This is a genomic window from Kurthia sp. FSL E2-0154 (assembly GCF_038003625.1).
Classification (GTDB): domain Bacteria; phylum Bacillota; class Bacilli; order Bacillales_A; family Planococcaceae; genus Kurthia; species Kurthia gibsonii.
In genome coordinates, this window is the sequence record NZ_JBBOPO010000001.1 from 1,499,451 (window position 1) to 1,557,121 (window position 57,671).

Here is a 57,671-nt window from a genome sequence, read left to right on the forward strand (position 1 = left end):
TCATGTTATTCTTTCCCTCCGTCTAACGCTATTTTCAATACCTCGTCAGCGCTTGACACTAGCTTAAATGTTAGCTCTTTTCGTACACTCTCTGGTATATCTTCAATATCCGCTTCGTTTTTCTTTGGAACGATAATCGTTGTTAAACCAGCGCGGTGTGCACTTAACGACTTCTCTTTTAAACCACCGATTGGTAGAACGCGTCCGCGAAGTGTCACTTCACCCGTCATACCAACTTCTTTACGGACTGGTGTCTCCGTAATCGCTGATACAAGAGCTGTTACCATTGTCACACCTGCTGATGGACCATCTTTTGGTACAGCGCCTTCTGGTACGTGAACATGAATATCATGCTCATCAAAGTAAGATTGCTCTACCTTTAATAAGTCTAATTTAGAACGGACAAAAGATAAAGCAGTTTGTGCAGATTCTTTCATCACATCACCTAATTTACCTGTTAAGATCAGCTTTCCTTTACCTGGTGTAATCGATACTTCGATTTGTAATGTATCACCACCAACTGTTGTGTAAGCAAGACCTGTTGCTACACCAATTGGATTTTCTTCTTCCATTTGACCATGCGACACTTTACGTTTACCTAAGTAGTCCGCTACATTTTTCGCTGTAATAACAACTCGTTTCTTTTCTTCCATGACAATCTGTTTCGCTGCTTTTCGACATACGGATGCAAGTGTACGCTCTAACCCTCGAACACCCGCTTCTCGCGTATAGTAACGAACGATTTCCGTTAAACCATCTTCTCTAAATTGAATTTGTGATTTTTTCAAACCATTTTCTTCAATTTGTTTAGGTGCTAAATGGTTTTTCGCAATTTGAATTTTCTCTTGTTCTGTATAACCGCCAATTTGAATGACTTCCATACGGTCATAAAGCGGTCCTGGAATACTACTTAAATCATTTGCTGTCGCGATAAATAAAACATTTGATAAATCGTATGTTTCTTCAATATAGTGATCACTAAATGTGTTATTTTGCTCTGGATCTAACACCTCCAACATCGCTGATGAAGGATCTCCACGGAAATCATTCGACATTTTATCAATCTCATCTAGTAAAAATACAGGGTTAATCGTTCCTGCTTTTTTCATCCCTTGAATAATACGTCCTGGCATAGCACCAATATACGTTCTACGATGACCTCGAATTTCCGACTCATCACGTACGCCACCTAGTGAAATACGCACAAATTCACGATTTAAAGAAGTCGCAATCGATTTAGCTAATGATGTTTTACCAACCCCTGGAGGTCCTGCTAAGCAAAGAATCGGTCCACGTAATGAATCTTTTAATTGTGTCACTGCTAAATATTCTAAAATACGATCTTTTACTTTTTCAAGGCCATCGTGATCATGGTCTAAAATATCTTTTGCTTTTTTAATATCTTTACGATCTTTTGTCTTTTTAGACCAAGGTAAATCAATCAACCAATCTAAATAGTTACGAATAATACCACTTTCAGCTGCTTGTGCTGGCAAACGTTCATAACGCTTCAACTCTTTTAGTGCTGCTTTTTCAGCGTGTTCAGGCATTTTCGCTTCGATGATTTTTTTCTTTAATTCATCAACCTCAGATATTTTACCTTCTGTTTCACCCAATTCATCTTGAATCGCCTTCATTTGCTCACGTAAATAAAAATCTTTTTGAGATTTTTCAACGGAACGTTTTACTTTTGTATGGATTTTTTTCTCCACATTTAAAATTTCCTGTTCATTAAAAATACGTTGAACAAGAATTTCCAATCTTTTTTGAACATCAACTGTACGTAAGATTTCTTGTTTTGCAACCATTTTCAATGGCAAATGACTAGCAATGGTATCAGCTAGTAAACCAGGCTCTTCAATTTCTTCTGATGTTTCAATGACTTCAGGGGAAATTTTGCTTGAAGCTTTCACATAGCGTTTAAAAGCATCTAATAAAGTACGCATCAACGCTTCTAATTCAACAGTTAATGTCGGATCGTCTTCAAATACTTCTACATCAACTACCGTCATTTTTTCTTCTTCGATATAATCAATAGCTTGCGCACGACAAATACCTTCTACTAATACACGTGAGGCGCCATTTGGTAGCTTAATCAATTGCTTAATTTTCACGAGTGCGCCCATACGATAAAAATCATCTGAGTCTGGTGATTCTTTTGCAATTTCTTTTTGTGTTACAACATATAGGATACTGTCATCATTTAGCGCTTGTTCTACAGCTGCAGTTGATTTTTCACGACCCACATCAATATGTAACAGCGTTTTAGGATAGATTACTAGACCTCTTAGAGGCAGCAATGGAATTCGATACGTTCTTAATTTTGTTGTCATGCAAACTTGCACCTCCACATAAACTTTAACACTTTATTCATTAAAAAAACTGACTTCAAAACAGTGCAATATAAGCACTCCATCGAAGTCAGCTAAAATCCTTTAAAATTAGGCTGATGTTTTTTCGTTATCTGAATCTTTCACTTCAGTGCCATCTTCTAATAAAAGTTTTGGATGAGCCTTTTCAGTAAGTGTTTCTTTCGTAATTATACATTTCGCAATGTCATCACGAGATGGTAATTCAAACATCACATCAAGCATTACATTCTCAATAATCGAACGTAATCCGCGAGCACCTGTTTTACGCTCAATCGCAAGTTTCGCAATTTCGTATAATGCATCTTTTTCAAACTCTAATTGTACATTATCCAATTCAATCATTTTTTCATATTGTTTTGTTAATGCATTTTTAGGTTCTGTTAAAATCTGTACAAGTGCATCTTCGTCTAATTGCTCTAAACTTGCCAATACTGGTAAACGACCGATAAATTCTGGAATTAAACCAAATTTTAATAAGTCTTCAGGAATCAGATGTTTCATTAAGTTTTTATCATCTGTTTCTTGTTTATCTGCAGTACCGAAGCCGATTACTTTTTGACCCATACGACGTTTAATAATTGACTCGATTCCATCGAAAGCGCCACCTACGATGAATAAGATATTCGTCGTATCGATTTGTAAAAACTCTTGGTGTGGATGTTTACGTCCACCTTGTGGCGGAACGCTTGCAACTGTACCTTCTAGAATTTTTAGTAAGGCTTGTTGAACACCTTCACCCGATACATCACGTGTAATTGATGGATTTTCAGATTTACGTGCGACTTTATCGATTTCATCGATATAGATAATGCCACGCTCTGCTTTTTCGATATCATAATCCGCAGCTTGAATTAACTTTAATAGAATATTTTCAACATCTTCCCCAACATAACCTGCTTCTGTTAATGAAGTCGCATCTGCAATAGCAAATGGCACATCAATAATACGTGCAAGTGTTTGAGCTAGTAATGTTTTACCACTACCAGTAGGTCCGATTAAAACAATGTTTGATTTAGATAATTCTACGTCGTCCACTTTACTTTTTGAGTTAACGCGTTTGTAGTGATTATATACCGCAACAGATAGGGCTTTTTTAGCACGCTCTTGTCCAATTACATAACTATCCAAAGTACCTAAAATTTCTTTCGGTGTTGGAATGTCTTTCAGTTCAATTTCTTCTTCTGTTCCTAACTCTTCTACAACGATTTCTGAACATAAATCAATACATTCGTCACAGATGTAGACACCAGGACCAGCTACAAGTTTACGTACTTGCTCTTGTGGTTTCCCACAGAATGAACATTTTAAATTACCGTTTTCATCATTAAATTTGAACAATTATTTCACCCCTATTCAAGCAACAATATTACAAGACTCTATTAATATTATCAAACATTACGTCTTGCTTGTCTATTATTAACTCTTTTTTTTCTGTGTTATGTACAGGTTATTTTTTAACTATGATAAAAACAAGGTATGGGAAGTCCATACCTTGCTCCATTTGTGCATCGTATTTAAGCAAATTCGACTTACGAACTTGTTAAATCTTACTCAGAAATTTTAGCTTGGTCAACTAAGAACTCAACTGTATTTTGGATTTTGATGTCGTGTTCTAAGATGCTCGTACCACCTAAAGCAGCTTTGATTTGTTCAGCGTCCATGTTGAATTGTGCTGACATTTTTTCTAATTCTGCTTCAAGAGCTTCTTCTGTTACTTCAAGAGCTTCGGCTGCTGCGATTGCTTCAAGTACTAATGAAACGCGTACGCGGTTTTCAGCGTCAGACTTCATTTGCTCGCGTAATGCTGCTTCGTCTTGACCAGAGAATTGGTAGTAAAGATCAAGGTTCATACCTTGTGTTTGTAAACGTTGTTCGAATTCTTGTAACATACGGTTGATTTCTGTTTGAATCATGCCGTTTGGAATGTCGACTTTAGCATTTTCAGCTGCTTTTTCAACTAATTCGTCACGTAATGCCGTTTCAACTGACATTTCTTTTTCAGCTTTCGCTTGTTCAGTTAATTTTGTACGTAACTCATCTAAAGTTTTTACTTCAGCATCGATTTCAGTTGCTAATTCGTCGTTAAGTTCTGGAAGTTCTTTTGCTTTTACTTCGTGAACTGTTACTTTGAATGTAGCTGGTTTACCAGCTAATTCAGCTGCATGGTATTCCTCTGGGAATGTGATTTCGATTTCTTTAGATTCGCCAGCTTTTACGCCTACTAATTGCTCTTCAAATCCTGGAATGAATGAACCAGAACCAATTTCAAGTTCGTAGTTTTCGCCTTTTCCGCCTTCGAATGCTTCACCTTCGTGGAAACCTTCGAAATCGATTACAGCAATATCGCCGTTTTCAATTGCAGCATCTTCTTTAACTACAAGTTCAGCAAGACGTGCTTGGTGACCTTCGATGATTGCATTGATTTCTTCTTCTGTTACTTCAGTAGAACCTTTTTTTACTTCTAAACCTTTGTATTCGCCAAGTTCAACTTCTGGACGTAATACTAATTTAGCTGTGAATGTGAATGGTTCATTTTTCTCGATTTTTTCGAAATCGATTTCTGGTTGATCTACTGGCTCAACACCTGCTTCGATTAGAGCTGTTGGGTAGTTTTCGTTGATTAAAATTTCAAGTGCATCTTGGTATAAAGATTCAACACCGAATTTTTTCTCGAACATTGCACGAGGCATTTTACCTTTACGGAAACCTGGTACGTTGATTTGTTTTACTACTTTTTTAAATGCTTGATCTAATGCAGCATTTACTGTTTCAGCAGGAAGCTCAACTGTTAATAAACCGTTGTTTCCTTCTTGTTTTTCAAATTTAACTGACATGAATATAACCTCCAAAAATAAATTCAAAGTGCTTTAAAAGCGTTCGTTATTACGACTTTGACAACTGTTTTAGTATATCATAGTTCTACATAGTTTCAACAGATTTCATACTTCTGGTATATCTGAAAGTTTTTCAAGTTGTTGGATGAGTTCCATCACCTTGTTATCTGTTTCACTTTCATCGGATATTTCTTGTCCTAATAAAGAATGAACATAATGAATATATCCCTCTGATACCTCCTCAGCAGAAGCCCCAAACCATTCAAAAGGATAAGTAACTAAAATGTGACGTGTCAAAATATATTGTACCATTTCTAATGTGCTACTTTCCTTCTCTAGCCGTTCATTTACGATTTTTTTTACAGATTGTGTGACAGGCAGCTCATCTGGAGTAGGTAATGTCATCGGATTAACTGTAAGTGTTTGCTCAAACTTACGAATTGTTAAGTCACCATCTACCTCTTGCTCTACTAATAAGCAAAGTGCCATACTCCGAACAATCGGATGTACTTCTTCCTTTTCAATGATTGTGCGAATTTCATCTATTAAAGGTCGGACGTTCATTTCTGATAAAGACTGAAGACGATGCAGCTGTTCGTATACTGGTAAGTATAAAAAAACCTCTAATGATAACACGACCTCTGCTACTTCTTCCTCTATACTTTGTTCTGAATGCGATAACTTTAATAACTTTTCACTCAAATTATAAATACTTGTGAAACGTTCGATTGAAGAGTTTGGCACAATATTTTCTTCCAATAAAGAACGAACAATTTGTTGTACATGCTGAAAATCGCGTAGCTCCATACAAATTGATAAGTACAGCTCCATCGTTTCAATATATTGACTCGGACCTTGCGCTAATAGAGACTCCACTACTTCTCTAGCCTGTTCAAATTGTCTTGTTTCGTGTAAACAGTAGGCGTACACATGAAGCGTATGTTCATCCATTTCCTCATATTGAAGAATATCTTGAAAACATTGAATAGCTTCATGATATTCAAACTTCTCAGCATAAGCGTGACCTTGTTGAAGAAGTCGTTCCACCGTTCCAGGAAACATGACGATTTTTTCGTTCTGATATATCTTCTGTTTTCTTTTCAACTTCGTCACTCTCCTCATTCTCCCATAGTTTATCATATGTGCTTTTACTGAACACGCAAAATCATGAAACAATTCGTGTTGGTAGGTTTACAACGCTTTCATCGGGGTATTTTATTATTAGAAATTTCTTTATTGGTGAAATGAGATTGTGTTCAACCCCAATGGCTCACTCGGCATTCCCCTTCTGAGTGAGCTTACATAGACCCTCTATATAAATAGAATCGATTCCCCAAAACTTTACTCAAATGTAATAGTTGAGTCCCCGCCCATGCTTTAGGAGAAGCAACGTCCTCTAAAGCATTTTTATTTTGTCTCAACAAATGTATTGAAACAACAAAAAACGACTTCATGAGAACATTCTCATGAAGTCGTTTTATACATTTCGGCTTAGTATACGATACCGTATAATGCTTTGATGTGTGATAAGTAACGAATGTTTGAAGCTTCTTTCATCAATGTTGCTGGTAAGCCACGTAATTCCGTGTTGCTTTCACCAACAGTTGCTACAGCATCTTTACGACCTAAAGATGCTAATGTACCAGAGTTAACTGGAGCGAAGGTATTCATTTCACTGCCTTTTAAGTATGCGAATACATTGTATCCAACTAATTCGCCCATTTGCCAAGCGTTTTGAGCTGTTGGGGGGTATGGACGATCTGTTTCTTTGTTTGCACCTGGAGGGTATGCAGCTGCAGCGTCACCCACTACGAATACATCTTTATGTGATTCTGATTGTAGGAAGTCGTTTACTACTGCTTTACCACGGTTACATACAAGACCTGATTCTTCTACGATTGGGTACTGAGCTACGCCACCAGTCCAAACAAGTGTGTTTGCAGTAATTGTTTGACCGTCTTTAAGAGAGATCACATTACCTTCAACACCTGTTACAGGAAGGCCTGTTAAGAACTCTACACCACGATTTTCAAGCGATTTTGTTGCGCGCTCGATTAACTCGTCTGGTAATACAGGTAAGATTTTTGGACCTGCTTCAACTAGCTTGATTTTTAAATCTGCTGGTTGTACGGCGTATTTGATTGCTTCTTTCGTCATGTGGTCAACGATTTCACCAACAAGCTCAACGCCTGTTAAACCACCGCCGCCGATTACGATTGTAGCATCTGCTTCGTTGCGAGTTTTTGCATATTCTTTAATACGACCAATGATGTGCTCGCGAATTTTGTTTGCATCTTCAACTGATTTAAGAACCATTGAGTTTTCTTCTAGTCCTGGGATACCGAAGAAACCTGTTTTAGAACCTACAGCTACTACTAATACATCATAAGTTAAAGTTTCGCCAGTTGATAATTTAACTGTTTTGTCGTCAGCTGAGAATGCATCCGCTTTTGCGATTTTAATGTTGATGTCTTTTCCTTTGAAAAGTTTAGAAAGTGGGAATGCTACCGCTTTCTCTTTAATAGTACCACCAGCTAAACGGTGTAATTCAGTGATGATTTGGTGAGTTGGGAATTGGTTCACAACTGTGATTTCTACTTCTTCTTTAGTTGCAAATTGACGTAACGTTAATGCAGATAATACGCCGCCATAACCTGCACCTAGAATGACGATTTTTTTTGACATTATAGTTAAACCTCCATGTTACTAAGTGTTTTAAAAATTATTTTGAAGCTTTGTTTTCTTTTGAAACTTCTAAGAATGCGTTTGCAAAACGGAAGACACCTTGTACTTGTGGGTCTTTTAACAGTTTTAAAATACCGAATAAACCGATTGTTTCGTTGCTTTCAGCAGCACGATCTTTTGCTTCAATTGCAGTAGCAGCAAGTGATTTAGCAGAGTTCACGACTGGTTGAGCCATTTCTGTTACAGCACTAACAGCATCGCTACGGAATACATCATCAGTAGCTAAAGTTTGTGCTACGTCATATGCTTTTGTTAAAGTTGTTACCATTTCTGTTAACTTTGGTAATTGATCCACTAGTTGAGTTAGTGATTCTTGTACTTCAGGTTTTAATAATTGATCTAAAACGTCTAATTGTTGTTGGCTTGCTGCCGGTTGTACTGATTGAGTAGTCTGTTCTGACATATCCAATTCTCCTTTACAATAGCTATTTCTTCTGTCGGGAATTCCCGAACGTTTTACTTACATAAGAGTCATATTATTCATACAATTCTCATCTTACTATTACATGATGCCATGTAATGGTAGCAACTGCAACATCTGTTTTCTAGACATATTTATTGCTTTTAAACACCTATAAACTAAAGAACTATACTGTCATATTTCTTTAATACCCTTTTTCGATTTATCATAAAAATATATGACGTATTTTTATTGAAAAATGAGAGAAATTCATATAAAAGAAAGAGAATTTCGAACTTAAATTTTATAGTGTGTTCACTTCATTTATAGCTTCCATGTTGCATTATACACCTCAATTTCAGGAATTCCAATAGAACTGGAAGCTTTTTTTCGCTCAACTATTCTATGACTTTATTCAAAGTTTCACAAACCTTCACAACCATGCGTTTTCAAGCCACTGTTTATTCCTAAAAAATATTTTAACATTAAAGAATCTTAGACGTTCTAAATGATTTTCTCACTCTTCCCCCTAAAAAAACATGTATATATGTTATAAAGCTCACACAAAAATGTCACTTGCTTTTTTCATTAAAAAAATGATACAAACCTTGTATTCTCAACATTCTGAAATGTTGAAATGTGTTTAAACACTATAAAAAAACTTCCATACATAGATGAAAGTTTTCTTACTTTATTTATTTAATAATTTGTTTGGGTAAAAAATAGGCAATAATCGGTTGAATAACGAATAAAATATAAAAAGCACGAAATACTTGATATCCCGCAACAATTGATAAATTTGCATGAATCGCATGCGCAATTGCCCCCATTTGATCCATACCACCTGGCGCTAAACTCAAAAGTGCTGTCGCGTAATCTAAATGATTTACTTGTGCAAAAATAATACCTAATAGCATCGCTACAATAAATAATGCAGCTGCACTTGTTACAGCGAGCGCAATCGTCCGTCCTTTTCGCTCTAACTCTCTCGGCTTCATCATCATGCCGATATTAATCCCAATCATGAGTTGTGCAAATGACAAAATCGGATTCGCTAATTCCACTCCTACGACGCCTATGTTTTGTAAAATAGCGGTAACGAGCGCCGGTACAAGTAAAAAAGCGGTCGGAAATTTATATTTTTTACCTATAAAGGCTAATAATATACAAATAAGTAGAATTAGCACTGTTTCAAATGACATCCATTCCGATACATGCTCTGTTTGTGTAGGGACTGTTGTTAAATGAAATATTGTCAATAGCAGTGGCATTCCAATGACAATAAATAATAAACGAATCGTTTGTGTCACGGTGACAACAGTTAAATTCACACTTTTCATTTCCTCAGCCATCATAATAATTTGCGTCATACCGCCTGGAATACTACTTAGGAGTGCTGTAGGATAGTTCACTGCTGACTTCTTTGATACAACCCATGCAATGCCTGCACTAAGTAAAATAAGTAAAGTCGTCATGCCAAACATATATGGTAATTGCCTGCCAATCTCTCGTACAGCCTCTCCTGTAAGTGCCTGACCGATTGTATAACCAATTAACACCATTCCAATACTTTTATACGATTTAGGCCAATAAAACCATTCTGAACGTAAACTATTACCTATCAAAACAAAGAGTAATGGTCCGAGTAGCCATGGTACAGGTATATGAAGTTGTGAAAATAGTAATCCTCCACATATGCCGACAATTGCTGTAAGTAAAATTCTTTGAAGTTTCAAAATCTCGTCGCCTCTTTTCAACTTTTACGTTATCACATTCTTTCGTGACTGAAAATAGTTGATGTTTATTTAATCGGTGTAAGTCGCTCGAGTAATTGCTGGCTTTGTAGATCGAGACCAGTAAATGTTACGTGTACTCCTTCTTGTTCCAATTGATTCTTGATTTCAAGAACTTTCGTTACAGCTGTTTCATCCCAAATGCGACTATCTGAAAAATCAAATTCTAGCTTCTTTCCCTTAAAGTTCTCTAAAGTAGGTGCTAACTTTTCAGCTGAGGCAAAAAAGAGTGGACCTTTAATTGTACATGTTTCGTCTGAAAGTAAAAAAGTTGGTGTTGCACTTTTTGCCATAAAACAAATAGCGCTCATCAACACGCCCACACCTACGCCAATCGCTAAATTATGCGTTACCAAAATCACAATCACGGTTGTAATCATAATAAAGCTCTCTGACTTCGGTGCTTTTCGTATGAAGCGAATCGTTTTAAAATCGAATGTTGTAAAACTCACCATAATCATGACACCTACTAAAACAGGCATTGGAATTTTAGAGACGACATCACCGAGAACCAAAATTAGAAATAACAGAAAGATACCTGCTGTTAAAGTTGAAAGACGACCTCGACCACCAGATTTCACATTAATAATAGATTGACCGATTAAAGCGCAACCAGCCATACCACCGAAGAAGCCATTCACAATATTCGCGATTCCTTGACCACGTGATTCTTTATTTTTATTTGACGTAGTCTTTGTATAGCCATCTAAAACTTGTGCAGTAAGTAAAGATTCAAGTAACCCAACGACTGCCAGTGCCAAAGCATACGGTAAAATAATTTGAAGTGTTTCAAAATTCAAAGGGATATCTGGTAAGAAGAATGTCGGTAGTGTTGTTGGCATTGTACCTAAATCACCAATTGTCAGTAATGAAAAGTTCCCAAATATTGCAATCGACGTCATGACAACAATCGCAATGAGTGGTGCTGGAATTATTCGGATAAATCTTGGTATCACATAAACTAGAATCAATGTAACGATCGCAAAAGCATAAGTTGCAACTGAACCATTCTTTAAATATGGTAATTGCGCTAAGAAAATCATAATGCCTAGTGCATTCACAAAACCAAGCATCACTGAATTAGGTATGAAGCGCATTAGTCTTGCAACTCCAAAAATCCCCATAAAAAACTGTATAATCCCCGTTAAAATGGTTGCCGCAAGTACATATTGTAACCCGTGATTCGCCATTAGCGTGACAAGTATTAGCGCCATTGCTCCAGTTGCTGCAGAAATCATTGCGGGTCTTCCTCCGACAAAAGCCGTCATGACAGCCATTGTAAATGAAGCGTAGAGTGCTACTTTTGGATCGACACCGACAATGAACGAAAAAGCTAGAGCTTCTGGAATTAGCGCTAACCCCACTACAATCCCTGCTAAAATATCAGCACGAATAGATGAAAACCATTGTTCTCTTATAACTTGCAAAAAAATCACCTTTCTCATATAGAATAAAAATAGCGTACAATAGAAGTAATCGTAACAAAAATAGTTTCATAAGTATATACTTTTGGGAAGGAGATTGTTATGCGATATGGTTATAAAAGACCAACTGTTTGTGATAACGACGTTACACAACAGTTGGTACAAGTAAATTTGGATGATGTACATGAAGAGAGGCACGGTTTAGCAAAAAATAGAGAGGTATTTGAAGAACTTCTCATGCAATTAACAACAAGGGATGAGTTATATGTTCAAAACATTGAGGTGTTAGCAGATTCTACACAACAATTAATCGACGTCCTACAAATTGCTGAACGAGATGAATTTACAATTATTTTCTTGGATGAATGTATGTGCTCAACAGAATTATTTAAAAAATCATTATTAGATGGTTTACGTTACTTTTCGAAATTACAATCTATCTTTAAACGCCATGCTTCAACCTTTGCATTACAAGAGGCGAAAAAGCGCGGAACTGTTATTGGGAGACCTAAAAAGTCAGATGTACAGATGCAACGTGCAATTGAAATGTATTATAGTAAACAATATACATTACACCAAATTAAAGAAGAAACAGGCATTTCAAAATCAACGCTCTATCGTCAACTCGATCAATAACATGGACATAATAAAACACGCTGAAACAAATTTTTAGTGTTCACAACGAAAAACTGGAACCGCGCCATAGCGCGATTCCAGTTTTTATTATGCTTATGTGGGCACAGTGTTTTTACACGTATGTCCCAATCTGTTTTTTTAAATGTCCCAGATAGGAATTGAACCTACGACCTACAGCTTAGGAGGCTGTTGCTCTATCCTACTGAGCTACTGAGACAGCATACAACAAATAAGTATATGCCTCTTTTTTAAAGCTTTCAAGAGTAATTCTATTACTTTTTACGTTCTGCTGCATATTCAGCTGTTGCTGTAAATACAACATCTGATGAAGAGTTTAATGCTGTTTCACAAGAGTCTTGAATAACACTAATGACTAAACCTACTCCAATTACTTGAACAGCTAAATCATTCGGAATACCAAGCAAACCACATGCTAATGGGATTAATAATAGTGACCCCCCTGCAATACCTGAAGCACCAGCAGCTGAAATCGCTGTAACAACCATCAAGATGATTGCTGTTGCGATATCTACATTAACACCTAATGTATAAGCAGCTGACATCGTTAATACAGAGATCGTAACTGCTGCACCTGCCATATTAATTGTTGCACCTAACGGAATCGAAATCGCATATGTGTTTTTATCTAAACCAAGTTTTTCACAAAGCTCCATATTCACTGGAATATTCGCTGCTGAACTACGTGTGAAGAATGCTGTTAAACCACTTGTTTTTAATGAAGCCCATATTAGTGGATATGGATTACGACGCGCTACAACAAAAACAATTATCGGGTTGATAACAAGCGCAATTAATAACATTGAGCCAACTAAAATACCAATCAACACACCGTAATGCTTTAATTCTCCAAAGCCACTCGTAACAATTGTATTATACATAATGCCAATAATACCAAATGGCGCTAAGTTGATTACCCAGTGAACTACTTTTGAAACAGCTTCTGATAAGTTCGTGATTACTGTTTTTGTTGTACTGCTTGCTGCTTTTAATGCTAGTCCTAAAACAACTGCCCATGCAAGAATACCTATGTAATTTGCATTCATTAATGCATCTACTGGATTCGATACAATATTATTTAAAAGTGTTTGCATAACGCCCCACACATTTTCTGGTGGTTGTAAATCTGTATCACCTGTTTTTAATGTTAATTTTACAGGGAATAATTTAGCGGCAATAACACCCACAACACCTGCAATAAACGTTGCAAATAGATATAAGAAGACAATGCCCTTCATATTTGTTTTTTGTCCACCTACATGACTTGCTAATGCATTAATAACTAATACAAAAACTAAAATTGGTGCTACTGCTTTTAATGCACCTACAAATAATGTACCGAGCATCGCTAACCAAGTTGCACTTGGGAAGGCAACTGCTAAAACTGCACCGAGGATGATCCCCATGACGATGCGCAATACTAAACTTGTATCGCTCCACTTTTGAAATAAATTTCGCATATTTTTTCCTCCAAAATTATACAAATATAAATAATAAATTCATTTTTCCACCTGAGAAAACACAATGTATTCCCATAGAATACAGTTTAACATAAACAATTTAAGTTTTATAGATTATTTTTATATTAGAATGTATTTTTTTCGTTTTTTCTTTTTACATAATTAATTATTCTGTAAAAACAAAATATTTTACACTATTTAAAAAGTGTAAAACTGAAAAAATAAAGTTCTTTTGAACTAATATTTATATGCTCTTTTAAATTTATGTGTATTTTTTTACAAACATATCTACATTTTTATTCATTTTTTTAAAAAATCTACATAAAAACAGTATTTTAAACACGATTTTTATATTCAACAATGGTACTATAGATACAAATATAAAAAGTAGGGGTGTTTTCCATGTTTTTCTTAAAATCAAAAGCAGCCACAGCTACATTGCAAACGAATGTAGAGCATGTTGGTATTTCATTAACCGATTCAGACTATCTGTTACAACTCGATATGATTGATTTAAAAAAACATGATTTGCAAATCGTTCACGCACTTCATTCTTATATGTTGCCGCATATGCCAAAAATTGTAGAACATTTTTATAAAGCGATTTCTACTCCACCGCATCTGGCTAAAATGATTCAAAATCATAGCTCAGTTGAACGACTAAGCCAAACACTTTATGGGCATATTGAGCAAATGTTTGCTGGTAAAATTGATGCGGCATATATTCAAGCACGAAAACAAGTAGCACATGCCCATGTGAAAATCGGCTTATATCCTAAATGGTATTTAGGCGCTTTTCAAAAATTAGAATGTGAAGTACGCCAAATTATAAAAACGCTTCCAATCCCAACTCATGAACAGTTCCAAGCAATTGACGCATTCGGTAAAATCTCTAGTTTCGAGCAACAGCTCGTTTTAGAAGAATACAATCGTTATTCTGATCAATTAATTGAACAACAGCGTGAAGAAGTAAATCGAAAAGTACGTGAAGATTTAGGATTTGTTGCTGATCACTTAAATACGCAAGCATCTCATACATCAGAAGCTGTAAATGAATTAATGAATCATACTATCTGTGTAGAAAATAGCGTTAAAACAACTGTACAGGAATCCTTAGATACAAAAGAAGCCTCTGATAAAGGGCTTGCACAAATGCAGCACTTAAGTGAACAAACTGAGGCAATCCATGTTAAGACAAATGAAATGACTTCTATGGTTCAAGCACTGAATAATTCTTCTACTGAAATGAAAGATGTGATCGAGATGGTTAAATCAATTGCAAACCAAACGAATTTACTAGCACTTAACTCTGCAATTGAAGCTGCGCGTGCCGGAGAACATGGAAAAGGTTTTGCAGTTGTTGCTGAAGAAGTACGTAAATTAGCCGATCAAACAAAAACATCTGTTGAGCAAATTGCTCTCTTAATAGAAGAATCCAATGAAGTAACAAGTGAAGTTGTGGAAGTGATTCATCAAATCCAACAACTTGTAATCCAAGGTACAGAACAAAATGAAGTGCTCAAAGAATCCTTTGATGATATTTCAAGTAATATTACAAAAACGATTGGTGATATTAAGGAAGTCGGCGAACAAGTAAGTGAATTAGCAAGCGGTATTTCTTCCATGTCTTCCACTTCAAGCGAACTACGAAATTCAGCAAAAGAGCTAAATGATACGATTCATGCATTTTAAAATAAAAATGAGGTACCGCTTAATCGCGATACCTCGTTTTTTTAGTCTTCTAATTTTAAAGATTTTGCAGTTGATGCATGTAATTCTTTGAATAGAGCTTCATCTTCCACTAATTGTTTACCGTATGAAGGAATCATCTCTTTAATTTTTGGTTCCCATTCGTTCATTTTTTCTGGGAAACATTTGTTAATTACATCTAGCATAACTTGTACAGCTGTAGAAGCACCTGGTGAAGCACCTAATAAAGCTGCTACTGAACCATTTGCGCCAGTGATTACTTCTGTACCGAATTGTAGTGTACCTTTACCCTTGTCTGTGTCTTTGATTACTTGAACACGTTGACCAGCGATAACGATTTCCCACTCTTCATCTTTTGCTTGTGGAACGAATTTACGTAATTCTTCCACACGTTGTTTTTTATTTAACATTAATTGTTGAATTAAGTATTTTGTTAAGCCCATTTCTTTTGCACCACATGCAAGTAAAGTGAAAATGTTATTCGGCTTAATTGATGTGAATAAGTCTAAGTTTGAACCTGTTTTTAAGAATTTTGGAGAGAATCCTGCGAACGGTCCAAATAATAAAGCTTTTTTACCATCGATATAGCGTGTATCTAAGTGAGGTACTGACATTGGAGGAGCACCTACTTCAGCTGTACTGTACACTTTACCATGGTGTTGATCTGCTACTTCTTGGTTATTACATACTAACCAAAGACCGCTTACAGGGAAACCACCGATGTGTTTACTTTCAGGAATACCTGTTTTTTGTAATAAGTGTAAGCTACCGCCACCAGCACCTAAGAATACAAACTTCGCTGTTTGCGTAATGATTTTACCATCAGCTGTTTTCACTTTTACTTCCCAACGACCGTCAGCATTTTGTTTAATGTTTTCAACTGAAGCATTGTAAGTTGCTTCTACACCATCTTGTTCTTCAAGACTAGACATTAAAATGCGTGTTAATGCACCGAAATTAACATCTGTACCTGATTCAATACGTGTTGCAGCGATTGGTTCGCTACTTGTACGACCATTCATGATTAATGGAATCCATTGTTTTAAAGTTTCTTGATCTTCTGAGTATTCCATTCCATCGAATAAATGGATTTTTGACAGTGCTTCAAAACGCTTTTTAAGGAATGCTACATTATCTTCGCCTTGTACCATACTTAAGTGTGGAATTGGTTTAATGAATTCTTCTGGTTTTTGGATATGACCATTTTCCACTAAATAAGACCAAAATTGACGTGACACTTGGAATTGTTCATTTACGTTGACTGCTTTAGAAGTTTCAACAACACCATTTTTTTCAGGTGTGTAGTTTAACTCACATAATGCCGAGTGACCTGTACCCGCATTATTCCATTCATTTGAACTCTCAAGGCCTGGTTTATCAAGTTTCTCAAATACTTTAATGTTCCAGTCTGGTGCTAATTCTTTTAAAATTGTACCGAGAGTTGCACTCATGATACCAGCACCAACTAAAATAACGTCAGTCGAAGTTTGTTTGTTACTCATGCTTACCATCCTTATATACTAAATTTTGCCGAAAAAATGTATGCGCTAACACAAAGGGTCTTAACAAATTACATACTTACTACATTGCATACAATTTTCAATATCAAAAATATCCTTTTCCTAGTGTATCACAATTATTTTTAGAATAACACTAGACCGAAACAAGTGATAATTCTGTGAACAAGAATCAACAAAAAACATACATAACATAGATTTTTTTACCATTTAACTAACATAATTTGTGAATATATAATGGAAAAAATGTGATAAAAAGCGAAGAATAGACATTCGTTTTTTGAATGACTGTTCATCAAGTTTGTTCAATGACCTTGTTTTTTCACTTAAGTTTATTATGAAATGTAGCAATTAAAGTTATATAACGATATAAATTCACATAGGTATAACGTCTTATTTTCCAACAAATTACCACTGCTCTATAACAGATAGACTAATTTTAGAAAATTTCTATTTTTTTATGTTCCTATAAGCTTTTCTTGTATTATAATAAGAAAAAATAAATGTTATACATGAGGAGATTTTATATGAAACTAAATGCTCAACAGATTGAGATTATTGAAATTTTAGAAAAAGATGCACGTATGCCTTTAGAAGATGTGGCAAAAATGGTGGGGTTATCTTTAGAAGAAACAACAGCAATTGTCAAGCAATTAGAAGACGAAAAAATCCTTGTTCGCTACATCTCACTTGTTGACTGGACAAAGGTTGAAGAACATCCTGGTGTGCGTGCAATGATTGATGTGAAAGTAACACCAAAACAAGGTGTGGGTTTCGATGATATCGCAGAACGTATTTATCGTTTTGACCAAGTTCAATCGGTTTATCTTATGTCAGGTGTCTATGATTTATCTGTTATTGTGGAAGGTAAATCAATGAACGAAGTTGCAAACTTTGTTTCACAAAAACTTTCAACACTTGATTCTGTTATTTCAACAACAACACACTTTATCCTAAAAAAATATAAACATGATGGCACTGTTTTAGAAACGGGTAAAGAAGATCAACGAATCGTGGTGTCACCTTAATGACATTAACCAAAAAATCTTACGTATCGAAAATGGTGAATGAACTTAAGCCATCAGGTATTCGCCGTTTTTTTGACCTTGCAGCAAGCATGGAAGGTGTCATTTCACTTGGTGTAGGTGAACCTGATTTTGTTACGCCTTGGCATGTGCGTGAAGAAGCCATTCGCTCGCTTGAGATGGGTTACACAGCCTATACTCCAAATGCTGGGCTACTTGAATTACGTCAAGAAATTGCACATTATATGGAAAAAGAATTTGATGTTTCATATCATCCTCAGAATGAAATTATCGTTACAGTTGGCGCAAGCTCCGCAATCGATATTGCGATGCGTACCATTTTAGACCCGGGAGACGAAGTCATTGTTGTTGAGCCATGTTTCGTATCCTATGTTCCAATGGTCGAACTTGCTGGTGGTAAAGCCATTACAGTTCAAGCAACAAAAGAACATGATTTTAAAATCTTACCGAGTCAATTAGAAGCAGTCGTTTCTGAGCGTACAAAAGCGATTATGTTATGCTCTCCTAATAACCCAACAGGTACGATGCTAAATAAAACTGAGCTTGAATCTATTGCACAGTTTGCAATTGAGCACGATGTACTAATTATCGCCGATGAAATTTACGCTGAACTCGCTTATGATGAAGACTACACAAGTATGGCAGCCATTCCTGGAATGCATGAGCGTACGATCTTAGTATCCGGATTTTCTAAAGGCTTTGCAATGACAGGATGGCGTTTAGGTTTTGTTTGCGCGCCTGAACCAATTGCTGAAGCAATGCTGAAAATCTTCCAATATCAATTAATGTGTGCTTCTACGATGTCGCAATATGCGGCAATCGAAGCGCTGAAAAATGGTCGTTCAGAAGTTGAAAAGATGGTGAAAAGCTATCGTCGCCGTCGTAATTTCATCGTCCAATCTTTCAATGATATGGGGCTTACATGCCACAACCCAGGCGGTGCATTCTATGCATTCCCTTCAATTAAATCCACTGGACTAACATCACAGGAGTTCGCTGCACAACTTTTACAGCAAGAAAAAGTAGCTGTTGTACCAGGTGATGTTTTTGGTGAAAGTGGAGAAGGTCATATTCGTTGTTCATATGCTGCTTCACTTGAACAGTTACAAGAGGCTTTAAAACGCATCGAACGTTTTATTCAAAACTTTAAATAGTTATAATCGGAATCATATTTCTATATGGTTCCGATTTTTTGTGTAGTCGTATTGAATGCGAGTATGGATAAATGGTGTATTTCATGCCAATTCATAAGCATATTTCTTTTTTTTATTTCCAGAAAAGCATATACTACTAAGTGTAGAACAGAAGCGAAAGGATTGATAAATTTGCCACAATCACTAGAAGGTAAAGTAGCATTCATTACAGGAGCAGGACGAGGTATTGGTCGTGCTGTAGCAGAAGCATTAGCAAAACAAGGTGTAACAGTTGGGCTACTTGCTCGTACAGAACAACAAGTGAAAGAGGTAGCTGAAAAAATCATCGCTGATGGTGGTAAAGCTGCTTTTGTAACTGCAGATGTGACAAATTTAGAAGAAGTCGATGCAGCAATTGATTCACTAACAAAACAAACAGGTAAAGCAGATATTCTAATTAACAATGCAGGAATTGGTGAGTTCGGTACACTGTTAGACCAAGACCCATTAATATGGAAGAAAATTGTTGATACAGGCATTTTCGGTACGTACCATGTAACCCATGCAGTACTACCACAATTAATCGAGAAAAATGAAGGCGATATTATTAATATTTCGTCTACAAATGGTCTAAATGGCGCCGCAACATCTACTGCTTATTCAGCTGCTAAATTCGGTATTATCGGCTTAACTGAGTCATTAGCTCAAGAAGTACGCCGTAATAATATTCGTGTTACAGCACTTGCACCAAGTACGGTTGTAACAGAATTAGCACGTGAATCAGGATTAATTGACGAGTCAAAAGTAGATCGCATGATGCATCCTGAAGACTTTGCAGAAGTAATTGTTAACCAATTAACATTACCAAACCGTATTTATGTAAAACAAGCAACAATTTTAGGTACAAATCCATACTAAAAAAGAAAATACAATCTCTTAAGCATAAAAAACTGGAATCGCGCTGTGGTGCGGTTCCAGTTTTTCGTTGCGAACGCTAGTGAAATATCTTGTCCCAGCTTGTTTTTTATTTGCTTTATTGTACTTCATACATTGCAACGTCTACGTTTACAATATATTCTGGCTTTTCTTTACCACGATTATTGCGGTGTCCCGCAATGTGTTCTGGGCTTTTCTCCCATGCTTTCCATGCTTCTTCTGACTCCCAACGTACCATCATAATTACTTCTTCTTCACCACGACGTACTTTCTTTTGAAGAACGGTTTTATCAATAAAGCCAGGTTGTTGCTCCACTAATCCCCCACCCTGCTTAAATTTTTCAACTACAAGATGGCCATTTCCTTCTGTTACAGTAAAGCGACGTAATTGTACAATCATATGTAATCTTCCCTTCTTTTCCAATTATCTTTATCTTACTAAATAAATTGAATCACTGTCAATGAAAATGATTATCATTATTATTTAAAGATAGTTAGTTTGAGTTTCTACCTATTATATATACAAAAACTAGCATCGTAAAAATACGATGCTAGTTACATGATTAAAACATTTCTGAAGTTGTTTTAGCTTGCATGTGTAATTGTAAGTAATCTGGTCCGCCTGCTTTTGAGTCTGTACCTGACATATTGAAACCACCGAATGGTTGGTAACCTACAATCGCACCTGTACAACCGCGGTTGAAGTAAAGATTTCCAACATGGAATTCTTTACGTGCTTTTTCTTGATTTAAACGATTTTTCGTAATAACTGCACCTGTTAAACCATACTCTGTATCGTTTGCAATTTGAATTGCTTCATCAAAGTCTTTTGCTTTTGCAATCGCTACTACTGGTCCGAAGATTTCTTCTTTCATAATACGTGCACTTGGCGCTACATCTGCAAATACTGTTGGATGTACAAAGTAACCAATTGAATCGTCTGCTGTTCCACCTACTAATAATTTACCTTCTGTTTTACCAATTTCGATATATGAAGTAATCTTTTTAAACGCTGCTTCATCAATTACTGTTGCCATGAAGTTATCTGGGTTTGTTGGATCACCAATTGTTAATTCTTTTGTTAATTCTGCTACACGCTCTACTACTTCATCGTACACATCTTCTACGATGACTGCACGAGAACAAGCTGAACATTTTTGACCTGAGAAACCGAATGCTGATTTCACAATTGATTGTGCAGCTAATTCTAAATCTGCCTCTTTATCGACAACAATTGTATCTTTACCACCCATTTCAGCGATGACACGTTTAATCCAAATTTGTCCTTCATTCAGTACTGAAGCACGTTGGTTAATACGTAGACCTACATCACGAGAACCTGTGAATGATACGAAGCGTGTGCGTGGGTGGTCAACTAAGTAGTCACCTACTTCTGCGCCAGAACCTGGTACATAGTTCACAACGCCGGCTGGAAGACCTGCTTCTTCTAATACTTCGATGAATTTATAAGCAACTACTGGTGTTGTAGAAGCTGGCTTTAATAATACTGTGTTACCAGTTACAACTGCTGCCACTGTTGTACCAGCCATGATTGCAAACGGGAAGTTCCATGGTGAGATTACAATCCCTACCCCTAGAGGAATGTAGTCGTAACGGTTGAATTCGCCTACGCGACTCTCTACTTTTTGACCGTCTTTTAAACGAAGCATTTGGCGTGCATAATATTCTAAGAAGTCGATTGCTTCTGCTGTATCTGCATCTGCTTCATTCCATGGCTTACCTGCTTCAAGTGTTAATAGTGCCGAGAATTCAAATTTACGACGACGAATAATTGATGCCGCTTTGAATAATACATCTGCACGAATTTCTGGTTCTACTTGACTCCACATTTTGAATGTTTCATCTGCTACTCGCATCGCTTTTTCAGCTAAATCTTTCGTTGCTTTTGAAACTGTACCAATTACTTCTGTTTTCTTTGCTGGATTGTAAGAAGTGATTTGATCTTCAGTCGTTACACGTTCGCCACCAATAATTAATGGATATGCTTGACCTAAGTAACCTTCTACTGTTGCTAATCCCTCTAAGTACGCTGCTTTATTCTCTTCTTTTGAAAAATCTGTAAATGGTTCGTGTTTGTATGGAATCATGTATATTTCCCCCTTGTTTTTGAAGTGCTAAATTATTTTGCACATAAATTTCTCAACTAAGTATATAATGCAATATTACTTAGCATTAATCAATAGGAATTTTCTAAATTTTTTAAAATCCCCTCAAAATTTTTAAACAGATGGTAAAATAAAGGGAAGAAGTGCGATACAGGAGGAACATATGGAAAAGCAAAAACTATTACATATCTATCAATACATTATCGAACAAGGTGATACAGGCATTCGTGTTGTAGATGTAGAAGGAAACCTCGTCATCTATAATCTAAAGATGCGTGAACTTGAAGGCATCGAAACGATTGACTTCGAAAATCACCGCGCTCATGAAATTATTGATTTCGAAAATGAGCAAAGTGAAATTTACCATGTACTACAATCTGAAAAGCCATTAATTAACCATAAAAAGACATTTTGGAACAAGAAAAATCAAGAAGTCACCTATATTAGCAATATCTATCCCCTGTATGAACAACAAGAATTAATCGGGGCTGTAGAATTCGCACGCGATATTACACAACTCGAATTTATGATGTACCGTCCTCTTCGAAGGTACGGTGCGCCACTAACATTTGATATTATTACAGCCATTTCTACTGTCATGAAAGATGTCATTCAAAAAGCGAAAATTGTGGCACTAAGTAAGATGCCTGTTCTACTCATTGGCGAATCAGGAACAGGAATTGATATGATTGCGGAAGGCATTCATCATGATTTACAACAACCAAACCAAGCATTTGTTACGATGATTTGTCGGCGCGATGAAGAAACCATTTTAAAACAGTTTGAAAAATATATCGCAAAAGAAGAGCACACTACGTTCTTCGCTGAGCGCATTGAATATTTATCTATTGAGGCACAGGAGAAAATTGTAGCTTTATTTGAACAGCATCCAAACCATGGACATATGATGATTGCGAGTGTTGGTAAAGATCCAATTGATTTAATTCAGGAACAGGCACTTTCTAAAAATCTGTATCGTCTTTTTTCATCGATTACAATTTATATTCCGCCACTACGCGAGCGAAAAGAAGATATTATGCCGTTCATTAACGACTATTTCCAGCGTCATCGCGATCAATATGGCTCGTCTATCGAAGCACTCTCTCCTGAAGTAACGGAATTATTTTTAAATTATGATTGGCCTGGTAATTTAAAAGAGCTTGAAGTTCTTCTTGATGAAATGACGAACATCATTACAACTGAAACCGTCATTGATGTAAACTTACTCCCACCTCATTTCAAGTGGAAAATTCAAAATAGCTTACCGACGGAAGAACAAAATTCAAGTGAGTTATTTATTATTGAAAACTCGAACGACCTTCGCCCTCTCGACCACTACATGAAAGAAGTTGAGGCATATTACATTACAAAAGCACTTGAAATGTATGATGGGAATATTTCTAAAACAGCCGAAGCACTTGGCATTCGCCGCCAAAGCCTCCAATATCGCATGAAAAATTTTCAAATCGACGCAAAACAGTTTGTGAAGTAGTAAGGTTTAGAGGAATTAGAAGACCTCAATTGACTTGTTTCATGTGAATTCGAACATTCATACAGCAAAACGGGGCATTCGATTAAGGTGTTGGGGCATTCGCTCGGTAGTTCGGGGCATTCGTCGATCAAAACGGGACATTCAAGAGCGGAAATGGGTCACTCACCTAAAAAATTGCATACAAAAAGGAGCCGCCATCATGTGCGACTCCTTTTTTAAATTACTTTTTCGATTTTTTTGATAAGCGACCTAGTAAGAATGTTGCTGCACCAACCGCAAGAACTGTATTTGTCTTTTTGTTGAATACTTGTTTCGTTACAAGGGCCATATTTTGTGGACGTTCTGCTAAACGACGCATGAAATATCCATACCAGTCATTACCGAATGGTAAATATGTGCAGAAATTATAGCCTTCACGTGCTAAATCGTATTGCATTTCTTTACGGAAGCCGTATAACATTTGGAACTCGAACTTGCTATTTGGAATATTGTTGTCTTTTACGAATTTTTTCACATGATTGATTACGTTATGATCGTGTGTCGCAATCGATGTGAACTTGCCATTTAATAAATGCTGTTCGATTAGACGTAAATAGTTTTGATCGATATCTTCTTTTGATTGATATGCTACTTCTGGACTCTCTTTGTACGCACCTTTTACAATACGTAATCGGAAATTCTTATATTTTTCAATGTTTGCTTCTGATTCGAAGAAGTACGCTTGAATTACCGTACCTACATTGTCATATTCTTTGTGTAGTTCTTCAAGTAAGCTGAATGAGCTGTGAAGACGTGCATAGTTTTCCATATCGAAGTTTACGAAAATACCATATTGATGTGCTAAGGCTACAACTTCTTTTAAGTTTTCATAGCAGAAATCAACATCGATATCTTGACCTAATTGAGATGGTTTTAGTGAGATATGCGCATCTAAGTTTTCATCATGAATCGCTTGAATCACTTTTAAAATATTCTCTTTTGCTTCTGTTGCAGCTGACTTTTCAAATACAAATTCCCCTAAATTATCTACTGTACATGAAATGTTCGCCTTGTTTAATTCTTTAATTGTTTTTACTACTTCTGGAATTGTTGTACCTGCTACAACACTTTGTGCCCCCATACGTAAACCGTATTTTTGTGCCATTCCGTTTAATAATTGATTTTCAGATAAATACATAAATACATCACGTAATGCCATGAAAATTCCTCCCTAACACCCTAAATTTGTTTGCAACGAGATTATAACACTATATTTTTCGAAATTAAAAGAACAATTTTTATTTTTAAAAAAAGAAAAAGAAAAAAATTATTCTAAAATCCTTGATACACCTAGCTTTCAAAGACAACAAATTTTTTTCTTTGTAAACGCTTTTTTACGCTCTTACTTCATGCAATCTATTATTTTTCTGAAAAAACAATTTACTCGATGTAGTATATCTATTTACAAATTAAATGAGAACCTGTATCATATGATTAAAGTTTCTTTAAGGAAACATTTTTAGTTAAGGTGAATATTATTTTATATAAGAAAAAGAAAGGGTTGTAGGCAAATGTTAACTGTTCAAAACTTAACCGTCTCTTATGGTGGTAGTCGTCCAGCTGTTGAAGACGTATCATTTGAAATTAAAAAACCTGCACTCATCGGGATACTCGGTCCAAATGGTGCAGGCAAATCAACATTAATCAAAGGTATTTTAAAATTAGTATCGAGTAAAGGAATGGTCTTATTCAATCAACAACCATTCAGTAAAATACAACGAGAAATTGCTTACGTTGAACAAAAAAGTGCGATTGATGATACATTCCCTATTACCGTACGCGAATGTGTCTCTTTGGGTCTCTACCCTAAAATGAGTTGGTTTAAAAAAATCTCGAAAGCACAGTGGGAACAAGTCGATGCCGCTTTAGAAAAAGTGAATATGCTATCTTACAAAAATAATCAAATTGGTGAGTTATCTGGTGGTCAATTCCAGCGCGTATTAATCGCACGAACACTTGTACAACAAGCAAAATTCATCTTTTTAGATGAACCGTTTGTAGGAATTGATGCGACAAGTGAACAAGTCATCATGTCTCTACTTCGTGAACTACGCGATGAGGGAAAAATGGTGCTAATTGTGCATCATGACTTAAGTAAAGTCGATGATTATTTTGATGAAATTCTTATGATGGACCAACATCTTATCGCTAAAGGTCCTACAAAAGAAACATTTACAAAAGAACAGCTTGCTAAAACATATGGTGCTGCACTTGGATTAGGGGTGTTATAACATGTTCTCAAACTTCATTGATGGACTAACTAATTATGAGTTTTTACAAAATGCACTGGTCACATCGATTGTAATTGGTGTCGTTGCTGGTGTCGTTGGTTGCTTTATTATTTTACGCGGAATGTCTCTTATGGGGGACGCTATTTCACACGCAGTACTTCCCGGTGTCGCCATCTCGTATATCTTTAGTATTAATTTCTTTATTGGCGCTATTCTATTCGGTCTTTTCGCATCCATTATTATCACATTCATTTCGAACAATAGTAAAATAAAGGGCGATACAGCGATTGGAATCACCTTTAGTTCGTTCCTAGCACTAGGTGTTATTTTAATAGGATTTGCGAACAGTTCAACAGATTTATTCCATATCTTATTCGGGAATGTTTTAGCTGTTCAAGATGTTGATAAGTGGTTAACTATTGGTATTGCTACGATTGTACTTATCGTTGTATGGCTTTTTTTCAAGCCATTACTACTCACCTCTTTCGACCCAAATATGGCGAAAGCATTCGGTGTACGCGTTAATGCCTACCACTATTTATTAATGGTACTTTTAACTGTTGTATCTGTTACAGCGATGCAAAGTGTCGGAACCATTTTAATCGTAGCTCTACTCATAACACCTGCTGCTACTGCTTACCTCTATACAAAGAGTTTACGTAACATGATTTTCTTATCCGCCTTTTTCGGAGCGCTCGCTTCAGTAATCGGCTTATTCATTGGTTACTCATTCAATTTAGCAGTCGGTTCGACAATTGTTCTAACCGCTACTAGCATCTTTTTAATTAGCTTTTTAGTATCACCAAAACAAATTCATTTAAGAAAGAAGGTTCTTCGTTCATGAAAAAATCAACTATTTGGATGAGTCTTATATTGATTTTATCCATCGCTCTTGCTGCATGTGGTAGCGGCGAAGCAAAAAAAACAGAGATAGATCGTAAACAAGTTGTTGTTACAAACTCGATTTTATATGATATGACGAAAGAAATTGCAGGCGATAAAGTCGATGTACATAGTATTGTACCTGTCGGAAAAGACCCGCATGACTATGAAGTATTACCAGAAGATATTAAAAAAGCAACGGATGCTGACTTAATTCTTTATAACGGTTTAAACCTTGAAACAGGTGGTGACGCATGGTTCACAAAATTGATGAACAATGCAAATAAGAAAGAAAACCGCGATTACTTTGCTGTATCAGAAGGTGTTGAACCTCTTTATTTAGAAGGCAAAAATGCAGATGGTAAAGAAGATCCGCATGCATGGTTAAGTCTTGAAAACGGTATGATTTACGTCAATAACATTACACAAAAATTAGTGTTATTAGATAAGGATAATAAAGACTATTATGCTAAAAACGCTGCAGATTATACGCAAAAACTAATGAAATTACACCAAGAAGCGAAAGAAAAATTTAGTAAGATTCCAAAAGACAAGCGTATGGTTGTCACAAGTGAAGGTAGTTTTAAATACTTCTCTCTTGCATATCAAATTCCTTCAGCTTACATCTGGGAAATCAATACAGAAGAAGAAGGTACACCAGATCAAATTAAAAATTTAGTTGACCAATTACGCAAATCAAAAGTACCTGCCCTATTCGTTGAAAGTAGCGTAGATGATCGTCCAATGAAGACCATTTCAAAAGAAACAGGTATTCCAATTCATGCAAAAATCTTTACAGACTCTATTTCTGAAAAAGGCGATCATGGCGATAGTTACTACAACATGATGAAATGGAATTTTGATCAAATTTATGATGGCTTAATGAAAAAATAACACTTTTTAAAGCAGCGAGATAATTCTCGCTGTTTTTATTTATTAACTATTTATTCACATCATAATATTCCCCAGGAAATAAACGATTGTGAAGTCATTACGACGGGTATAGAGCCCCATAGAATAGTTGCTCTAGGAGGAAACTATATGGCAAATCGTATGTATAGAATTGGCGTATGGTCGTACTCAAAAAGACTTTAAAAATTAATAAGGCGTATGATGGTTTACTGTATTTTCAAGATACAGATGATGAATTGGGTCATGAACCTTTTCTGATTATAGACGGTGTGAAAAATCGTGCTTATACCGTTCGTGATTATGATTGAAGGATTGAAGGACACATCGGTGAAGTAGAGGAATGAAAGAAAGACTGCGACAATTCACTGTCACAGTCTTTTATTATGATTTTTTTGCTTGTTTTTTCTTCAAGTATAATTCACGCATCTTCTCCATCTTCTCTTGTTGGTTTGTGCGTGCTGGCTTTTGCTTCTCATGATATTTTGTCACCGCTGCTTGCCCTTTTGTATCTAATTGATATTTCCCCATTGAACTCACCTACTTTTTTTCAATGACTCTATTATACATGGAATTAGAGGTAAATCATAGAAAGCTCGCTATTTTTTTAACCCTTACTAAAGTCATATTATACCGTTTTCTCATTACAGATGATGGAATATTTGTTAGACTAATAGAAAGGAGTGAACCGTTTATGATGTTTCTAATCGTTATGGCATTATTTTTATTTGGTATTATGGCGTTATCAGGTGTCATCCTACTAATTTTAGCCATTATCCGTCCAAAATCACGCAATACAAAATTCATCTTACCTATCGTTTTATTAGTCATCTCAGGTATTGGAATTGCTTCTATGATGAGTCTATTTTTTATTACACCTAAAGATGGAACTGTGCAAGAGTATGAAAAAACAGAGAAGCTTACACAAAATATGACGATTGATGGAAATGCAGCGAAAGTGTTTATTGAAGTTCCAAAATCAGCGGAAACACTTGATTTTTCAAAACAAGCAGATCAAATCGTACAATCTGTACAAAAAGAACATGCAAATGTACGTAAAGTAATTATTCTTTGGAATCGTGAAGGTTCCAATCAAAAAATAGCGAAATCTACATTCCATAAAGAAGGACAGGATTTCGTGTTAGATTATGAATGGTCTGAATAAAAAGTAAGAGGCTCTGGGATAGCTCCCTAAGCCTCTTTTTTTATACATTCTTTTGCTCTTGCCACATACTTAAAATGCCGAGTATTAATAATAAACAAACACCTGTGAATGTCAAAGATGACCATGTTAATCTCGGGTCGAGTAATTGAAAAAAAGAAGGTGAAAACAGGAATGAAGCACAGCGACATCATGACGATGAACGTCTCACAATATTGAATTCCCTTTTGTAGTAGATACATGGGAATTAATACGCCCATTATGGTGACCATCGTAATCCACGCGATATTTTCGAGAAAATAAAGTACCAATGTATCATATGTAGCGATAAACGACAGAATAATAATAGCGATAAAACGCTTCGACAAAATCATCGAACTGCTCCAACCAAGTGTACTTAATTGTTTTGAATAGATGGTACAAAGAACAACTCCAAGGGAGTAAAACGATTGGTCCAATCAGGGAACTTTCAGCCGATGATTCCCCTCTCTTTCGATCTTCGCTCAAACACCTCATACCCTCTTCCATGCTTTTGAATTTGAAATTAGTAACTAACTTAACCCATTCATTTTCAATTGTCAAATTTTTGAATTTTTTAAATGAAACATCAGATTAAAAATCTATAATTAAATTCCTTTTTTGTAATTAACGATATTATTAGTATAATAAAAAGGAGGCATTTATGAAAAAATATCTTTTATTAATTATTCTGGTTCTCTTTTTCGGTATGAATATTTTAGCGTATATAAGTCGTTTCAACCTGCTCAACACTATACAAGCTTTTCTCAACCTAGCAATCATTGTGACCATTATGATTTTTTATCCTCTCTATGATTAAAAGAAGAGGTAGTTGTACTATATCATCTAAAACTAATCCAATGTAGTACATCCACCCAAGTCTTTACTGCAAGGCAGTAATTATTATTTGGTAATTTAGTATATTACTTCTTTTTGATAATTTCTAGCATTATATAGTATTCTATTGATTACCATTCTAAATCAGGTACTCTTTCAATAAATTTTTTTCCATCAATAATTCCATTCGCAAATAATTCTTCAGCTGTTCGGAACTCTTGTGTGTATGAATCCTTAGAACGTGTTAATAAATAGCTTTTTTCTTCACCATATAGTCGACTTATCCACCATTCTTCTGATTTATATGAAAAGCTTAGTTCTTGTTCTTCATTTACTATTCCTTCTTTAAATTCTTTCCACTCTTTTTCGCTCACTTCTTTCACCTCTTCAATTTAATTGTTTTAATTGTTTTAATTGTTTTAATTGTTTTAGTAGCCTTTAGAATCGTATTATCATTTATGTCGATTGGGTTGCTTTTAGGATCGCCATGATTTGTATAATGTATATCTATATCAATTTTTTCCATAGTACCTTCTAGTATTCAATTTTCCATCTTTATAAAAATTTTTTGTTAATTTTTTCAAAACCAAATCTTCCTTTAACTATAATAATTATAGGTCGATTTAAATAGAATATGAAAAAAGAGTATTTTTGTTTCAGATAATTTTTTTACTTTTTACTTTTGGTCATACAAAAAAATCTTCCTAATATTATTAGGAAGATGATTACATAAGCTTATTCTTGTTATAATCCATTTTAAAAAAGTAAGAAGGGATTATTTTAAGGATTTTACTGTATTGTTCTAATACTCATTATAATCCCTTCACGTTTGACAAATCCTTATACACCAAGGATTTAAACTCTCTAACTTGTATGTCCCAGGAGGGATTCGAACCCCCGACCGACGCCTTAGAAGGGCGTTGCTCTATCCAGCTGAGCTACTGAGACAGTGTTGCTTGAGAAAAGTGAATTTCTCAAGGACAATATTTATTATAGACAAAGCTAGATAATATGTCAACATTATTTTTTTGGTATAGAAAAATAGTGTTGTGAAATGATTTGTTGGTCGGGTGTTTTGAATGTGACTGTCAATTCGTCTTGCTCTTCTTCCCATTCAATTGTTGCATAGCTCTTCGGATTGCCGCCTCTTGGCAACAACAGACTTCCTGGGTTTAAAAAGAGTGTGCGTCCTACTTGTTGTGCGCCGAGTACGTGCGAGTGTCCGAACAATACGATGTCTGCTTCTACTTCTTGCGCTTTATAATCAAGTGGTGTCAGCGTCATTTTAATATTGTATAAATGCCCATGTGTCATGAAGATACGGCGTTCTCCAATTGGTACAACGAGTTCATCTACATAGTCAGAATCAAAGTCGCAGTTCCCTTTTACGCGGTACATCTCGTGAAAACGAGAATCATCATAACTTAACTCACTGTCGCCACAATGAAAGAAAGCATTTGCTCCCTGTTCTTGCTCATATACTTGTTCAATGATTTCTGCATTACCATGTGTGTCACTTAACACAACCACTTTCATCTAGCCAACCACCTTATCGAATTAGAGATTGATTTTTTCTTGTAATAGCTTGAGTGCATTACCGCGATGTGAAATTGCGCCTTTTTCAGCTGGTGACATTTGCGCCATTGTCAGTCCTTTTTCAGGTACGTAGAAAATTGGATCATAACCGAAGCCATTGTCGCCGCGACGTTCTTCTAAAATAATGCCTTCACATGTGCCGAATACTGTTTGTGTTGGATAATCTGGGCCTGTGATGGCTAGACAGCAACCAAAGCGTGCTGTGCGTTCTGCTTCCGGTACACCTTGTAAATTCTTTAATACTTTCTCGATATTTGCGTCATCGTCATGGTCGCCTGCATAACGTGCTGAATACACGCCTGGCTCGCCGTTTAACGCGTCAATCATTAGTCCGCTATCATCTGCTATCACAAGAAGATTCAACGCTTTAGAGAGTGTTTCTGCCTTTAAAATGGCATTCTCTTCAAATGTTGTTCCTGTTTCTTCTATTTCCATATCTGGCGCTACGTCAAACATCGTTACGACTTCATAACCAAGCGGTCCAAAGATTACTTCAAAATCTTTTGCTTTCCCTTTATTCTTTGTGGCAATTACTACTTTTTTCATTCTTCCTTACCTCCCGTACAATGTATGTCTATTTTAGCATAAACGGTGCATAGACACGAAAAAACATGCTGGAACAAAACCTGTCACTTCCTTTTTTTAGCATTCGCAACGAAAAACTGGAACCGCGCCACAGCACGATTCCAGTTTTTCTTATGCTCATGTGGGATATGTTTTTTGTACTTATTTCCCAGCATATTTTTATTTTGCATATATGTATGCAATTATAATTCAATTTTCTCTGCTTGCAGCTCAGGAAGCTGTAGCCAGTCATCTACAATCTGTTGAAACATCGGTACAGATCCTGTTGCAAAAAAACGATGCTTCGCATGGTGTGTCGATTTGTTTTCTAGATTGTAATATGCAAGTAAATCTTTTGCATGGAGCGCCGTCTCTTTGGCGGATGACACAACATGTATATCTTCTCCTACTACTTTCTCAATAAGATGTTGAATAATTGGATAATGCGTACAGCCTAAAATCATCGTATCATAAGAGATTGTTTTCAATGGAGATAGCACTTCTTCTACAAGCTTTTCTGCAAAAGGTCCTTCATATTGACCACTTTCAACCATAGGTACAAGGGGTGGACATGCAAGCGAATAGATTTGGCTTTTAGAATAAAGCGAACTAATCGCTTCCTCATACGCGCCACTCTTTACTGTCCCAACTGTTGCGATGACCGCAATTTGGTGGGTTTTTGTTTCTTTCATTGCAGCCATAGCACCTGCATTAATTACGCCAATCACAGGGAAGTCACAGGTTTTTTGAAGTGGTTCAAGCGCTACTGCTGTTGCTGTATTACAAGCAATAACTAGCATCTTGATTCCCATCTCTTTTAACTTCTGTGCCATCTGTGTTGTAAACTCCACTACTTGTTTTGCCGTTCGTGGTCCATATGGACATCTGGCTGTATCGCCAATATAATAAATCGTCTCATTTGGTAGATAGCGAAGCATTTCTTTTGCAACGGTTAATCCACCTACACCCGAGTCAATCACACCGATGGGAGCATTCACACTAACCGCCTCTAATCTTTTATTGTTAATCTTCATTCATACGAACGTATAATTTTTGTAATAGTTCCGATAACTGTTGGATTTCCTCATTTTCAAAATCACTTACAATATCAACTAAATATAATTGTCTTTTTTCGATTACTTCTCGAATAATCTTTTCGCCTTCTGGTAAAAGATGAATGCGCACGACACGTCGATCTGCTGTGTCACGAACTCGTTGTACAAGCTCATTCTTCTCCATACGATCGATTAAATCCGTCGTTGTACTAAAAGCTAAATACATACGATTTGATAAATCTCCAATCGTCATATCACCTAATTCATCAAGCCATTGTAAAGCGATGAATTGTGGTGGGGTAATCGTGTAATTCGTTAAAATTTCACGTCCCTTTTGTTTAATAATCGCTGCAATGTGTCTTAAATCTTTTTCTAGTATACAGATATTTTGTGCATTTACATCGAAACCTTCTTCAGCCATTTAGTTCACTCCTATTTCGTACATAGTATTTCCATATACGAATGATCATTAATTATATTGTGAATGTATTTCTGAAAATTGGCAAGTCATGTCGTATAAATTCTTAAAAAACTTAATGAATTCGTTGGATTTGTGGCATGGACCACTTCTCTGCCCTTCCAGTATGTGCATTCATTTGAACGAGTGTACCACGTCCTGTTAGACGTACTTCTCCATTCACGACACCCATATAATGAATGTCTACTGATGAACTACCCAATTTTGCAAATTTCGCAAACATTTGAATGGTCTCTCCAAAGAAAATTTGCTTTAAAAAATCACATTGTAAATCAGCTACAACAGGAACAATCGGTGAATCAGGTGAAAGATTGGCTCCTACTAATTCATATTCTTTCATTAAAGCAATACGCGCCTGCTCAAAATAGACGAATGGAACTGTATTATTCAAATGTCCAAATAAATCGGTTTCTGAAAAGCGCACCTCAATATCAATTGAAAATGTAAACTCTTTTTGCCATGCTTCAAAATCTTGAATATAACTCTCTTTCATCTTTCATCCCTCCAAAATGAATAGTTATTCATATTGTAACAAATTTCAAGTTCTTTGAAAAAGAATAGCCTTTCGTCTGACGAAACAATCAAAAAGCAGGAACCGCTTATAGGCGATTCCTGCTTCGAATTACAACGTAAAATTACGTATTAAATTAGTCAACCATATGGTCAGAACCGAAGAAGTTTCTGAACATTTGAACTGTTGCTGAACGGTTAAGTGAAGCGATAGAAGTTGTCAAAGGAATACCTTTTGGACAAGCTACTACACAGTTTTGAGAGTTACCGCAGTTAGCTAAACCGCCGTCTCCCATGATTGCATTTAAACGTTCGTCTTTATTCATTGCACCTGTTGGATGTGCGTTGAATAGACGTACTTGAGATAATGGAGCTGGTCCCATGAATGAAGAGTGAGAGTTTACGTTAGGGCAAGACTCTAAGCAAACACCACAAGTCATACATTTTGAAAGTTCGTAAGCCCACTCACGTTTACGCTCTGGCATACGTGGACCTTCACCTAGATCGTAAGAACCATCGATTGGAATCCATGCTTTTACTTTTTTAAGTGAGTCGAACATACGAGAACGGTCGATTTGTAAGTCACGAATTACAGGGAATGTGCTCATTGGTTGTAATTTTAATGGTTGTGGTAACTTGTCAACAAGTGCTGAACAAGATTGACGTGGACGACCATTGATTACCATTGAGCAAGCGCCACATACTTCTTCAAGACAGTTCATATCCCACGTTACTGGTGTTGTTTTCTTACCATCAGCAGTTACAGGGTTTTCACGAATCGCCATTAATACCGAAATTACGTTCATATTTGGACGGTATGGTACTTTGAATTTCTCCCAATATGGTTGAGAATCAGCGCTATCTTGACGTTGTACTTCAACATCTAACATTTTTTGTTCTGCCATGATTAGTGAGCACCTCCAGTATAGTCACGTTTACGTGGTTTAATCATTGAACAATCTACTTCTTCATAAGTGATGATTGGATCGAATGAAGGTGTGAACTGCGCAATTGTTGTTTTTAAGAAGTTGTCATCGTCACGTTCAGGGAAGTCTGGTTTGTAGTGTGCACCACGAGACTCATCACGTAATAATGCTCCTTTAGCCATAACACGTGCAAGAGCAAGCATGTTTTTCAATTGGCGAGTGAATTGAGCACCTTGGTTAGACCATTTGTTTGTATCATTGATGTTAATGTTGTTCCAACGTTGTTGTAACTCCTCTAACTTCACTAATGTTTTTTCTAAACGGTCGTTATGACGTACAACTGTTACGTTTTCAGTCATTAATTCACCAAGTTCTTTGTGTAATAGGTAAGCATTTTCTGTACCATTAAGTTTTAGAATTTCTTCCCATTTCTCTTCTTGTTCTTTTACTGCTGCAGCGTAAAGTTCTTCTGGAAGATCTTCAACGTGCTTATCTAGGCTCTTAATATATTCAGTTGCTTTTGGACCTGCTACTGAACCACCGTAGATTGCAGAAAGTAAAGAGTTTGCACCTAGACGGTTACCACCGTGTTGAGAGTAATCACACTCACCAGCAGCGAAACATCCAGGAATTGTTGTTTGTTGATCGTAGTCTACCCATAGACCGCCCATTGAATAGTGAACAGCTGGGAAGATTTTCATTGGTACTTTATGTGGATCGTCACCAACGAATTTTTGATAAATCTCGATGATACCGCCAAGTTTAATATCTAACTCGTGTGGATCTTTGTGAGATAAATCTAGGTATACAACGTTTTCACCGTTGACACCAAGTTTTTGGTTGATACATACGTCGAAGATTTCACGAGTTGCAACGTCACGAGGAACTAAGTTACCGTACGCTGGATATTTTTCTTCTAGGAAGTACCAAGGTTTACCGTCTTTGTATGTCCAAATACGGCCACCTTCACCACGTGCTGATTCTGACATTAAACGTAGTTTATCGTCGCCAGGGATTGCAGTTGGGTGGATTTGGATAAATTCACCGTTTGCATATTTAGCACCTTGTTGATAAACAATCGATGCAGCAGAACCTGTGTTGATCATTGAGTTTGTTGATTTACCAAAGATAATACCAGGGCCACCTGTAGCCATAATTACAGCATCAGAACGGAATGCTCTGATTTCATGTGTAGTTAAATCTTGTGCTGTAATACCTTTACATACGCCATTCTCATCTAATACTAGACCTAGGAATTCCCAGCCTTCGTATTTCTTAACTAGACCTTCAACTTCCCATTTACGAACTTGTTCATCTAGTGCGTAAAGAAGTTGTTGACCTGTAGTCGCGCCTGCGAATGCAGTACGGTGATGTAGTGTACCACCGAAACGACGGAAATCAAGAAGACCTTCTGGTGTACGGTTGAACATAACACCCATACGGTCAAATAGATGGATGATACCAGGTGCAGCATCACACATTGCCTTTACTGGTGGTTGGTTTGCTAAGAAGTCTCCACCGTAAACAGTATCGTCAAAGTGAATCCATGGAGAATCCCCTTCACCTTTCGTGTTTACAGCGCCATTAATTCCACCTTGCGCACATACAGAGTGTGAGCGTTTAACTGGAACTAATGAGAATAACTCAACTTCAGTGCCTAGCTCAGCAGCTTTCATAGAGGCCATTAAACCTGCTAGACCTCCACCAACTACTATTAATTTACTTTTCGCCATTTTTCCTCTCACTCCTCGTTCAATTAGTAGTCAAGCGCTTTCATGCTTTCGTTATAAGAGTTAATTACGCGAAAGCTAAAATCGCCATTACGCCAACTACTGATAACAGTACAAAGAAAATCATTGTAATGTAAGTTGTAACTTTTTGTGATTTTGGAGATTGAATAAGTCCCCAGCTTACTAAGAATGACCAAATACCGTTTGATAAATGGAACGTAGCTGCAATGATACCAACAATGTAGAAAATAAGCATTCCTGGATTTGATACAACGTCAGCCATTAAGTTGTAATCAATTTCGGCACCATTGATTGTTTTTTGTAAACGTGTTTGGAAGATGTGCCAAGCGATGAAAATCACAAGGAAAATACCTGTTACACGTTGTAACACGAAGAACCAGTTACGAGTTGTTCCGAAACGGTTCAAGTTTGGTTTCGCAGTGAACGCAATGTATACACCATAGAATGCATGGAACATTAATGGGATATAGATTACTACCCACTCAACGATTGGTAAGAATGGAAGACTTTCCATTGTAGCTGAAGCTTTGTTGAATGCTGCTTCACCGTTTGTAGCTGAATAGTTGATTAACAAGTGGACCGTCACGAACAGACCTACAGGAATTAGACCTAGTAGAGAATGTAGACGACGCCAGTAAAACTCTCGATCTTTCAACAAGACTGTTACCCCCCTTAATACTTAAAGTAAATCCGAGTCAAAAACTTCACGACTAATTTGTCTGACATTCTTTGACTGTTTACTTTATCATGGTACAATATTATGACAAGTTCATTGTACTCCCACTCCCAATGAACGTCAAGGTTACCAACGTTTTTCAGCAGTATCAATTACTCCGAAAAAATAGTATTAAAGTCTATTTTTAGCTATTTGAAAGCGTTTTTTTCTAAAAAGGACAAAAATTCGACAAAAAATATGAAAGAAGGATTTACACATGTCTACGATGGAAATGAAAAATATTACAGCTTTTGGTTACGAAATTATTCGCGACCATATTCTCTCAACAATTGTTGGTAAAAATGAGGCGGATATCCTCTACTGGTGCGGTAAAGAAACTGCACGTAAGTTCCCACTACTTGAAATTGAGGAATTACCTGCCTTTTTCGCTGAGGCGTCATGGGGTGTTCTCGAGCAAACGAAATTAGGTAAGTCGGAAGCAATCTACGTCTTAACAGGCGATGCAGATATTTTAAAATTCGATCAGCGCTGCTTCCGAATTGAATCGGGTTTCATCGCTGAACAAATTCAAAAACATAATGGCTTCTTAACAGAATGTTATGAAGAAGTAGATGTAAAAAAAGGTCGTGTGACATTCCAAGTAAAATGGGATTTAAAAGACCCAATTCATCAAGAAGAAGTCAAATAATGCGTACATACAAAAAGAGGATGGGACAGAACATCTCATTTTCCTTTTTTAGAGTTCACAACGAAAAACTGGAACCGCACAATAGCGCGATTCCAGTTTTTCTTATGCTCATGTAGGATGGTGTTTTTACACTTATGTCCCATCCTCTTTTTGTTTTATTTATTTAATTTTGCATTCCTACTGCTACTTTTGATAATTCAAACTGTTCATGTAAGGCATTCGCCGCTTTAAACATCTCTTCTTGTGGTACAACGACAGATACTTTAATTTCAGATGTGCTGACCATTTTCACTGGAATGCCTAATCTAAATAAGCAATCGAACATCGTCGCTGCAACACCTGGATTGGATGCCATACCTGAACCGACAATGGACACTTTCGCAAGTTCTAATTCATGGTCAATATAGTCATAACCTAATGTATTTTTATATTCTTTTAACACATTTAATGTTTCTTCTAATTGTTCTTTTTTCACTGAAAATGATACCGTTGGTGATGCGTTTGGAATGATGGATTGTACAATGATGTCCACATTGATATGGTGCTTCGCTAATGTTGTGAAGATATTTGCTAATGACCCCATATATGCTTCGCTAAAATAAACTGTTAAACGAACGATTTCTCCTTCGAATGCTACTCCTCGTACAACTAAATCTTTTTCCATTTGAACTTCCTCCTTTAAAACGGTTCCTTCTACTTGTTCATAACTTGAACGAACAGACATGGGCATTTGATAATTTTTCGCTAATTCAACAGAGCGTGGATGTAAAACACCTGCTCCTAGATGTGCTAATTCGAGCATTTCATCATAACTTAATTCTGTTAATTTACGTGCAGTTGGTACGAAGCGTGGATCACTTGTATAAACCCCATCAACATCGGTATAAATATCACAGCGTTCTGCTTGAATGGCAGCTGCAATCGCGACAGCTGTTGTATCTGAGCCACCTCGACCAAGTGTCGTAATATTACCTTCATGATCAATCCCTTGAAAACCTGCTACAACGGCTACTTTCCCTTCATTTAAACAGGTCGTGATTTTCTCACAATCAATCTGTTCAATGCGTGCATTACTCGCAACATCATCGGTCATCATACCTGCCTGCCACCCTGTAAAAGACTGCGCAGGTACATCGAATTGGTGAAGCGCCATCGTCAGTAAAGCTGTTGTAACTTGTTCACCTGTAGATAGTAGTACATCCATCTCACGTTTTGATGGATGTGTCGATACATGATTCGCCATCTCGACTAAATGATCTGTCGTTTTTCCCATTGCTGAAACGACAACAACCACTTTATTCCTCACTTCCACTTCTTGTAAAACTCTTTTCGCTACATTTTGAATACGTTCCGGTGTTGCCACCGATGTGCCACCAAATTTCATAACATAAGTTCCCATACGTTCTCCCCCTACATATTGTAATGTGGGTTCTCTCAATAAAAAAAGCAGCCAAACATCGAAATGTTGGGCTGCTTATGCATGTCTATTCAAAAATGAACATTCATGTGAGATAGCCCTCCAGAGTGTACACTCTGACAATTCTGCATTTATTCAATACAGAACCAGCAATGAAGTCGTAGTTCCTTCATCACTTCGGCAGTTTCCCCTTTCACCTTTTTTCACTGAGTTACTACACTCTCAAAAAGGCTACTCTTGACACCTGCTCCTCTATCATCACTTTTTCAGTGATTTTTAATTAACGTTACTTTATCACAATATTTGGCAAAAGACAATTATTTTTTCAGAAAATGCGCAATTACGGCACTAGCCAGATTTTTCGGTAATCCAGCAGCAATTAATTCTTCTTCTGTTGCCTCTTTAATTTTTTTCATCGAACCAAAGTATTTTAACATTTGTTGTTTCCGCTTTGGTCCAACACCTGGAATGTCATCCAGTTGCGAAGTGAGTGCATTCTTCTCACGTAATTGACGGTGAAAATTAATCGCAAATCGATGCACTTCATCTTGAATACGTTGCAGCAAATAGAACCCTTCACTCGTTCTTTTCAGTGGAATAATCTGTGGCGGATTACCATAAAGTAACTGGGCTGTCTTATGCTTATCATCTTTTGCAAGACCTGCAATCGGAATATCAAGACCTAGTTCATCTTCAAGTACTTCACGCGCGACTTCCATCTGCCCTTTCCCACCATCTGTTACAAGTAGATCTGGAAGTGGTAGTCCTTCTTTTACAACACGTTGATAACGTCTTCTTAATACTTCACGCATCGCACCATAATCATCATGCGCAGAAGCTGTTTGAATTTTAAATTTACGATAGTCTTTTTTACGCGGGCGACCATCTTCAAATACAACCATCGCAGATACCGTATCCGACCCAAAAATATGTGAGTTATCAAATGCTTCAATGCGAAGTGGTGTTTGAATATTCATCGCATCACCTAGCTCTTCACACGCACCAATTGTTCGCTCTTCTTGGCGCTGTAGCATATTAAATTTCTCATCAATTTTCACATGCGCATTTTGTGTTGCTAAATCGAGCATTTCTTTTTTATAGCCGCGATGTGGCGCATGTACTTTAATGTCTAAAGCCTGTTGCAACATCTCTGCGTCCACTTCTTTTGGTATGATAATTTCAGACGGTTTTAAATGGTTCGCTTCTTCATAAAAACGCGCAATAAAAGTTGTAAATTCATCTAGTGGTTCACCATATGAAGGGAATAATGATACATCGCGCTCAATCAACTTCCCTTGACGAATAAAGAATACTTGAACACACATCCATCCTTTATCCACTGCAAAACCAAAAATATCACGATTCGTAAAGTCCGTCGTCTTCGTAATTTTTTGTTTCGCCATAATTTGATCGATATTCGCAATTTGATCGCGCAACTCTTTTGCTCGTTCAAAATCGAGTGCTTCAGATGCTTTATACATCTTTTCCTCTAGTTCCGTCTTTACATGCTCATGTCCGCCATTTAAAAAGTCTGTAATCTCTTGAATCATCTCTTTATACGCATCTTTTGGTACATCTTTTACACAAGGGGCTAAACATTGTCCCATATGATAATATAGACAGACACGATTAGGCATGACATCACATTTTCGCAGTGAATAGATACGGTCTAATAGCTTTTTCGTTTCTGCTGCTGCATAAGCATTCGGGTAGGGTCCAAAATATTTTGCACGATCTTTCTTAACTTTTCGCACCATTAACAAACGTGGATGCGGTTCATTTGTTATTTTCAAATAAGGATACGTTTTATCATCTTTTAACATGATGTTATATTTTGGATCATGTAATTTAATTAAGTTCAATTCAAGTAAAAAAGCCTCTAAATCAGAAGATGTTACAATGTAGTCGAAATCGACAATCTCTGAAACAAGGCGTGCTGTTTTCTCATTATGCGAGCCTGTAAAGTAAGAGCGCACACGATTTTTCAGTACTTTCGCTTTACCGACATAGATGACTGTTCCTTGACGATCCTTCATTAAATAGCAACCTGGTTGGTCAGGGAGAACAGCTAATTTTTGTTTGATTTCGTTCATTTCATCACCTTCAAAAAAAGAGACTGTACCTGTTATGCAGGACAGCCTCTATTCAAGTTTAATTCACGATTACATGTGTTTAGCTAGTAAATCTGCTAAAGCTTCTTTCGGGTGGAAGCCAACTGTTTTATCTACTGGTTTACCATCTTTGAAAACAAGTAGTGTTGGGATTGACATGATGCCAAATTGAGCAGCTGTCTCTTGGTTTTGGTCTACATCCACTTTTACGATTGTTGCTTTACCATCTAAATCTGCATCTAGTTCTTCAAGAACTGGTGCAATCATTTTACAAGGTCCGCACCAAGTAGCCCAAAAGTCTACTAGTACTACACCTTCTGCTACGTCTTGTTGGAATGATTCGTCTGTTGAATATACAATTGCCATAATTTATTTCCTCCTCTTATATAAACGATATGTTTGAATTATAGCATGGAACGACTTGAATTCGTATAAATATGCCTACATAATCGTCTCTTACTTCATTTTCATACAAAAATCTTGTATTTTATATTTCAAATCCATGATTTTATTTTATTATATTAAAAAAAGAGTGAACTTGCCAATCTTTCTGCTTCACTTTTGACAAAAGAAAACTGTTCCTCTGAAATTCAAAGGAACAGTTCTTTTCATTATACGCTCGCTTTTAATGCTTTTACTTCTTCAATTAATAGCGGCATCACTTCAAATAAGTCACCAACAATACCGTAGTCTGCTACTTTGAAAATATTCGCTTCTGGATCTTTATTAATCGCTACGATAATTTTCGAATTCGACATACCTGCTAAATGTTGAATGGCACCTGAAATACCAACTGCGATATATAAGTCAGGTGTTACAACTTTACCTGTTTGACCGATTTGTAATGAGTAATCGCAATATTCTGCGTCACATGCACCACGTGATGCACCAACTGCACCGCCAAGTAAGTTCGCTAACTCTTTTAGCGGAGCAAAACCTTCTTCGCTCTTCACACCACGACCACCTGATACGATGACTTTTGCTTCTGATAAATCTACACCATCTGTTGCTTTACGAATTACGTTTTCAACCACTGTACGTAAATTTGTAATATCTACTGATAATGTATCGACTGTACCTGTTTTGCCTGCTTCTGCTTCAAGTGGTTCAATGTTATTTGGACGAACCGTTACGAATAACGGCTCGCTTGCTGCTTCCACTTTTTCGAAAGCCTTACCCGAGTAGATTGGACGAATGAACTGCGCATCGTCGCCTTCTCCTTCAATTGACGTTACATCCGAAATCAAGCCTGTTTGTAAACGACTTGCCACTTTTGGAGATAAGTCTTTACCAAGAGCTGTATGACCTAACACAATTGCTTCTGGCTTTTCTTGGTTTACAACTGCAAGTAGTGCCTGACTGTAACCATCTGCTGTATAGAAATTCAAGTGTGGATGTTCCACTAAAACAACGCGATTTACGCCGTACTCGAATAATGAATTGGCTAATCCTGAAACATCTTGACCGAATAGCGCTACTACTACTTCGCCACCATCCGAAATTTTCTTCGCTGCGCTAATTGCTTCAAATGAAACATTACGTAATGCGCCTTCACGTGCTTCTGCTAATACAACTACTTTTTTAGACATATGTTCTTCCTCCAATCAATTTTTCATCGTTTATTAAATGACTTTTGCTTCTGAACGTAATAACGAAATTAATTCTCTCGCTTGGTCACGAATCTCACCTTCGAGAACTCGACCAGCTTGTTTTTCTGGTGCTAAGAATACCTCTACAGTTTTGATTTTTGGTTCTACATCGTCTTCATCTAAATCTAAATCATCTAATTCTAATTCTTCTAAAGGTTTCTTTTTCGCCTTCATAATACCTGGTAATGAAGGGTAGCGTGGTTCGTTTAGTCCTTGTTGTGCTGTTACAAGAAGTGGTAGAGATGTTGTAATCTCTTCTGAGTCACCTTCTACGTCACGCACAATTTTCACGTCACGTCCATTTAATTCAAAACCTGTAATTGTTGTTACATAGTTAATATCTAATAATTCTGCTAGACGTGGTCCGATTTGACCTGAGCCACCGTCAATTGCAACATTTCCTGCAAAGATTAAATCAACATCTTGCTCTTTTAAGTGAGCTGCTAGGATTGTTGCGACAGAGAATTGATCTAAGTCTTCTGCATCTTCTGCGTTGATGAGTACTGCTTGGTCTGCACCCATCGCTAATGCTGTACGAAGTTGTTTTTCAGATTCGTCATTACCAACTGTAATAACTGTTACTGTTCCACCTTCGCTATCGCGCACTTTAATCGCTTCTTCAATCGCATACTCATCATACGGGTTGATGATGAATTCTGCGCCGTCTTCTTGAATTGCGCCACCTGAGATGACGATTTTTTCCTCGGTATCAAAAGTTCTTTTCACTAATACATAGATGTTCATAATGTAAACCTCCTAAATAGTATTATTTTCCTTTAAATACTGCTTGACGTTTCTCAACAAAGGCTGTGATTCCTTCTTTCGCATCCTCTGTTGCAAATACGCGACCAAATGCTTGTGCTTCTTCATCAATTCCAGTGTAAAAACGATCTGTTTTTGAGAAGTTCAGCATATCTATTGTAGCTTTCAAAGAGATTGGACTTTTTAGTGCGATCTTTTTCGCAATGTCGAGTGTTTTACCCAACAGTTCCTCTTCTTCAAATGACGCATTGGCTAAGCCCCAGTTTACAGCTTCCTCTCCTAAGATTGGATCACTTGTAAACATCATTTCAGCAGCTTTCGCTGAGCCAACATACCGCGGAAGTCGCTGTGTTCCTCCGAAGCCAGGAATTAGTCCCAATGAGAGCTCAGGTAATCCAAGCTTTGCCGTTTTAGAAACATAGCGAAGATGACAGCTCATCGCCAATTCTAAACCGCCTCCTAAAGCTGCGCCATGAATCGAAGCGATGACAGGTTTTTCGAACGTTTCAAGACGTTCAAAAATAGATTGTGCTTCAGAAACATGTGCTGTGATATTTGGAACGGATAGAAATTCCTTAATATCTGCGCCGGCTGAGAAGAATCTTCCTTCGCCATGGATTACAACAACTCTCGTTGAATGGTCTTTCTCAATTTGATCAAGTGCTTCTGCAATCTCTTTTACAAGTTGTTGACTCATTGCATTTGCTGGTGGCCTTACAATTGTAACGACTGCGACACCGTCTTCATTGTTTAGCTTTAGAAATTCCATGTTCTTACCCCTTTTCGTATATGTTGTTGTAGAAATATAGGTAAGTGGAAAAACTTACCTATATTCATTTTAACCTTTAATACCATTTAATAACAATTGATATACTTTTGGTGCTTGTGCAGTTAAGTCGAATTTGTGATCTTTCATAACCCATGATGTCGTCACTTCATCAACTGTTCCAAAAATCAATTGTCGTGCTAAGCGAAGATCCATATTGGCATCAAACTCGCCAGCTTTTACCCCTTCTTCTAAAATGGTATCCAGTTGTTCAAGATATTCTTTTAATACGGCGTTGATTTTTAGGCGAATATCACGATTCGATTGTCGTAATTCCAATTGCGTGACACGCGCTAAATATTTATCATTCGACAACACGCGGAAATGATTCGTAATCATAAATTCGAGCTTTTCAGCCGCTGTCGTATTTTCTTGATTAACTTCTTGCAAGCTTTCAATAAATACAGCCATCTTTTCTCGGAACACCGAGATTAAAATATCTTCTTTGTTTTTAAAGTATAAATAGATTGTGCCATCTGCTACACCAGCTTGTTTTGCAATTTTAGATACTTGCGCTTGATGATAGCCATTATCTGCAATTACAATAACTGCGGCATCAATAATTTGCTTATACTTCGGTTTTTCTCTTTTCATACAAATCACACCACTTTTCTAAACAATAATGAATGGTTATTCATTCATAGTGTTATGATATTATTCATTGAAAATAATGTCAAGCATTCTCTGTCATTATGCCTGTTCTTGTCGTGGTTGTTGCTGTTTTTCTTTTTCTTCATCAATTAAAGCGCGACGTAAAATTTTACCAACTGCTGTTTTTGGTAGCTCTGCTCTAAATTCGTAAATGCGCGGCACTTTATAAGCAGCTAAGTTCTCACGGCAGAATTTATTCAAATCTGCTTCTGTTGTTGTCGCATCTTCACGCAATACGATATATGCTTTAACCGTCTCACCTCGATACGGGTCTGGAACGCCGGCTGCTACACACTCTACTACATCTGAATGTTCATACAATACTTCCTCGACTTCGCGCGGATAAATATTATAACCACCTGCAATAATCACGTCTTTTTTACGATCTACTACGTAGAAGAAACCGTCATCATCCATATAACCAAGGTCGCCTGTTTTTAGCCAACCATCCTCTAATGTCATCGCATTTTCTTCTGGACGATTCCAATACCCCTTCATAACTTGTGGACCTTTTACAACGAGTTCACCGATTTCGCCGTTCGCTCTTGGACGTTCGATTGACCCATCAACAATCATGGCATCTGTATCTGGCCATGGAATACCGATTGAATTTTTCTGACGAATGTTCTCGAATAAGAGATTAGCATGTGTAACAGGTGATGATTCTGTTAAACCATAACCTTCGACTAACTTACCACCTGTCAATTCTTCAAACTGTTCTTGTACTTCTGCTGGTAGCGGAGCCGAACCACTAATACATGCTTTAATAGAAGAAAGATCATATTTTTTGATTTGCGGATGATTAATTAAGCCAATATAAATTGTCGGTGCACCAGGGAATAATGTCGGGCGCTGCTTTTGAATCGTCTTTAAAATCATCTCTGCATTAAACTTCGGTAACAGCACCATCTTGCCACCTTGCATGACTGTATACAATAGAACGGTTGTCATACCATATACATGGAAAATTGGCAAAATTCCTAAAATAACAGGAGGTTCACTTTGTGCATTCGGTTCTGTTAACCATTCAGCACACATTCGTGTATTCGCAATGAGATTTTTATGCGTCAGCATAACACCCTTTGGAAAACCTGTCGTACCGCCTGTATACTGAAGCAATGCTAAATCTTCTTCAAAATTAAAATCAATCGTTGGTTCAATCGCTTGTGACGTTTTTAAAATCTCCATAAATTGATGGCTAACTCCACTATGGGCAACATGGACTTGCACACCTTGTTCTTTTTTCTGCACGTACGGATATAACAAATTTTTAGGGAATGGTAAGTAATCTTTAATACTTGTAATAATGACATTTTCAAGTGCCGTATTTTTAAATACTTTCATAATACGTGGATATAAAATATCTAAGCTAACAATTACTTTTGCACCTGAATCTTTTAGCTGATACTCAATTTCTCGCTCTGTGTATAACGGATTCGTCATAACAACTGTTGCACCGGCATAAAGTGCGCCGTAATAAGAGATGACCGTTTGGGGTGTATTCGGGAGCATAAGCGCGATTCGGTCTCCTTTTTCAATACCTAATTGTTGTAAGTATTGGGCAAACTTTAGTGAAGATTCATGTAACTCTTTGTACTTAATATCTTTTCCCATAAAGTGAATAGCAATTTTTTCAGGGGTGTTCCTTGCGGCATTTGTTAAAAACTGTTGTAACGGAATTTCTTCATAATCCAAATTTGCACGAATGTAATTTGGATAATGCTTCAACCAAACCTTCTCAGTCATTTCAATCCACTCCTTATAAAATTTGTTAAATATTACTTCTTATTATATAGAAGTTTGTGAACGCTTTCAAATGATGAATAAGAAAAAAATGCATTTTTCCAACAAAAACGAAACAAAACATACGAAGTTTTCACATTTCCCTATATACCAACACTTTAACACAAATGAATGACTATTCATAGAAAATGTTCAGAAAAATTCTATTTCATTATAAATAATTGTCTTTCATGTTCTTTTTACACTCGAATACGCTATGTTATTTATGAAAAAATAAAAAACCAGCGTGATTTTTACATCACACTGGCTTTCATTAAGAAATACTCGCACCGATGACAAAAGATAAGCCGATGGAGATGGCAAAGGAAATAAAGCCAACTGAACGATTGTCTTTTGCAATCTCTTTATCAATTTTAAAAGAAGGTGTTAAAAACTCATATAATAAATAAGCAATAATTAAGAGAATAAAACCGAATAGTCCCCATCCAAGCATTTCTGGGAGTGAATTATTCTTCTCAATCGAGTAGCGGAAAATATTGCAAATTCCTAAGATTTTACCTCCTGTTGCAAAAGCAACAGCCATATTCCCATTTTTAATCTCTTGCCAATTTTTATAGCGTGTAACAGCTTCGAAAATAGCCATTGACACAATTAAACAAAGGACGACCACACTATAATATCCTGTCATAATAACAGCAGGATGTTGCCAAAATGCATCCATGAACGAAAACCTCCGTTCTTCTCTCTATTTTAATTCGGCGATTGTAACACCGAACCCACCCTCGCTCGCTTCACCAAAATGATACGATTTTACACGTGGATGACGTTTTAATAAATCTTGTACGCCTTTTCGTAATGCTCCGGTTCCTTTACCATGAATGATGGATACGCGATGATAGTTCGATAACAAAGCATCATCAATATATTTTTCTGTAAGATATAGCGCATCTTCGTAACGTTCACCGCGTAAATCAAGCTCTAATTTCACAGCGTCACGTCCACGTACATTCGTCACGTTGACAGACTCTTTTACTTTTTCAGGTTTGATATATTCTAAATCGGCTTCATCTAGCTTCATTTTTAATATACCCATTTGTACAACCCATTCATGATCCGATGCTTTTTCAATTAATACACCTTTTTGACCATAGGTTGTTACTTTGACTTCATCACCTTTTTGCAGTTGCTGTGCACGTTCTTGAATTTGACGTTGTTTTTTCAACACTTTATTTTCTGCTGGTGCAGCATCTTCTAAACGTTTACGCGCTTCAATGATTTCATGCTCTTTGACAACTTTATGCGCATTCATCTGCATTTTGTGTAGCTCATCAATTACAGACTCTGCTTCACGTTTTGCTTCTTCTACAATTTTCTTCGCTTTTTCTTTTGCTTTTGCTTCTAATTGTTCTTTTAACTCATCATATTCTTTTAAGCGTGCATCTAAGTCTGCTTGTAGAATACGTGCTTCCTCTAATAGTCGTGCACTTTCTTCTGCATCTTTTTCAGATTTCAAACGAGATTCTTCTAATGAAGCAATCATCGATTCAACTTCATGTGTCTCCGTTCCTATGTAAGAACGTGATGTTTCGATGATGTGTTCAGGTAGACCTAGTCGTTTTGAAATTTCAAAGGCATTTGAACGTCCAGGTACACCGATTAATAAGCGATATGTTGGACTTAATGTTTCGACATCAAACTCCACACTTGCATTAACGACAGCCGGACGATTAAATCCATAAGCTTTTAATTCCGGATAGTGTGTTGTTGCCATAACGCGCGCACCACGTCCATGTACTTCATCTAAAATTGAAATGGCTAGTGCAGCACCTTCTTGTGGATCTGTTCCTGCACCTAATTCATCAAATAGGACAAGTGAATTCTCATCAAACTTTTGTAGAATATCTACGATGTTTACCATATGACTTGAGAATGTCGATAAACTTTGTTCGATTGACTGCTCGTCACCAATGTCTGCAAATAATTGATCAAATACGGCTAATTCTGAACCATCTAATGCAGGTACTGGAATACCTGATTGCGCCATCAATGTACATAGACCGACTGTTTTTAATGTAACTGTCTTACCACCAGTATTCGGCCCTGTAATCACAATCGCTGTAAATTCGCGACCAAATTCAATATTATTCGCAACTGCAATATCGCGGTCAAGTAACGGGTGTCTTGCTGCAGTTAATTTAATATAACCTTCTGCATTCATTGTTGGTTTTGAACATTTATTCGCCTGTCCATATTTAGCTTTTGCTAAAATGACATCGATCTGACCTAGTACTTGTACCATGACGAATAATTCATGTGCCACTTCTTGTACCATGCCTGATAGTACACCTAAAATACGGTCGATTTCTGCTTTTTCTTTCACTTTTAAACTATGAATTTCGTTATTCGCTTGCACGACTGAATCAGGTTCAATGTAAAGTGTTTGACCAGATGAAGATTGATCATGCACGACACCACCATAGTGGCTACGATATTCAGCTTTTACAGGAATTACAAAGCGGTCATTACGAATCGTAATAATCGAATCTGATAACATTTTTGCAGCATTCGTGCCACGCGTTAAACTCGCTAAACGTTCACGTACACGTCCTTCTTGCATACGTAATTGCTGACGAATTGTACGAAGTGCTGAACTCGCTGAATCTGTCACATGAGCATTATCATCAATACAGCTATTAATCTCATGTTGTAGTCCTGTCAAAATCGGAAGTTGTTCCTTTTTCTCTTCAAAATAAGGAATCTCTAAGTCTTCGTCTATCATTATTTCTTCGATAAATTCTCTAAAAATACGGCTCGCACGAATGGTAGACGAAATCTCCATTAATTCTGATGGGCTGAGTACACCGCCAATTTGTGCACGTCTCGCGCTTGGACGAATATCAAAAATGCCACCAAGTGGTACATTCGAGCGAAGACGTAAAATGGCAAGCCCCTCGTCCATTTCATCTAATAAACGATTTACTTCTTCTAAAGTTGTTTCTGGTTTTAATTGTTCAATCGTTGATTTACCAATTGAATTCGTACAGTAATTAGCAACCTGTTCAATAATTTTTTCATATTCTAGTGTTTTCAATGCGCGTTCTGCAATCATTCAAAACACCTCCTCATTTATTCATTAAAAACTCCATAAAGCGCTCAAATGACCATGTATTCACAATTAAATCTTTATGAAGCCATGCTTTTTGCGCATATTTTGTACCGATTTCCATATAACGTAACTGTTCAATGGCATGTGCATCTGTATTAATCGCAACCTTCACACCTGCTTTTGCAGCCATTTCTAAATGTTCGATACATAAATCAAGTCGATATGGATTGGCATTTAGCTCTAAAATCTTACCGTATTCTTTTGCCCATGCAATCAATTGCTCCATATCTGGATTATATCCGTCACGCTGATGAATAACACGTCCTGTTGGATGGGCAATCATGTCAACGTGTGGATTTTTCATCGCCGTATGCAGTCGTTCCATAATTTGCTCTTGTGGCTGACTAAAACTTGAATGAATCGACGCAATAACAAAATCTAAATTCGCCAGTACATCATCTGAAAAATCAAGTGTGCCATCTGGTAAAATATCCATCTCTGTACCGCGTAATAAGTGGAATCCTTCTACTTGTTTATTAAAAGCGAAGATTTCTTCTTGTTGTTGTAGCAGTCGTTCTGGTGTTAAACCATTCGCTACTTTTAAATATTGCGAGTGGTCGGTAATCACACCATGCGTATAGCCCTTCTCGATTAAAGCTCGTCCCATTTCTTCGACTGTATGCGCACCGTCTGACCATGTCGTATGCATATGCAAATCTGCGCGAACATCTTCTATTGTAACAAGCTTTGGTATATCCGTATAGCTTTCAAACTCACGTTTTCCTTCACGTAAAGTCGGTGGAATGAAAGGTAAATCAAAGTGTGCAAAAAATTCCGCTTCTGTTTGGAAAGTTTGCATCGTACCATCTGCTAATTCCACACCATATTCACTAATTTTTTCACCGCGTTCTTTTGCGATTTGGCGCATGCGCACATTATGATCTTTAGAACCTGTAAAGTGGTGAAGTGCTGTTGCATACTGTTCAGGTTCTACAATGCGAAAATCGACATTCGGTGCATCTTCACCTGTTAAAACAACAGATATTTTGGTATCGCCAGCTGCAATTACTTCTGCTGCTTCTACTTGCGCTAAAATAGCTTCTTTTACAGCAGTCGGTTTATTTGTCGCAATCATATAATCAACATCTTTACTCGATTCTTTGATTCGTCGATAACTACCTGCTACTGAGAACGTATTGATTTCTTCAATTGAAGTAAGAATCGCATCTAACTTCGGCACAATCGTTTCTAACTGCCAAAGTGGATGACTTTCTGAACGCTTGCCCAACTTTTCAAGTTCAGCAAGAATTTTTTCTTCGGTCTTTTTAGCAAAACCAGCGAGTTGCTGTACACGACCTTCTTCACAAGCTGTTTTTAACGATTCAGCTGAATCAATGCCGAGTTCAGCGTATAATTTTGCAATTTTCTTACCGCCGAGTCCTGGGATTTTTAATAAAGGTGGTAGTCCTACAGGTACTTCTTGTTGTAATTGCTTTAACTCAGATGACTCGCCAGTTTCAAGCAATTCCGTAATAACAGAAGCTGTCCCTTTACCAATTCCTTTTAAAGCTGTTACGTCATCTATTTCTTCCATACTACGCGGATCGTTTTCAAGCGCTGCACCTGCTTTGCGGTAGGCAGAAATTCGAAAGGCATTTGCGCCTTGTAACTCTAAATAGGTAGCAATCTTTTCTAGTACTTTGATGACTTCTTTTTTATTCATGTTCTTCAAACTCCTTCTGAAAAAAAGAGCTACTCACGAAAAACGGAGCAGCTCTCTTTGATTAGGTTGGTGGTATGTAATTACTGTAAATACACGAACCACATCTTTTGGAACAGCGATGATAAAATCGGTGTAAATTCCAATATGACTTTCGTTAAAATTGAGCTTTCTACATATTTTTGAATCGAATCGATTGGTAGTAATGCTAACACATATAAAATGATGAATAACATAATATAGCATTGTACAAAACCAAGTAATGAACCGAGGAAGCGATTGAATACACCGAGTACTGGTATATCCTTTAAGAAATCAAAAATTGAGAATAAAATGCTTAATACAATTTTAATAACAAAGAAAATAATAGCAAATGCTAGCAATTGATAGAATGTTAAATTCAAATCAAGTGCGTCATTGGCAAACTTCAGTGCCGTATTTTCCGTAACTGCTGGATATGGAACCCACAGTACGATTTTCTCCGCAAAAGGCTTATAATAAATATAAGCAACGATTAGCGCAACTAGTAGACCGACCAAGTTCAGCAACTGCGTGATGAACCCTTTTTTATAGCCGGATACAAGTGCTGCTATAAATAATATAATGATAAGTAGGTCAATCATTCACTTCATCCTTTTGTTTATTCAGTTCCGCCTCTAAGGCTTCATATTTTTGTTGCAGCTTCATTAAATCATTTACTGCGTTGGCAGCAGTAAGTACAGCAAGTTGGGTACTGCTAAGCACAGGGTTTGCAAGTTTGATCTCTCGCATACGCTCATCTACTGTGGCAGCGACAGCACGCATATGAGCAGTTGACTCTGGTCCAACCATATTGTATGTTTGACCATATATTTCAATGGCAATGCGATTTTTCGGACAATCTCCCAACAGTATCCCTCCCTTAAAAATCTCATTCTCATCATACCATGAAATCATTCATTCTGTGAATAATGATACAACGAAAGGTGTTAAAAATATGTCTAATATTGTCATTCAACTAACGAAAGAAGCACAACAGAAAGTTCACGCACATTACGCACCCTATAAAGTCGAGCGTAATGCACCTGGGGTTATATTTGCAGCAAAAGCAAATGGAGTCTCGATCACGTCTTATCGCTCTGGAAAAGTTATGTTCCAAGGTGGACGTGCGGCAGAGGAAGCGCAACAGTTTGGTACACCAAATCCATCAAAGAATGTGACGTCATCGAAGGGCGATACGTTGCCTGAAGATTTTGCATCAAAGTCTGTCATCGGTTCAGATGAAACAGGTACGGGTGATTACTTTGGCCCGATTACAGTTGCAGCGGTCTATGTTCCAGCACATCAAATTGAACTGGTAAAAGAACTTGGCGTGAAAGATTCAAAAATGCTAACAGATGACTTCATGCGAAAGATCGCACCTGATTTGATTAAAACACTTACGTACTCACTACTCATCTTACACAACAAAAAGTATAATGAAGTACAAGAAAAAGGTTGGTCACAAGGTAAAATTAAAGCCGTTCTTCACAACCAGGCACTCAAAAAAGTCTTAGCTAAAATTGCACCTGAAAAACCTGAAGCCATCTTAATTGACCAATTTGCTGAGCGTAATACGTATTATAATCATTTGAAAAATGAAAAAGAAATCGTACGCGAAAATGTGTTATTTGCTACGAAGGCTGAACAGCTTCATCTCTCTGTAGCTGCCGCTTCGATTATTGCACGCTATGCTTTTTTACGTGAGATGGACCGTCTATCAAAAGAAGTCGGTGTGACTTTACCAAAAGGAGCTAGTGCAAAGGTCGATGAAGTTGCTGCGCAAATTTTATTGACGCAAGGTGAGGACGCACTTTATGAAGTGACGAAATGGCACTTTGCGAACACGACGAAAGCTTCTCGAATCGCTTCTAAAAAACGTCTCATTTAATCAACACAACAAAAAGGAGGAATTCCCCCATAATGGAATTCCTCCTTTTCTTATGCTCGATTGATTATTCGCCTTTTACTGGTTCGTCAGCAGTTAATTCTACTTTTTCGATACCATCTTTTGCTAAGTAATCAATTGTCCAGTTTTTAACGCGTTTGTTCACAGGAATGATTTCCGTACGGAAGTACATTGGAACTGTTGCTGCGTTATCTGACATGAATTCTTGCCACTTACTGAATGCTTCTGCACGGTATTTTGGATCTAAAGCTTCTGGTGAATCGATGTCTAATAATAATTTTTCAAGTTCGGGTGAAGTATAACGGCTATAGTTGAACTGAGCTGCTTTTGAGTAAAGACCGATTGGTGATGGGTTTGTACCTGTACCCCATGCTGCCATAAACATATCGATATCTTTATCGTCTGCTTTTACTTTTTCATAGAATGAGTTGAACTCAATTAGACGACCTGTTGATAATTCTACTTTTAGACCAACATCTTTCCAGTTTTGGATGTAGAATTGTACAATTTTATCATCTTTATCTGATCCAGCTATACCTGCTAACTTAATTGTAAGTGGTTTACCGTCTTTATCTTCACGGTAACCGTCGTTGTTTGTATCTTTATAACCTGCTGCGTCTAATAATTCTTCAGCCTTTTTCTTGTCGTATTTGTAGCCTTTTAATGAATCATCATAGAATGACGAGAATACTGGTGGAATTAAAGAGTTAGCACGTGTACGTAAACCATCATAATATACATCTGCTACTTCTTCGATATTCATTGCGTAAGCAATTGCTTGACGTAATTGTTTATCGTTCATTTTTGCATTTTCATCTACTACAACTTCTGATTTTTTAGAATCCCATTTACCTAGTTTAAAACCTAAGTAAGAGTAAGCTAATTCTGGACGACCTAAGATTTCAATGTTTTTGAAGTCTTTGATTGAAGCGTAATCATTTGCTGGGTAGTTTGGTACTGAAACATCGTACTTACCTGCTTTTAATGCTGCTGCCATTGAAGCTGAAGGAACAACTTCGATGACTACTTTGTCTAATTTCGGTTGACCTTTATAGTAGTTTTTGTTCGCTACTAATTCTACTGATTCACCTTTAACAATTTTGTTAATAACGAATGCGCCTAATGTTACAGGGTTTTTACGCACTGCATCTGATTTTTGTAAATCTTTTACAGCGACTTTTTCTAACTGATGTTTTGGAGCTGCGTAACCCCATAAACCGTCACCGCCAGAGTAGATTGCTGGTGAGATCTTTTTGAATGAGATTTCTGCTGTGTAATCATCAATCTTTTTAATACCTGAGATGTCTTTGGCTTTACCGTCATGGTATTCTTTTGCACCTACGATGTTTTGGAAGTCTGTATCGTAACGTACACCTGTGTAGTCTTTATCACCGATAATATAGTAAGGATAGATAACATCATCAATTGTAAATGGTTGATCATCTGACCATTTAACATCTTTTTTAATTGTAATTGTTGCTTTTTTAGCATCTGTATCTACATCTAATTTTGCAAGACCATCATTATCGATTAAGAAGTCTTCTTTTGTTGTGAAAATTGAATTTGAAGTATAGCTTAAGATTGCTGCATCATATGCATCTTCATATACTTCGTAAAGGAATAAACCTTTGAATGGTGCATCTGATTGTAGTGCTACTTTTAATGTACCACCTTTAATTGATTCGTCTTTATTCGTCGTTTGTAACGGGAATTTTGACGTATCTACTTTTTCTTTTTGGTTACTTTTTTCGCCGCTCTTGTCGCCGCCGCCACATGCTGCTAATACAAGCATGATCGCTGCAAGAACTGTTAGTAATAGCCAATTCTTTTTGTTCATTTCATTTCCTCCCCTTTTTTAACCTAATCTTTGTTTTGAATCTGCTGCTCGACGTAAAGCTTGTCCAACATAATTTATTGCCAGCATCAATACGAGAATGAGTATTGATGCGGGTAACCATACCCACCAATTGTTTTCAAGAACAACTGGGTTACTTGCAGCCCCTACCAATGTCCCTAAACTCGGTACATTTGGCGGTAGACCAAATCCTAAATACGTAAGACCTGTTTCAATACCGACATTTCCGGCAAAGTTCAGTGTCAGCTCAACAATTAGTAATGAGCTAATATTTGGTAAAATACCTTTTAACATAATGGCAAAATTGCCTGTCCCCATCGTTTTAGAGGCACTTACATAATCACGTTTCCCCTCGGAGAGCACTTTACTTCGAATTAACCTCGCTGTTCCTACCCACAAGAATGCGCTCATGATGAGTACAAATGTGGTGACATTATATTTTGGAACAATCGTTACGAACACGATGATGATCATCAATGTTGGTAATGTCATGTAGAAGTCCATAATACGCATGATGATAGCATCAACGATTCCGCCAAAATATCCAGCGGCTAAACCAATACCAACACCAAGTACACCTGTAATTAACGTAATCGCAATGGCAATCGTTAGCGAGTTACGTGTACCGAGAATTAACTGACCTAAGATGTCACTACCACCTTGATCTGCTCCTAGAATGAAGCCGTTCGTTCCCGGTTGTGCAAATTCATCATATAGACTAATTTGCATTAATTCTTCTCGGTCAATCGTGAATGACCAAACGAATGTGACAACGATGATACCGACTAATACGATGAGTGAAGCCATCGCTAATTTATCTTTTTTAAACTCGCGCCATACAACCTTTAATCCAGTTGCGGGCGTTCCTTCATCTTGTTGTAAGAGTGTTTTTTCTTCAATTTGTTGCATCTTTCTCACCTCTTTATTTTCGATTATGTCCTAATCAATACGGATTCGTGGATCAACGATACTCATTACAATGTCGGAAATTAAACTACCTAGTAAAGATAGGAATCCGAATAATAGTACGAGCGCTGTAATAACAGAATAGTCACGCTGCCCTAATGATTGAATGAATAGTTGCCCCATTCCTGGATAACCGAAAATCGTTTCGATAAAGATGGAACCACCAAGTAAACCTGTAATTGTAAAACCAATGAATGCTGCAATTGGTAATAATGAATTACGGAAAATGTGTTTTGAATAAATGACCTTCATCGGTACACCTTTACTTCGCGCTGTTTTTACATAATCTTGTGTTTTTGCATCGATTACTTCTGAGCGTAAGTATTGAATGATTGTTGTTGTACCTAATAAAGCGAATGTAATACCTGGTAAGATAAGATGGTAAATTTTATTCCATACATAATCCCATGTGCCAGGGTCATACTTCACATCGACCGTTCCACTAGTTGGGAACCAATCGAGTTTATAACCAAATAAGAATAAGAAAGTTAAGCCAAGTACAAATGTCGGAACCGCATATGTAATGAAGCTATATAATACTGTTCCTTTATCAAACCAAGTACCTTGGTAACGACCTGCATAAATTCCAAGTGGAATCGCGATTAAATATAAAAGAATGACACTGAATAGTGATAACCAAAGTGTATTTAATGCACGTTCTCCGATTAGGCTAGATACGCTATCTTTGAATGCATAGCTTGTTCCAAAGTCCCCTTGAAGTGCATTCGTAATCCAATTCCAGTACTGTACATACCATGGATCATTCCAACCTGCTAACTCACGTAATTCTTCGATACGGTTCGGGTCTGTTTCAGGTGTTACAAGACCTGTTAATGGATCACCCGGCATCAATTTAGCTAACCAGAAAATGATTAAACTTAATACAATTAGTTGAGGAATCATAATTAAGATTCGTCTGACGATGGTTTTCCACATACTATTGTGCCTCCTTCTCAGCTGCTGACATCGCTACT

54 protein-coding genes, 2 tRNA genes and 1 riboswitch (2 of these 57 cut by a window edge) are annotated in these 57,671 nt (G+C 36.9%); of the genes, 13 read left to right on the top strand and 43 right to left on the bottom strand.

The annotated features are described in order from the left end of the window. The 9 genes from yihA to MHB75_RS07435 form a co-directional block, all read right to left on the bottom strand. Positions 1-4, bottom strand: the 5' portion of a protein-coding gene (yihA, locus tag MHB75_RS07395; protein ID WP_068452215.1) for a ribosome biogenesis GTP-binding protein YihA/YsxC. It extends 578 nt beyond the left edge of the window; 4 of the gene's 582 nt are visible here — the first part of the coding sequence; it begins with the start codon at positions 2-4; its stop codon lies off the left edge, out of view. Position 5: 1 nt separating this feature from the next. Then, positions 6-2,333 (bottom strand): endopeptidase La, encoded by a 2,328-nt coding sequence (gene lon / locus MHB75_RS07400; RefSeq protein WP_141274205.1) that lies wholly within the window; start codon positions 2,331-2,333, stop codon positions 6-8. A gap of 108 nt (positions 2,334-2,441) precedes the next feature. Then, complete coding sequence (gene clpX / locus MHB75_RS07405) at positions 2,442-3,710, bottom strand: ATP-dependent protease ATP-binding subunit ClpX (RefSeq protein WP_068452210.1); 1,269 nt, start codon at positions 3,708-3,710, stop codon at positions 2,442-2,444. A 209-nt stretch (positions 3,711-3,919) separates the two neighbouring features. Then, positions 3,920-5,206, bottom strand: a complete 1,287-nt coding sequence (gene tig, locus MHB75_RS07410; protein ID WP_340996827.1) for a trigger factor — start codon at positions 5,204-5,206, stop codon at positions 3,920-3,922. Positions 5,207-5,311: 105 nt separating this feature from the next. Continuing rightward, a complete protein-coding gene (locus MHB75_RS07415; RefSeq protein ID WP_340996829.1) occupies positions 5,312-6,310 on the bottom strand; it encodes a tetratricopeptide repeat protein in 999 nt (332 codons plus the stop codon). A 387-nt stretch (positions 6,311-6,697) separates the two neighbouring features. Beyond that, positions 6,698-7,891 (bottom strand): NAD(P)/FAD-dependent oxidoreductase, encoded by a 1,194-nt coding sequence (locus MHB75_RS07420; protein WP_340996830.1) that lies wholly within the window; start codon positions 7,889-7,891, stop codon positions 6,698-6,700. Positions 7,892-7,928: 37 nt separating this feature from the next. Next, positions 7,929-8,354, bottom strand: coding sequence for a DUF1641 domain-containing protein (locus MHB75_RS07425; protein WP_340996831.1), 426 nt, complete (start codon positions 8,352-8,354; stop codon positions 7,929-7,931). A 692-nt stretch (positions 8,355-9,046) separates the two neighbouring features. Next, positions 9,047-10,087: an AbrB family transcriptional regulator gene (locus MHB75_RS07430; RefSeq protein WP_340996832.1), complete on the bottom strand. Its 1,041-nt coding sequence runs from the start codon at positions 10,085-10,087 to the stop codon at positions 9,047-9,049. 65 nt (positions 10,088-10,152) lie between these two features. Beyond that, positions 10,153-11,571, bottom strand: a complete 1,419-nt coding sequence (locus tag MHB75_RS07435; protein WP_340996835.1) for a SulP family inorganic anion transporter — start codon at positions 11,569-11,571, stop codon at positions 10,153-10,155. A 99-nt stretch (positions 11,572-11,670) separates the two neighbouring features. On the opposite strand from MHB75_RS07435, the gene MHB75_RS07440 reads away from it, so the two are divergent. Further along, positions 11,671-12,204 carry a recombinase family protein gene (locus tag MHB75_RS07440; protein ID WP_340996837.1) on the top strand — a complete coding sequence of 178 codons (534 nt, stop codon included), beginning with the start codon at positions 11,671-11,673 and terminating at the stop codon, positions 12,202-12,204. 143 nt (positions 12,205-12,347) lie between these two features. On the opposite strand, the gene MHB75_RS07445 is transcribed toward MHB75_RS07440, so the two are convergent. Then, positions 12,348-12,421: transfer RNA gene (locus tag MHB75_RS07445), tRNA-Arg, on the bottom strand. 55 nt (positions 12,422-12,476) lie between these two features. Next, positions 12,477-13,682, bottom strand: coding sequence for a serine/threonine transporter SstT (gene sstT / locus MHB75_RS07450; RefSeq protein WP_340996838.1), 1,206 nt, complete (start codon positions 13,680-13,682; stop codon positions 12,477-12,479). A 402-nt stretch (positions 13,683-14,084) separates the two neighbouring features. On the opposite strand from sstT, the gene MHB75_RS07455 reads away from it, so the two are divergent. Then, positions 14,085-15,374 carry a globin-coupled sensor protein gene (locus MHB75_RS07455; protein ID WP_340996839.1) on the top strand — a complete coding sequence of 430 codons (1,290 nt, stop codon included), beginning with the start codon at positions 14,085-14,087 and terminating at the stop codon, positions 15,372-15,374. Between the two features lie 41 nt (positions 15,375-15,415). On the opposite strand, the gene mqo is transcribed toward MHB75_RS07455, so the two are convergent. Beyond that, complete coding sequence (gene mqo / locus MHB75_RS07460) at positions 15,416-16,894, bottom strand: malate dehydrogenase (quinone) (RefSeq protein ID WP_340996840.1); 1,479 nt, start codon at positions 16,892-16,894, stop codon at positions 15,416-15,418. Positions 16,895-17,436: 542 nt separating this feature from the next. On the opposite strand from mqo, the gene MHB75_RS07465 reads away from it, so the two are divergent. The 3 genes from MHB75_RS07465 (at position 17,437) to MHB75_RS07475 (ending at position 20,006) form a co-directional block, all read left to right on the top strand. Beyond that, positions 17,437-17,937, top strand: a complete 501-nt coding sequence (locus tag MHB75_RS07465; protein ID WP_087680366.1) for an Lrp/AsnC family transcriptional regulator — start codon at positions 17,437-17,439, stop codon at positions 17,935-17,937. Continuing rightward, positions 17,937-19,109: an aminotransferase gene (locus MHB75_RS07470; RefSeq protein WP_340996841.1), complete on the top strand. Its 1,173-nt coding sequence runs from the start codon at positions 17,937-17,939 to the stop codon at positions 19,107-19,109. Before MHB75_RS07465 ends, MHB75_RS07470 begins: the two co-directional genes overlap by 1 nt. A 171-nt stretch (positions 19,110-19,280) precedes the next feature. After that, entirely contained in the window at positions 19,281-20,006 is a 726-nt protein-coding gene (locus MHB75_RS07475) for a 3-ketoacyl-ACP reductase (RefSeq protein WP_340996843.1), read from the top strand. A 115-nt stretch (positions 20,007-20,121) separates the two neighbouring features. Here MHB75_RS07475 and MHB75_RS07480 read toward each other — a convergent pair whose 3' ends face one another. Beyond that, the gene (locus tag MHB75_RS07480) at positions 20,122-20,424 is read right to left on the bottom strand and encodes an antibiotic biosynthesis monooxygenase family protein (RefSeq protein ID WP_141274193.1); all 303 of its coding nucleotides are present in this window, start codon (positions 20,422-20,424) and stop codon (positions 20,122-20,124) included. A 163-nt stretch (positions 20,425-20,587) separates the two neighbouring features. After that, positions 20,588-22,132, bottom strand: a complete 1,545-nt coding sequence (pruA, locus tag MHB75_RS07485; RefSeq protein WP_340996844.1) for an L-glutamate gamma-semialdehyde dehydrogenase — start codon at positions 22,130-22,132, stop codon at positions 20,588-20,590. Positions 22,133-22,313: 181 nt separating this feature from the next. Between pruA and MHB75_RS07490 the strand changes: the two genes are divergently transcribed. Next, on the top strand, positions 22,314-23,642 hold the full coding sequence (locus tag MHB75_RS07490; RefSeq protein WP_340996847.1) for a helix-turn-helix domain-containing protein: 1,329 nt from the start codon (positions 22,314-22,316) through the stop codon (positions 23,640-23,642). A gap of 220 nt (positions 23,643-23,862) precedes the next feature. Here the strand turns inward: MHB75_RS07490 and MHB75_RS07495 are convergent, their stop codons facing one another. Continuing rightward, a complete protein-coding gene (locus MHB75_RS07495) occupies positions 23,863-24,840 on the bottom strand; it encodes a proline dehydrogenase family protein (protein ID WP_340996849.1) in 978 nt (325 codons plus the stop codon). 352 nt (positions 24,841-25,192) lie between these two features. On the opposite strand from MHB75_RS07495, the gene MHB75_RS07500 reads away from it, so the two are divergent. The 4 genes from MHB75_RS07500 (at position 25,193) to MHB75_RS07515 (ending at position 28,014) form a co-directional block, all read left to right on the top strand. Then, entirely contained in the window at positions 25,193-25,912 is a 720-nt protein-coding gene (locus tag MHB75_RS07500) for a metal ABC transporter ATP-binding protein (protein WP_340996851.1), read from the top strand. Position 25,913: 1 nt separating this feature from the next. Continuing rightward, positions 25,914-26,756 (top strand): metal ABC transporter permease, encoded by an 843-nt coding sequence (locus MHB75_RS07505; RefSeq protein ID WP_340996853.1) that lies wholly within the window; start codon positions 25,914-25,916, stop codon positions 26,754-26,756. Beyond that, the gene (locus MHB75_RS07510) at positions 26,753-27,688 is read left to right on the top strand and encodes a metal ABC transporter substrate-binding protein (protein WP_340996855.1); all 936 of its coding nucleotides are present in this window, start codon (positions 26,753-26,755) and stop codon (positions 27,686-27,688) included. The genes MHB75_RS07505 and MHB75_RS07510 overlap by 4 nt, the downstream gene beginning before the upstream one ends. A 176-nt stretch (positions 27,689-27,864) precedes the next feature. After that, positions 27,865-28,014, top strand: coding sequence for a hypothetical protein (locus MHB75_RS07515; protein WP_340996856.1), 150 nt, complete (start codon positions 27,865-27,867; stop codon positions 28,012-28,014). Between the two features lie 73 nt (positions 28,015-28,087). Here the strand turns inward: MHB75_RS07515 and MHB75_RS07520 are convergent, their stop codons facing one another. Further along, complete coding sequence (locus tag MHB75_RS07520) at positions 28,088-28,234, bottom strand: hypothetical protein (protein ID WP_170214772.1); 147 nt, start codon at positions 28,232-28,234, stop codon at positions 28,088-28,090. A 163-nt stretch (positions 28,235-28,397) separates the two neighbouring features. Between MHB75_RS07520 and MHB75_RS07525 the strand changes: the two genes are divergently transcribed. Beyond that, positions 28,398-28,868 carry a hypothetical protein gene (locus MHB75_RS07525; protein ID WP_340996858.1) on the top strand — a complete coding sequence of 157 codons (471 nt, stop codon included), beginning with the start codon at positions 28,398-28,400 and terminating at the stop codon, positions 28,866-28,868. A gap of 983 nt (positions 28,869-29,851) precedes the next feature. On the opposite strand, the gene MHB75_RS07530 is transcribed toward MHB75_RS07525, so the two are convergent. From MHB75_RS07530 to MHB75_RS07575, 10 genes are all read right to left on the bottom strand, one after another. Continuing rightward, positions 29,852-30,094, bottom strand: coding sequence for a hypothetical protein (locus MHB75_RS07530; RefSeq protein ID WP_141274542.1), 243 nt, complete (start codon positions 30,092-30,094; stop codon positions 29,852-29,854). A 500-nt stretch (positions 30,095-30,594) separates the two neighbouring features. After that, positions 30,595-30,668 (bottom strand) — tRNA-Arg (locus MHB75_RS07535). A gap of 72 nt (positions 30,669-30,740) precedes the next feature. Further along, positions 30,741-31,256, bottom strand: coding sequence for a metallophosphoesterase (locus tag MHB75_RS07540; protein WP_340996860.1), 516 nt, complete (start codon positions 31,254-31,256; stop codon positions 30,741-30,743). A 21-nt stretch (positions 31,257-31,277) separates the two neighbouring features. Then, entirely contained in the window at positions 31,278-31,862 is a 585-nt protein-coding gene (locus MHB75_RS07545) for an XTP/dITP diphosphatase (protein WP_141274540.1), read from the bottom strand. A gap of 221 nt (positions 31,863-32,083) precedes the next feature. Further along, on the bottom strand, positions 32,084-32,878 hold the full coding sequence (gene racE / locus MHB75_RS07550; protein WP_141274539.1) for a glutamate racemase: 795 nt from the start codon (positions 32,876-32,878) through the stop codon (positions 32,084-32,086). 25 nt (positions 32,879-32,903) lie between these two features. Next, positions 32,904-33,356: a MarR family winged helix-turn-helix transcriptional regulator gene (locus MHB75_RS07555; RefSeq protein WP_068452098.1), complete on the bottom strand. Its 453-nt coding sequence runs from the start codon at positions 33,354-33,356 to the stop codon at positions 32,904-32,906. 112 nt (positions 33,357-33,468) lie between these two features. After that, positions 33,469-33,906, bottom strand: coding sequence for an acyl-CoA thioesterase (locus MHB75_RS07560; protein ID WP_068452095.1), 438 nt, complete (start codon positions 33,904-33,906; stop codon positions 33,469-33,471). Between the two features lie 154 nt (positions 33,907-34,060). Beyond that, positions 34,061-34,828 (bottom strand): succinate dehydrogenase iron-sulfur subunit, encoded by a 768-nt coding sequence (gene sdhB / locus MHB75_RS07565; protein ID WP_141274536.1) that lies wholly within the window; start codon positions 34,826-34,828, stop codon positions 34,061-34,063. Positions 34,829-34,830: 2 nt separating this feature from the next. Next, positions 34,831-36,582, bottom strand: coding sequence for a succinate dehydrogenase flavoprotein subunit (sdhA, locus tag MHB75_RS07570; RefSeq protein WP_340996862.1), 1,752 nt, complete (start codon positions 36,580-36,582; stop codon positions 34,831-34,833). Between the two features lie 64 nt (positions 36,583-36,646). Further along, positions 36,647-37,258: a succinate dehydrogenase cytochrome b558 subunit gene (locus tag MHB75_RS07575; RefSeq protein ID WP_141274535.1), complete on the bottom strand. Its 612-nt coding sequence runs from the start codon at positions 37,256-37,258 to the stop codon at positions 36,647-36,649. A 274-nt stretch (positions 37,259-37,532) separates the two neighbouring features. Between MHB75_RS07575 and MHB75_RS07580 the strand changes: the two genes are divergently transcribed. Next, entirely contained in the window at positions 37,533-37,964 is a 432-nt protein-coding gene (locus MHB75_RS07580) for a YslB family protein (protein WP_340996865.1), read from the top strand. 163 nt (positions 37,965-38,127) lie between these two features. Here MHB75_RS07580 and MHB75_RS07585 read toward each other — a convergent pair whose 3' ends face one another. From MHB75_RS07585 to zapA, 13 genes are all read right to left on the bottom strand, one after another. Next, positions 38,128-39,363, bottom strand: a complete 1,236-nt coding sequence (locus MHB75_RS07585; protein WP_340996866.1) for an aspartate kinase — start codon at positions 39,361-39,363, stop codon at positions 38,128-38,130. 105 nt (positions 39,364-39,468) lie between these two features. Then, positions 39,469-39,644, bottom strand: a riboswitch (Lysine riboswitch). A 54-nt stretch (positions 39,645-39,698) separates the two neighbouring features. Continuing rightward, positions 39,699-41,474, bottom strand: coding sequence for an excinuclease ABC subunit UvrC (gene uvrC, locus MHB75_RS07590; protein WP_340996867.1), 1,776 nt, complete (start codon positions 41,472-41,474; stop codon positions 39,699-39,701). A gap of 69 nt (positions 41,475-41,543) precedes the next feature. Beyond that, positions 41,544-41,858, bottom strand: coding sequence for a thioredoxin (gene trxA / locus MHB75_RS07595; protein WP_068452072.1), 315 nt, complete (start codon positions 41,856-41,858; stop codon positions 41,544-41,546). A 245-nt stretch (positions 41,859-42,103) separates the two neighbouring features. After that, complete coding sequence (locus MHB75_RS07600; RefSeq protein WP_340996870.1) at positions 42,104-43,081, bottom strand: electron transfer flavoprotein subunit alpha/FixB family protein; 978 nt, start codon at positions 43,079-43,081, stop codon at positions 42,104-42,106. 33 nt (positions 43,082-43,114) lie between these two features. After that, the gene (locus tag MHB75_RS07605; RefSeq protein WP_141274530.1) at positions 43,115-43,885 is read right to left on the bottom strand and encodes an electron transfer flavoprotein subunit beta/FixA family protein; all 771 of its coding nucleotides are present in this window, start codon (positions 43,883-43,885) and stop codon (positions 43,115-43,117) included. A 22-nt stretch (positions 43,886-43,907) separates the two neighbouring features. After that, the gene (locus MHB75_RS07610; protein ID WP_340996871.1) at positions 43,908-44,672 is read right to left on the bottom strand and encodes an enoyl-CoA hydratase; all 765 of its coding nucleotides are present in this window, start codon (positions 44,670-44,672) and stop codon (positions 43,908-43,910) included. A gap of 69 nt (positions 44,673-44,741) precedes the next feature. Further along, entirely contained in the window at positions 44,742-45,323 is a 582-nt protein-coding gene (locus MHB75_RS07615; protein ID WP_068452060.1) for a TetR/AcrR family transcriptional regulator, read from the bottom strand. A gap of 96 nt (positions 45,324-45,419) precedes the next feature. Continuing rightward, positions 45,420-47,126: a long-chain-fatty-acid--CoA ligase gene (locus MHB75_RS07620; protein WP_340996873.1), complete on the bottom strand. Its 1,707-nt coding sequence runs from the start codon at positions 47,124-47,126 to the stop codon at positions 45,420-45,422. 310 nt (positions 47,127-47,436) lie between these two features. After that, positions 47,437-47,844: a DUF350 domain-containing protein gene (locus tag MHB75_RS07625; RefSeq protein WP_141274528.1), complete on the bottom strand. Its 408-nt coding sequence runs from the start codon at positions 47,842-47,844 to the stop codon at positions 47,437-47,439. A gap of 24 nt (positions 47,845-47,868) precedes the next feature. Then, on the bottom strand, positions 47,869-50,232 hold the full coding sequence (locus tag MHB75_RS07630; protein WP_340996876.1) for an endonuclease MutS2: 2,364 nt from the start codon (positions 50,230-50,232) through the stop codon (positions 47,869-47,871). 13 nt (positions 50,233-50,245) lie between these two features. Next, entirely contained in the window at positions 50,246-51,952 is a 1,707-nt protein-coding gene (gene polX, locus MHB75_RS07635) for a DNA polymerase/3'-5' exonuclease PolX (RefSeq protein WP_340996878.1), read from the bottom strand. A gap of 80 nt (positions 51,953-52,032) precedes the next feature. Further along, entirely contained in the window at positions 52,033-52,572 is a 540-nt protein-coding gene (locus MHB75_RS07640) for a CvpA family protein (protein WP_141274525.1), read from the bottom strand. Beyond that, a complete protein-coding gene (gene zapA, locus MHB75_RS07645) occupies positions 52,565-52,837 on the bottom strand; it encodes a cell division protein ZapA (RefSeq protein ID WP_068452044.1) in 273 nt (90 codons plus the stop codon). Before zapA ends, MHB75_RS07640 begins: the two co-directional genes overlap by 8 nt. Positions 52,838-52,925: 88 nt before the next feature. Here zapA and rnhC point away from each other — a divergent pair, with 88 nt between their 5' ends. Further along, positions 52,926-53,858 (top strand): ribonuclease HIII, encoded by a 933-nt coding sequence (rnhC, locus tag MHB75_RS07650; RefSeq protein ID WP_340996880.1) that lies wholly within the window; start codon positions 52,926-52,928, stop codon positions 53,856-53,858. A 64-nt stretch (positions 53,859-53,922) separates the two neighbouring features. On the opposite strand, the gene MHB75_RS07655 is transcribed toward rnhC, so the two are convergent. The 4 genes in view from MHB75_RS07655 to MHB75_RS07670 are tightly spaced (at most 30 nt apart) and all read right to left on the bottom strand, a layout consistent with a single transcriptional unit that may run on beyond the window. Continuing rightward, a complete protein-coding gene (locus MHB75_RS07655) occupies positions 53,923-55,713 on the bottom strand; it encodes an oligopeptide ABC transporter substrate-binding protein (RefSeq protein ID WP_340996882.1) in 1,791 nt (596 codons plus the stop codon). An 18-nt stretch (positions 55,714-55,731) separates the two neighbouring features. Continuing rightward, positions 55,732-56,640 (bottom strand): ABC transporter permease, encoded by a 909-nt coding sequence (locus tag MHB75_RS07660; protein WP_340996883.1) that lies wholly within the window; start codon positions 56,638-56,640, stop codon positions 55,732-55,734. 30 nt (positions 56,641-56,670) lie between these two features. After that, the gene (gene opp4B / locus MHB75_RS07665; protein ID WP_340996885.1) at positions 56,671-57,633 is read right to left on the bottom strand and encodes an oligopeptide ABC transporter permease; all 963 of its coding nucleotides are present in this window, start codon (positions 57,631-57,633) and stop codon (positions 56,671-56,673) included. Position 57,634: 1 nt separating this feature from the next. Next, positions 57,635-57,671, bottom strand: partial view of an ATP-binding cassette domain-containing protein gene (locus MHB75_RS07670; RefSeq protein WP_068452032.1) — the 3' portion only. The gene runs 911 nt beyond the window's last position; only the last 37 of its 948 coding nucleotides appear in the window; its start codon lies off the right edge, out of view; its stop codon occupies positions 57,635-57,637.

What these genes read in the sequence shown, in the direction of transcription:
- MHB75_RS07555 (WP_068452098.1), bottom strand. Translation starts at nt 33,356, where the DNA reads ATGGCTGAAGAAGGTTTCGATGTAAATGCACAAAATATCTGTATACTA.
- sstT (WP_340996838.1), bottom strand. Translation starts at nt 13,682, where the DNA reads ATGCGAAATTTATTTCAAAAGTGGAGCGATACAAGTTTAGTATTGCGC.
- MHB75_RS07560 (WP_068452095.1), bottom strand. Translation starts at nt 33,906, where the DNA reads ATGAAAGAGAGTTATATTCAAGATTTTGAAGCATGGCAAAAAGAGTTT.
- MHB75_RS07605 (WP_141274530.1), bottom strand. Translation starts at nt 43,885, where the DNA reads ATGAACATCTATGTATTAGTGAAAAGAACTTTTGATACCGAGGAAAAA.
- MHB75_RS07545 (WP_141274540.1), bottom strand. Translation starts at nt 31,862, where the DNA reads ATGAAAAAAGTAGTAATTGCCACAAAGAATAAAGGGAAAGCAAAAGAT.
- rnhC (WP_340996880.1), top strand. Translation starts at nt 52,926, where the DNA reads ATGTCTAATATTGTCATTCAACTAACGAAAGAAGCACAACAGAAAGTT.
- MHB75_RS07495 (WP_340996849.1), bottom strand. Translation starts at nt 24,840, where the DNA reads ATGGCATTACGTGATGTATTTATGTATTTATCTGAAAATCAATTATTA.
- MHB75_RS07505 (WP_340996853.1), top strand. Translation starts at nt 25,914, where the DNA reads ATGTTCTCAAACTTCATTGATGGACTAACTAATTATGAGTTTTTACAA.
- MHB75_RS07520 (WP_170214772.1), bottom strand. Translation starts at nt 28,234, where the DNA reads ATGGGGAAATATCAATTAGATACAAAAGGGCAAGCAGCGGTGACAAAA.
- MHB75_RS07465 (WP_087680366.1), top strand. Translation starts at nt 17,437, where the DNA reads ATGAAACTAAATGCTCAACAGATTGAGATTATTGAAATTTTAGAAAAA.
- MHB75_RS07510 (WP_340996855.1), top strand. Translation starts at nt 26,753, where the DNA reads ATGAAAAAATCAACTATTTGGATGAGTCTTATATTGATTTTATCCATC.
- uvrC (WP_340996867.1), bottom strand. Translation starts at nt 41,474, where the DNA reads ATGAACGAAATCAAACAAAAATTAGCTGTTCTCCCTGACCAACCAGGT.
- MHB75_RS07600 (WP_340996870.1), bottom strand. Translation starts at nt 43,081, where the DNA reads ATGTCTAAAAAAGTAGTTGTATTAGCAGAAGCACGTGAAGGCGCATTA.
- pruA (WP_340996844.1), bottom strand. Translation starts at nt 22,132, where the DNA reads ATGATTCCATACAAACACGAACCATTTACAGATTTTTCAAAAGAAGAG.
- MHB75_RS07455 (WP_340996839.1), top strand. Translation starts at nt 14,085, where the DNA reads ATGTTTTTCTTAAAATCAAAAGCAGCCACAGCTACATTGCAAACGAAT.
- MHB75_RS07425 (WP_340996831.1), bottom strand. Translation starts at nt 8,354, where the DNA reads ATGTCAGAACAGACTACTCAATCAGTACAACCGGCAGCAAGCCAACAA.
- MHB75_RS07490 (WP_340996847.1), top strand. Translation starts at nt 22,314, where the DNA reads ATGGAAAAGCAAAAACTATTACATATCTATCAATACATTATCGAACAA.
- MHB75_RS07480 (WP_141274193.1), bottom strand. Translation starts at nt 20,424, where the DNA reads ATGATTGTACAATTACGTCGCTTTACTGTAACAGAAGGAAATGGCCAT.
- MHB75_RS07440 (WP_340996837.1), top strand. Translation starts at nt 11,671, where the DNA reads ATGCGATATGGTTATAAAAGACCAACTGTTTGTGATAACGACGTTACA.
- MHB75_RS07640 (WP_141274525.1), bottom strand. Translation starts at nt 52,572, where the DNA reads ATGATTGACCTACTTATCATTATATTATTTATAGCAGCACTTGTATCC.
- MHB75_RS07655 (WP_340996882.1), bottom strand. Translation starts at nt 55,713, where the DNA reads ATGAACAAAAAGAATTGGCTATTACTAACAGTTCTTGCAGCGATCATG.
- MHB75_RS07500 (WP_340996851.1), top strand. Translation starts at nt 25,193, where the DNA reads ATGTTAACTGTTCAAAACTTAACCGTCTCTTATGGTGGTAGTCGTCCA.
- MHB75_RS07585 (WP_340996866.1), bottom strand. Translation starts at nt 39,363, where the DNA reads ATGGGAACTTATGTTATGAAATTTGGTGGCACATCGGTGGCAACACCG.
- sdhB (WP_141274536.1), bottom strand. Translation starts at nt 34,828, where the DNA reads ATGGCAGAACAAAAAATGTTAGATGTTGAAGTACAACGTCAAGATAGC.
- sdhA (WP_340996862.1), bottom strand. Translation starts at nt 36,582, where the DNA reads ATGGCGAAAAGTAAATTAATAGTAGTTGGTGGAGGTCTAGCAGGTTTA.
- MHB75_RS07660 (WP_340996883.1), bottom strand. Translation starts at nt 56,640, where the DNA reads ATGCAACAAATTGAAGAAAAAACACTCTTACAACAAGATGAAGGAACG.
- trxA (WP_068452072.1), bottom strand. Translation starts at nt 41,858, where the DNA reads ATGGCAATTGTATATTCAACAGACGAATCATTCCAACAAGACGTAGCA.
- MHB75_RS07525 (WP_340996858.1), top strand. Translation starts at nt 28,398, where the DNA reads ATGATGTTTCTAATCGTTATGGCATTATTTTTATTTGGTATTATGGCG.
- opp4B (WP_340996885.1), bottom strand. Translation starts at nt 57,633, where the DNA reads ATGTGGAAAACCATCGTCAGACGAATCTTAATTATGATTCCTCAACTA.
- MHB75_RS07470 (WP_340996841.1), top strand. Translation starts at nt 17,937, where the DNA reads ATGACATTAACCAAAAAATCTTACGTATCGAAAATGGTGAATGAACTT.
- lon (WP_141274205.1), bottom strand. Translation starts at nt 2,333, where the DNA reads ATGACAACAAAATTAAGAACGTATCGAATTCCATTGCTGCCTCTAAGA.
- MHB75_RS07580 (WP_340996865.1), top strand. Translation starts at nt 37,533, where the DNA reads ATGTCTACGATGGAAATGAAAAATATTACAGCTTTTGGTTACGAAATT.
- MHB75_RS07620 (WP_340996873.1), bottom strand. Translation starts at nt 47,126, where the DNA reads ATGACTGAGAAGGTTTGGTTGAAGCATTATCCAAATTACATTCGTGCA.
- MHB75_RS07420 (WP_340996830.1), bottom strand. Translation starts at nt 7,891, where the DNA reads ATGTCAAAAAAAATCGTCATTCTAGGTGCAGGTTATGGCGGCGTATTA.
- MHB75_RS07625 (WP_141274528.1), bottom strand. Translation starts at nt 47,844, where the DNA reads ATGGATGCATTTTGGCAACATCCTGCTGTTATTATGACAGGATATTAT.
- MHB75_RS07540 (WP_340996860.1), bottom strand. Translation starts at nt 31,256, where the DNA reads ATGAAAGTGGTTGTGTTAAGTGACACACATGGTAATGCAGAAATCATT.
- tig (WP_340996827.1), bottom strand. Translation starts at nt 5,206, where the DNA reads ATGTCAGTTAAATTTGAAAAACAAGAAGGAAACAACGGTTTATTAACA.
- MHB75_RS07610 (WP_340996871.1), bottom strand. Translation starts at nt 44,672, where the DNA reads ATGGAATTTCTAAAGCTAAACAATGAAGACGGTGTCGCAGTCGTTACA.
- MHB75_RS07515 (WP_340996856.1), top strand. Translation starts at nt 27,865, where the DNA reads ATGGTCGTACTCAAAAAGACTTTAAAAATTAATAAGGCGTATGATGGT.
- MHB75_RS07630 (WP_340996876.1), bottom strand. Translation starts at nt 50,232, where the DNA reads ATGATTGCAGAACGCGCATTGAAAACACTAGAATATGAAAAAATTATT.
- polX (WP_340996878.1), bottom strand. Translation starts at nt 51,952, where the DNA reads ATGAATAAAAAAGAAGTCATCAAAGTACTAGAAAAGATTGCTACCTAT.
- MHB75_RS07615 (WP_068452060.1), bottom strand. Translation starts at nt 45,323, where the DNA reads ATGAAAAGAGAAAAACCGAAGTATAAGCAAATTATTGATGCCGCAGTT.
- mqo (WP_340996840.1), bottom strand. Translation starts at nt 16,894, where the DNA reads ATGAGTAACAAACAAACTTCGACTGACGTTATTTTAGTTGGTGCTGGT.